This window comes from Pseudomonas karstica (assembly GCF_009707515.1).
GTDB lineage: Bacteria > Pseudomonadota > Gammaproteobacteria > Pseudomonadales > Pseudomonadaceae > Aquipseudomonas > Aquipseudomonas karstica.
On the sequence record NZ_WLYI01000029.1, the window covers coordinates 1 to 57,671 of the forward strand.

General features: G+C 60.2%; 47 protein-coding genes (1 of these 47 running past the window's edge). 23 read left to right on the forward strand and 24 right to left on the reverse strand.

The genetic code is table 11. The annotated features are described in order from the left end of the window. Positions 1-126: 126 nt before the first annotated feature. On the reverse strand, positions 127-1,011 hold the full coding sequence (locus GIR22_RS19645) for a LysR family transcriptional regulator (RefSeq protein ID WP_154744929.1): 885 nt from the start codon (positions 1,009-1,011) through the stop codon (positions 127-129). Positions 1,012-1,149: 138 nt separating this feature from the next. Here GIR22_RS19645 and GIR22_RS19650 point away from each other — a divergent pair, with 138 nt between their 5' ends. Together GIR22_RS19650 and GIR22_RS19655 are read left to right on the forward strand one after the other, a co-directional pair. Beyond that, positions 1,150-1,530 carry a YybH family protein gene (locus GIR22_RS19650; RefSeq protein WP_154744930.1) on the forward strand — a complete coding sequence of 127 codons (381 nt, stop codon included), beginning with the start codon at positions 1,150-1,152 and terminating at the stop codon, positions 1,528-1,530. An 87-nt stretch (positions 1,531-1,617) separates the two neighbouring features. Continuing rightward, positions 1,618-2,607, forward strand: coding sequence for a zinc-dependent alcohol dehydrogenase family protein (locus GIR22_RS19655; protein ID WP_154744931.1), 990 nt, complete (start codon positions 1,618-1,620; stop codon positions 2,605-2,607). A 552-nt stretch (positions 2,608-3,159) separates the two neighbouring features. On the opposite strand, the gene GIR22_RS19660 is transcribed toward GIR22_RS19655, so the two are convergent. The 4 genes from GIR22_RS19660 to dsbD all read right to left on the reverse strand — a co-directional run bounded on the left by GIR22_RS19660 (position 3,160) and on the right by dsbD (position 7,507). Continuing rightward, complete coding sequence (locus GIR22_RS19660) at positions 3,160-3,702, reverse strand: tRNA-dihydrouridine synthase (RefSeq protein WP_218581664.1); 543 nt, start codon at positions 3,700-3,702, stop codon at positions 3,160-3,162. A gap of 471 nt (positions 3,703-4,173) precedes the next feature. Further along, positions 4,174-4,935, reverse strand: a complete 762-nt coding sequence (dsbG, locus tag GIR22_RS19665; RefSeq protein ID WP_154744933.1) for a thiol:disulfide interchange protein DsbG — start codon at positions 4,933-4,935, stop codon at positions 4,174-4,176. Then, a complete protein-coding gene (locus GIR22_RS19670; protein WP_154744934.1) occupies positions 4,911-5,777 on the reverse strand; it encodes a TlpA disulfide reductase family protein in 867 nt (288 codons plus the stop codon). The genes dsbG and GIR22_RS19670 overlap by 25 nt, the downstream gene beginning before the upstream one ends. Beyond that, positions 5,777-7,507 carry a protein-disulfide reductase DsbD gene (gene dsbD / locus GIR22_RS19675; RefSeq protein ID WP_154744935.1) on the reverse strand — a complete coding sequence of 577 codons (1,731 nt, stop codon included), beginning with the start codon at positions 7,505-7,507 and terminating at the stop codon, positions 5,777-5,779. Before dsbD ends, GIR22_RS19670 begins: the two co-directional genes overlap by 1 nt. 173 nt (positions 7,508-7,680) lie before the next feature. Here dsbD and GIR22_RS19680 point away from each other — a divergent pair, with 173 nt between their 5' ends. The 8 genes from GIR22_RS19680 (at position 7,681) to GIR22_RS19715 (ending at position 16,791) form a co-directional block, all read left to right on the forward strand. Next, positions 7,681-8,361 (forward strand): response regulator, encoded by a 681-nt coding sequence (locus GIR22_RS19680; protein ID WP_154744936.1) that lies wholly within the window; start codon positions 7,681-7,683, stop codon positions 8,359-8,361. Continuing rightward, positions 8,358-9,680, forward strand: a complete 1,323-nt coding sequence (locus GIR22_RS19685) for an ATP-binding protein (RefSeq protein WP_178122364.1) — start codon at positions 8,358-8,360, stop codon at positions 9,678-9,680. The genes GIR22_RS19680 and GIR22_RS19685 overlap by 4 nt, the downstream gene beginning before the upstream one ends. 114 nt (positions 9,681-9,794) lie before the next feature. Next, on the forward strand, positions 9,795-10,568 hold the full coding sequence (locus GIR22_RS19690) for an N-acetylmuramoyl-L-alanine amidase (protein ID WP_154744937.1): 774 nt from the start codon (positions 9,795-9,797) through the stop codon (positions 10,566-10,568). 160 nt (positions 10,569-10,728) lie between these two features. Continuing rightward, positions 10,729-12,141, forward strand: coding sequence for an aspartate aminotransferase family protein (locus GIR22_RS19695; protein WP_154744938.1), 1,413 nt, complete (start codon positions 10,729-10,731; stop codon positions 12,139-12,141). Between the two features lie 78 nt (positions 12,142-12,219). Further along, complete coding sequence (locus GIR22_RS19700; RefSeq protein WP_154744939.1) at positions 12,220-12,444, forward strand: MbtH family protein; 225 nt, start codon at positions 12,220-12,222, stop codon at positions 12,442-12,444. A 145-nt stretch (positions 12,445-12,589) separates the two neighbouring features. Beyond that, positions 12,590-13,255, forward strand: coding sequence for an ABC transporter ATP-binding protein (locus GIR22_RS19705; RefSeq protein ID WP_154744940.1), 666 nt, complete (start codon positions 12,590-12,592; stop codon positions 13,253-13,255). A 1-nt stretch (position 13,256) separates the two neighbouring features. Beyond that, entirely contained in the window at positions 13,257-15,734 is a 2,478-nt protein-coding gene (locus tag GIR22_RS19710) for an FtsX-like permease family protein (RefSeq protein WP_178122370.1), read from the forward strand. Beyond that, positions 15,724-16,791 carry a lipocalin-like domain-containing protein gene (locus GIR22_RS19715; protein ID WP_154744941.1) on the forward strand — a complete coding sequence of 356 codons (1,068 nt, stop codon included), beginning with the start codon at positions 15,724-15,726 and terminating at the stop codon, positions 16,789-16,791. Before GIR22_RS19710 ends, GIR22_RS19715 begins: the two co-directional genes overlap by 11 nt. A gap of 752 nt (positions 16,792-17,543) precedes the next feature. On the opposite strand, the gene GIR22_RS19720 is transcribed toward GIR22_RS19715, so the two are convergent. The 11 genes from GIR22_RS19720 to GIR22_RS19770 form a co-directional block, all read right to left on the reverse strand. Beyond that, positions 17,544-20,321: a response regulator gene (locus tag GIR22_RS19720; protein ID WP_178122365.1), complete on the reverse strand. Its 2,778-nt coding sequence runs from the start codon at positions 20,319-20,321 to the stop codon at positions 17,544-17,546. 101 nt (positions 20,322-20,422) lie between these two features. Then, entirely contained in the window at positions 20,423-21,715 is a 1,293-nt protein-coding gene (gene purD / locus GIR22_RS19725; protein ID WP_154744943.1) for a phosphoribosylamine--glycine ligase, read from the reverse strand. Between the two features lie 150 nt (positions 21,716-21,865). Then, positions 21,866-23,473: a bifunctional phosphoribosylaminoimidazolecarboxamide formyltransferase/IMP cyclohydrolase gene (gene purH, locus GIR22_RS19730; protein ID WP_154744944.1), complete on the reverse strand. Its 1,608-nt coding sequence runs from the start codon at positions 23,471-23,473 to the stop codon at positions 21,866-21,868. 81 nt (positions 23,474-23,554) lie between these two features. Continuing rightward, positions 23,555-23,875, reverse strand: coding sequence for a DNA-binding transcriptional regulator Fis (fis, locus tag GIR22_RS19735; protein ID WP_003186237.1), 321 nt, complete (start codon positions 23,873-23,875; stop codon positions 23,555-23,557). Further along, a complete protein-coding gene (gene dusB / locus GIR22_RS19740) occupies positions 23,872-24,885 on the reverse strand; it encodes a tRNA dihydrouridine synthase DusB (RefSeq protein WP_154744945.1) in 1,014 nt (337 codons plus the stop codon). The genes fis and dusB overlap by 4 nt, the downstream gene beginning before the upstream one ends. Positions 24,886-25,070: 185 nt before the next feature. Continuing rightward, positions 25,071-26,294, reverse strand: a complete 1,224-nt coding sequence (locus GIR22_RS19745) for a DUF3426 domain-containing protein (protein ID WP_154744946.1) — start codon at positions 26,292-26,294, stop codon at positions 25,071-25,073. Between the two features lie 30 nt (positions 26,295-26,324). Further along, complete coding sequence (gene prmA, locus GIR22_RS19750; RefSeq protein WP_154744947.1) at positions 26,325-27,203, reverse strand: 50S ribosomal protein L11 methyltransferase; 879 nt, start codon at positions 27,201-27,203, stop codon at positions 26,325-26,327. A 208-nt stretch (positions 27,204-27,411) separates the two neighbouring features. Further along, the gene (gene accC / locus GIR22_RS19755; RefSeq protein WP_154744948.1) at positions 27,412-28,773 is read right to left on the reverse strand and encodes an acetyl-CoA carboxylase biotin carboxylase subunit; all 1,362 of its coding nucleotides are present in this window, start codon (positions 28,771-28,773) and stop codon (positions 27,412-27,414) included. Positions 28,774-28,790: 17 nt separating this feature from the next. Further along, positions 28,791-29,249, reverse strand: a complete 459-nt coding sequence (accB, locus tag GIR22_RS19760; RefSeq protein ID WP_154744949.1) for an acetyl-CoA carboxylase biotin carboxyl carrier protein — start codon at positions 29,247-29,249, stop codon at positions 28,791-28,793. Positions 29,250-29,273: 24 nt separating this feature from the next. After that, positions 29,274-29,729 (reverse strand): type II 3-dehydroquinate dehydratase, encoded by a 456-nt coding sequence (gene aroQ, locus GIR22_RS19765; RefSeq protein WP_154744950.1) that lies wholly within the window; start codon positions 29,727-29,729, stop codon positions 29,274-29,276. 191 nt (positions 29,730-29,920) lie between these two features. After that, positions 29,921-31,882 carry a methyl-accepting chemotaxis protein gene (locus tag GIR22_RS19770; RefSeq protein WP_154744951.1) on the reverse strand — a complete coding sequence of 654 codons (1,962 nt, stop codon included), beginning with the start codon at positions 31,880-31,882 and terminating at the stop codon, positions 29,921-29,923. 358 nt (positions 31,883-32,240) lie between these two features. On the opposite strand from GIR22_RS19770, the gene GIR22_RS19775 reads away from it, so the two are divergent. The 4 genes from GIR22_RS19775 (at position 32,241) to speA (ending at position 36,636) form a co-directional block, all read left to right on the forward strand. Next, positions 32,241-33,308, forward strand: coding sequence for a DUF2333 family protein (locus GIR22_RS19775; protein WP_154744952.1), 1,068 nt, complete (start codon positions 32,241-32,243; stop codon positions 33,306-33,308). 2 nt (positions 33,309-33,310) lie between these two features. Beyond that, on the forward strand, positions 33,311-33,847 hold the full coding sequence (locus tag GIR22_RS19780; protein WP_154744953.1) for an NUDIX hydrolase: 537 nt from the start codon (positions 33,311-33,313) through the stop codon (positions 33,845-33,847). Positions 33,848-34,140: 293 nt separating this feature from the next. After that, positions 34,141-34,512: a translation initiation factor Sui1 gene (locus GIR22_RS19785; protein ID WP_122538523.1), complete on the forward strand. Its 372-nt coding sequence runs from the start codon at positions 34,141-34,143 to the stop codon at positions 34,510-34,512. Positions 34,513-34,722: 210 nt separating this feature from the next. Then, positions 34,723-36,636, forward strand: coding sequence for an arginine decarboxylase (speA, locus tag GIR22_RS19790; RefSeq protein ID WP_154744955.1), 1,914 nt, complete (start codon positions 34,723-34,725; stop codon positions 36,634-36,636). Between the two features lie 63 nt (positions 36,637-36,699). Here the strand turns inward: speA and GIR22_RS19795 are convergent, their stop codons facing one another. Beyond that, complete coding sequence (locus GIR22_RS19795; protein ID WP_154744956.1) at positions 36,700-38,043, reverse strand: MATE family efflux transporter; 1,344 nt, start codon at positions 38,041-38,043, stop codon at positions 36,700-36,702. Between the two features lie 214 nt (positions 38,044-38,257). Between GIR22_RS19795 and GIR22_RS19800 the strand changes: the two genes are divergently transcribed. Further along, positions 38,258-43,153: an alpha-2-macroglobulin family protein gene (locus GIR22_RS19800; protein WP_154744957.1), complete on the forward strand. Its 4,896-nt coding sequence runs from the start codon at positions 38,258-38,260 to the stop codon at positions 43,151-43,153. A gap of 113 nt (positions 43,154-43,266) precedes the next feature. Here GIR22_RS19800 and GIR22_RS19805 read toward each other — a convergent pair whose 3' ends face one another. Continuing rightward, positions 43,267-43,560 carry a hypothetical protein gene (locus GIR22_RS19805; RefSeq protein WP_154744958.1) on the reverse strand — a complete coding sequence of 98 codons (294 nt, stop codon included), beginning with the start codon at positions 43,558-43,560 and terminating at the stop codon, positions 43,267-43,269. A 98-nt stretch (positions 43,561-43,658) separates the two neighbouring features. On the opposite strand from GIR22_RS19805, the gene pbpC reads away from it, so the two are divergent. From pbpC to GIR22_RS19835, 6 genes are all read left to right on the forward strand, one after another. Further along, a complete protein-coding gene (gene pbpC / locus GIR22_RS19810) occupies positions 43,659-45,989 on the forward strand; it encodes a peptidoglycan glycosyltransferase PbpC (RefSeq protein WP_178122366.1) in 2,331 nt (776 codons plus the stop codon). Between the two features lie 172 nt (positions 45,990-46,161). Next, positions 46,162-46,470, forward strand: coding sequence for a MazG-like family protein (locus tag GIR22_RS19815; RefSeq protein WP_154744959.1), 309 nt, complete (start codon positions 46,162-46,164; stop codon positions 46,468-46,470). Then, entirely contained in the window at positions 46,463-47,212 is a 750-nt protein-coding gene (locus GIR22_RS19820) for a methyltransferase (RefSeq protein ID WP_154744960.1), read from the forward strand. The genes GIR22_RS19815 and GIR22_RS19820 overlap by 8 nt, the downstream gene beginning before the upstream one ends. A 24-nt stretch (positions 47,213-47,236) precedes the next feature. Further along, positions 47,237-47,842: a DUF4136 domain-containing protein gene (locus tag GIR22_RS19825; protein ID WP_154744961.1), complete on the forward strand. Its 606-nt coding sequence runs from the start codon at positions 47,237-47,239 to the stop codon at positions 47,840-47,842. 47 nt (positions 47,843-47,889) lie between these two features. Further along, positions 47,890-48,447 (forward strand): DUF4136 domain-containing protein, encoded by a 558-nt coding sequence (locus GIR22_RS19830; protein ID WP_154744962.1) that lies wholly within the window; start codon positions 47,890-47,892, stop codon positions 48,445-48,447. A 160-nt stretch (positions 48,448-48,607) separates the two neighbouring features. Continuing rightward, positions 48,608-50,611 (forward strand): pilus assembly protein TadG-related protein, encoded by a 2,004-nt coding sequence (locus GIR22_RS19835; RefSeq protein WP_154744963.1) that lies wholly within the window; start codon positions 48,608-48,610, stop codon positions 50,609-50,611. Here GIR22_RS19835 and GIR22_RS19840 read toward each other — a convergent pair. Beyond that, the gene (locus tag GIR22_RS19840; RefSeq protein ID WP_154744964.1) at positions 50,608-53,355 is read right to left on the reverse strand and encodes a PAS domain-containing sensor histidine kinase; all 2,748 of its coding nucleotides are present in this window, start codon (positions 53,353-53,355) and stop codon (positions 50,608-50,610) included. The genes GIR22_RS19835 and GIR22_RS19840 overlap by 4 nt on opposite strands. Next, the gene (locus GIR22_RS19845; RefSeq protein WP_154744965.1) at positions 53,352-53,789 is read right to left on the reverse strand and encodes a TadE/TadG family type IV pilus assembly protein; all 438 of its coding nucleotides are present in this window, start codon (positions 53,787-53,789) and stop codon (positions 53,352-53,354) included. The genes GIR22_RS19840 and GIR22_RS19845 overlap by 4 nt, the downstream gene beginning before the upstream one ends. A gap of 72 nt (positions 53,790-53,861) precedes the next feature. Here GIR22_RS19845 and GIR22_RS19850 point away from each other — a divergent pair, with 72 nt between their 5' ends. Together GIR22_RS19850 and GIR22_RS19855 are read left to right on the forward strand one after the other, a co-directional pair. Beyond that, positions 53,862-54,335, forward strand: a complete 474-nt coding sequence (locus GIR22_RS19850; RefSeq protein ID WP_178122367.1) for a prepilin peptidase — start codon at positions 53,862-53,864, stop codon at positions 54,333-54,335. A 126-nt stretch (positions 54,336-54,461) separates the two neighbouring features. Next, a complete protein-coding gene (locus GIR22_RS19855) occupies positions 54,462-55,253 on the forward strand; it encodes a response regulator (protein WP_178122368.1) in 792 nt (263 codons plus the stop codon). 68 nt (positions 55,254-55,321) lie between these two features. Here the strand turns inward: GIR22_RS19855 and GIR22_RS19860 are convergent, their stop codons facing one another. The 4 genes in view from GIR22_RS19860 to GIR22_RS19875 are tightly spaced (at most 12 nt apart) and all read right to left on the reverse strand, a layout consistent with a single transcriptional unit that may run on beyond the window. Next, positions 55,322-55,594: a DUF3613 domain-containing protein gene (locus GIR22_RS19860; RefSeq protein ID WP_154744966.1), complete on the reverse strand. Its 273-nt coding sequence runs from the start codon at positions 55,592-55,594 to the stop codon at positions 55,322-55,324. A gap of 12 nt (positions 55,595-55,606) precedes the next feature. Then, positions 55,607-56,329 (reverse strand): tetratricopeptide repeat protein, encoded by a 723-nt coding sequence (locus GIR22_RS19865; protein ID WP_154744967.1) that lies wholly within the window; start codon positions 56,327-56,329, stop codon positions 55,607-55,609. Between the two features lie 10 nt (positions 56,330-56,339). Next, positions 56,340-57,227 carry a type II secretion system F family protein gene (locus tag GIR22_RS19870; protein ID WP_154744968.1) on the reverse strand — a complete coding sequence of 296 codons (888 nt, stop codon included), beginning with the start codon at positions 57,225-57,227 and terminating at the stop codon, positions 56,340-56,342. 1 nt (position 57,228) lies between these two features. Next, a protein-coding gene (locus GIR22_RS19875; RefSeq protein WP_154744969.1) for a type II secretion system F family protein crosses the window boundary here: on the reverse strand, positions 57,229-57,671 show its 3' portion. It continues 439 nt past the right edge of the window; the window shows 443 of its 882 coding nt (coding positions 440-882); its start codon lies off the right edge, out of view; the stop codon is at positions 57,229-57,231.

Here is a 57,671-nt window from a genome sequence, read left to right on the forward strand (position 1 = left end):
ACGGTGCCTATATCATAGGGTCGTCACTCCAAACCACTGCCCCTTCGGCCCCATACCCAGTAGTCACCGGATACGTTGGCGCTTACGAAAGTCCCCTTCGCAGCGATAAAATTGCACTCACACACGTTACCGACCAAACGCCTGGACACAAAAGTCCAGAAAACTGCGCAACTTTGGCGTGATCCGCCGATCAGGGGCATACAACATACTGATCGGTGGTGATGGTGTTCGGTAGTCAGTGAGCACACGTACGAGCGTGCCTTGCTTCAACGCCTCCTCGACCAGTTCCGAGGGCTGCAGTATCAACCCCAATCCGGCCAACGCAGCAAGCAGTAATGGTTCACTTTGATTAACCATGAATCGACTGGAAATAGGCACGTCAACACGCCCTTCAGGCCCCTCGAAACTCCATTCGTTGCGACCATCAGAGTATGCAAAACCAAGGCACTCATGTTGCTGCAAATCCCACAGGGAGGAAATGGGGCCACGAGCTGCCAGGTACTGGGGTGATGCACAAAGTATCAATTCGTAAGGACCCAGGTAGCGCGCCTTGAGCCCGCTGTCACCCAGTTCGCCGATGCGAAACACTACGTCATAGCCTTCCTCAACCAAATCAGCCAGTCGGTTGGAAAGCGTGAGATTTACCGACACGCCAGGGTACTTGGCCATGTACTCCAGTAAGCGTGGCGCCAGCGTTCGTTCTCCAAAAGTAACTGACGCATTTATTCGCAATCGGCCACTTGGGACAGCGCGGGTCTCAGCTGCCAGATTTTCAGCTTCTTCAACTTCGGCCAAGATGACCTTGGCGCGTTCGTAAAATTGCTGGCCGAAGTCAGTCAGGCTTTGTTTGCGAGTCGTGCGCGTAAGCAGCCGTACGCCCAGGTGCTGCTCAAGAGCCTTGACCTGCTTACCCACTAGCTGAGGGGACATATTTAGATCATCAGCCGCAGCACTAAATGAGCCCAACTCCACAGCCTTGACGAACGTTGCCATCGTAGTGAAGCGATCCATTGGAAACTTTCTGTTTGGAGTGTGGAGCCATCCTAACCATTTATCCCAACGCACCCAATCCCTAATTTGGAGCACTTCAATATCCTCGCATGTCATCAAGACAAGCTTTCTCAGTTCACCAATATTTAGGACCACATTATGGCCGCGCTTAAACCTGAAGACTGCGATCTGCTCATTTTTCAAGCTATCAGAGACAAGGATCTCGAAGCCGCTGTCGCTCTATATGAAGACAACGCAACCTTTATCATCGACTCCGGCGAAGCTGTGGTAGGCCAGGCTGCAATTCGTGAAACCTTGCGAGGTTGGATGGGGCTGGAAGAGCCCACGTTCACCACTGAGCTCACGGCTTTTCTCAATGCTGAACAGGATCTTGCTCTGTTGCGTGGTAGCTGGTCAGCAATTGCCAGAGATCTCCAAGGCAACCCGCTGAAGCTTGAGGGCAAGAACGTAGAGGTAGTTCGCCGACAGCCAGATGGCACCTGGAAATTCGTGATTGATCACCCGCACGGCGCTGACTGAGTCTAAATTATTGAAGACTTGAACTTATAAAACCGTCAGCCGAATACCGTGGCATTCGGCTTTAAATCTTTCATGGGGAGAAACTACATGGCTCGTACTGTCCGTATCCACACTTATGGCGACGCTAGTGTCCTGACGCTTGAGGATGTGCCCGTACCGGCACCTGCAGCCGATGAGGTTCAGATTGATGTCAAAGCTATTGGCTTAAATCGCGCAGAAGTGATGTTCCGAAATCATGCCTACCTCCAAGAAGCCCATTTTCCAAGTCGCTTGGGCTACGAAGCAGCTGGCATCGTGCTAGCCGTGGGTAGTGACGTTAAAAACTTCCAACCCGGCGACGTAGTCAGCCTGATCCCCCCGCTCGACATCGCACGCTGGGGTACCTATGGAGAAGTGGCGAACATACCAGCAAGACTAACCGTCAAGCACCCTGAGTCGCTGTCCTTCGAGCAGGCTGCTGCGGTATGGATGCAATACGTAACGGCTTATGGCGCATTGATAGAACAGGCGAAGCTCAGCAAGGGCGATTTCATTATCGTGACTGCCGCTTCGAGTAGCGTCGGCTTGGCAGCAATCCAACTCGCTCGCAAGGTAGGTGCTACCAGCATTGCCGTTACACGTACCAGCGCTAAGCGACAAGCCTTGATCGAGGCCGGTGCAGATCATGTAATTGCCAGCGAGGAACAGGACTTGGCTGCCGAGGTATTGAAAATCAGTGACGGTCTTGGTGCTCGTGTGGTGTTTGATCCGATTGGCGGCCCCTCTTTTGAAGCGCTAACACAAAGTATGGCTCGCGGCGGCATCTTACTTGAATACGGTGCACTCAGCTCTGAGCCGACACCTTTTCCGCTGTTCACCGTATTGGGCAAAAGTCTCACCCTCAAGGGTTTTCTCTATACCGAAGTCGTCACTGATGACGCGATATTGGAGCGCGCCAAAACCTTCATTCTTGAAGGTCTGAGTTCCGGGGAACTGTCGCCGTTGATAGCCAAGACGTTTCCTCTAGATCAAATTCAAGATGCCCATCGTTTTCTGGAGTCGAATGGACATATCGGAAAGGTTGTGGTGACGGTCTGATGCAGCTTTTTAACTGTCCCGACGAGCTGGTGCTGCACTTCCAATCAATGGCGACGGGCAAGATGAGTTTCGAGCACATTTACCTTGGGGTGTTCAATCGCTTCAACGCGAACGCGTTTATGAGGGGCATTTCTCTTACAAACCATCGCCAAGACAAGTGGCGTTGAGGCGCTTGTGGTATGGGGAAAGGCGGCGGTACAGTCGATATCGCGAACAATCTGATTTATCTCGGCCACAGGCGAGGCGATCCTCATTATCGAATCACCTGTGATCCCGCGCGGTGTAGTGGCCGTCCAGGATGTCCGCTCGGCAAACGGTTTCGTCCCCGGGAAGGTAGCGGCGACACTCAAAGAGTTGGGCTTGGGCAACGTTCGTGTGGGTTTGGTTACAGGGCCATGGCTGGCGCGTCTATAACTAGTCGTCTGCCAGGCCAATCAAGCGCTAGCTTCTGTGTACACAGATCAACAGGCTTCGAAAACTGACTACTTAGCTCGTGTGAGAGTCAGGAAGACGGCGCTGTTAATGCCGCCTTCCTTTCAATGAGCGCCATTATCAGTCTGTTGGTTGAAACTCCAATTCAGACGCCTTGATATCAGCAATGGGTTTCAGAATTGCGTCATCGAATTCTCTGGGCATGCGTTTCGCAGCAAAGATAGCAGGAAGATCGGGGTTACTCAGAGCACCTCGTCCAAGGAACACAAAATCTGCTCCAGAATCAAGCGCGTCGATGGCTCTTTCCAGCTTATGCAGACTGCCATTCCCGATAATCCTGATGCCAGGGGCGTATTTTCGAGCCAGGGCAATCAGGTTGTCTTGTCCACCCTCAAAAGCCGGCTGCCATGCCTCGAATTCGGTGACATGGATAAAGTCGACTTCAGCTTTAGCGAGCGCTCTGAAGATGACTTGAGCGTCTGCCTCCCCACCCGGCCATTTGTTCTTGAAGTCGTTGACCTTACCCTGAGAAATACGGACTCCCACAGGGACCTTGTGGCCAACTTTCTTTTTGACCACCGTTACGACTTCGATTTCAGCATCGGTGATTTCGACCGGCATGGCGTAAGTACCTTTACCGTACCCGGCTTTATGCACCGACACGGGTAAAGGTATTCCTGGACGCGCCAGAGGAAGAGCTGCTAACCATTTAGCCGAAGCTCCCCGAAGGGAAGTTGCGTGTCTGAAATCAATATGGGGCCCGCCACTTGCCGGCATGCCCGAACGCAGACATTACTCCGTTCAGCCATCGTGGTTTAACGAAGCGCCTAAGATCAAGGCCATAGTCAAAAGCCAGAGCAGAGCTGTTTTCTGTAGGAGCGAGCTTGCTCGCGAAGGTCGTTAACGATGACGCGGGAAATCGGGTACCCCGAGGCGTCCTCAGGTTTTTCGCGAGCAAGCTCGCTCCTACAGGGGGAATGCATTCACAAAATCAGGTCGTCTGTCAGACCGCCGTGCTTTTGATTTTGATCTGAGGCGCCCGTTAAATCACGATAGCCGGAGTCCGGCATTGATTCGGGGGGGTAAACCATCAGTGGCCGTTACCGCAGCAACGGATATACCCCCAACAACAACCTATTTCGGCCCAAGAATCTGCACCAACTTATCCGGCGACGGCGCACCTTGCTGTTGCTGCAATTGCCCCTTGTCGTCCAGATAGAAAATCGCCGGAGTCGCCGACAACTCCAACTCTTCCATCAACTTCATATTGGCATCGAGCTTGGCCTGGATATCCGCAGGGATCTTGTCCAATGCCTTGAGCTTGCTGCCTTTGCCGGCGGCTTCGTGGGCTTCCAGGGCTTTCGGTGCGTCTTTACTGGCCAGCAGCGCGGCAGATTTGCCTGGGCTGTCCTCACGAATAATCCCCACCATGATGTGCCGCAACTGCACCTTGCCAGCTTTTACCCAGGGCCGGGCCTGTTCCCAGAACATGTTGCAGTACGGGCAGTTGGGGTCGCTGAACAGGTAGACGGTGCGTGGTGCGTCCTTGTTGCCATCCTGGATCCAGTTGCTCTGGTCCATCTTGGCCCAGACCTCCTTGGCCATCGGCGCGTACACCAGTTTTTCCAGGGGCGCGGTGCTCAGGTCATTGCCATCAGCGTCGTACAGGTTGCCGGCGATGACGCTTTTGCCGTCGGCGGTCAAGTACAGTGCCATGCCACGGTTCTGGTACTTTGCGGCGTAGCCCTTGAGGCCGCTGGGGGCGTCGAAGCTGCCGATGATCTTGGCGCCCTTGGCCTCGATCTGTTTGATCGGCGCCGGCCAGTCTTCGGCCAAGGCTTGTGTGGCGACGAGGGTCAGGGGCAGCAGGGTCAGCAGGTGGCGGAGGCGGGGCATAAGGGTTTCCTTGTTGGCGTCGGCTTGGCGGAGGTGGAGTCGGTCTCGAAGTACTCCATGGCGCGGGCCAGGCTGGCCTGGGAGAGTTCGCCCAGGTGACTGTTGATCAGACGTCCATCGGGTTGATAAAACAGAGTGGTGGGCAAGGCCATGGAGCCCACGGCCTGGCCCAGGCGGCCGCTGGCGTCGAACAGTACGTTGTCCAGGTTCAGGCCCTGGGTCGCCAGGTAAGTGCTGACGCTTTGCATGCTTTCGGCCTGGTTGACGAACAGGAAGGTCACGTCGGGCCGTTGCATTTGGGCATTTTCCAGTACCGGCATTTCCCGGCGGCACGGTGGGCACCAGGTGGCCCAGAGGTTGATCACCAAGGGGCCGCCCTGGTAGTCGGTCAGTTGCACGGTTTCGCCATTGGCGTTGCGCAAGGTGATTTCAGGCAGGCGGGTGCCTTTTTCATAAATATTCAGTGAGAAGCTGGTCAGGGCCCAGAAGACCAGGCCGGTGATCACGCCCGCACTCAAGGGTTTGCGCAGCAGCGGGCGGCGCCAGCCATACAGCACGGTACCGAGGCTCAGGGCGATGACGCCGGGCCAGGCGAGAAAGCCGCCGTCCCGCAGGTCGATCATTTGCAGTGGGTCGTTACGGTAGTAGGCCCAGTACATCACCACAAAACTGATCCGGGCGCTGAGCATGCCCAGCAGGAACAGCGTGAACAGCACCGACTCCGGGTTCTCGCCGCCGCGCTTGGCCACGCGCCAACCCACCAGGGTGGCGAGGATCAGCGCGCTGATCAGTAGCAGGTGGTTCAAGGCGATGGCGAAGGTGCCGATGGTGAAGGTCAGCATCAGAGGGCGTCCCGGGTCTGGGCCCAGCGTTGCAGGAACGCCTGGGCGTTGACTTCACCGGTGATGCGCTGGGCGCGGCGTTCTTCACCGTTGGGGCCGATCCAGACGAAGCTGGGAGGGCCGGGTACTTTATAGCGGCCCAGCAATTCGCGGCTGGCGGCGTTGTCGGCGGTGACGTCAAGGCGCAGCAGGCGCACGTCCTTGAGGGCGTCCATCACTTCAGGTTTGCCGAACACTTGTTTTTCCATGATCTTGCACGACACGCACCAGTCGGCGTAGTAGTCCAGCAATACCCACTGGCCCTGGGCCTTGGCGCTGTCGAGCTGGCTTTGTAGTACCGCCGGGTCGCTGATCGTGGTGAACGAGTCGTGGGCGCTCGGTGCGCTGGCGATCTGCGAGCCACTGTAGACCTTGAGCGGCTGCCACAGGTCATCGCTGCCACCTGCCGCACCGACAATTAACACGGTGCCCCATATGCCGAGTACCAGGGCTCCGGCGCCCGACAACATGGCGGTGCGTCCAAAGTCCTGGGCCAGGCGCCAGCCACAATAGGCCATGGCGAGAGCCAGCACGCCCCACAAACCGAGCCACAGGCTTTCACCCACCACGGGGCGAATCATCAGCACGGCGGTAGCGAGGAACAGGAAGCCGAAGATGCCCTTGAGCACGTTCATCCAGGTGCCCGGCTTGGGCAGGAAACGATTGCCCACGGTCACCAGCAGCAACAGCGGCACACCGATGCCGATACCCATGGCAAACAGAATCAAGCCGCCGTGCAGCGCGTTGCCGCTCTGGGCGATATACAGCAGGGCGCCGGCCAGGGGGGCGGTCATGCACGGGCCGACCAGCAGGCCGGACAAGGCCCCGAGAATACCGGCACCAATCAGGCTGCCGCCGTTTTGCTGGCGGCTGACGTTGTCCAGGCGATCGCGCAGGAATGTCGGCAATTGCAATTCAAAGAAGCCGAACATTGGCAGGGCGAGAATCACAAACAGCGCGGCAAAGCTGCCGAGAATCCATGGGGTTTGCAACAGGGCGGCGAGGTTGCCCCCCAGCAACGCAGCCAGAACCCCCAGTGCGGCATAGACCAGCGCCATGCACACCACATAGCTGGCGGCCAGGGCAAAGCCGCGCCGAGGGCTGGCGCCACTGCCTACCACCAGGCCGGCAAGGATTGGCAGCATTGGCAAGGAACACGGCGCAAAGGCCAGCAACAGGCCCAAGCCGAAGAACACCAGCAGGCTCCAGCCCAGGCTGCGTTGTTGCAGGCCGCTGGCCAGGCTCTGGTCCTGGGCCTGGGCTGTGGCCGCGACGACCGGATTGCCGCCCAGGTCCACGGTGATCGATTGCGGTGGGTAACACAGGCCTGCATCGGCGCAGCCCTGCCAGCCCAGCTTGACCTGGCCGGTGGCACCTGCGGGAATCTTCACTTCCAGACCCTGGCGGTAGACTTGCTGTTCGCCAAAGAACTCGTCGCTGTGGGCTTCACCTTCCGGCAGCACTGGCTTTTCGGCCAGGCCCTCGAACTTCATGCGCTGCTGGTACAGGTAATAACCATCGGCAATCTGCCAATACAGTTGGGTTTCCCCAGAAGCCAGGCGCTCGGAAGTAAAGGTGAAGGCTTTGCCCACCGGGAGGAAATCGGGTTTGGTTTCAAAGGGATTATTGCCAGGTGCGGCCTGGGCGAATCCAGTGAACAATACCAGCAGGAAGAGAAACAGATGCCGCATGGTCAAGCCTTAGTTCGATGCAAGTGGGCGCACAATGCGTGGCGTTGATTAACCGATGATTAACCGGGCTATTCTAGTACGTAAGGATTGTCCGAGTTTGCACCTTTTGGCGGCATAATCCGCGCTTAATCTGGAGACCTTTTAATCAGCTTCATTTTTGCGAAGGGCAAACCATGCATGTACTGGTCTGTGAAGACGATGAGCTGATCGCCAGCGGCATTGTTGCCGGTCTTGGCGCTCAAGGCTTTACGGTCGAACGCGTCGCGACGGCCGCTGCGGCGCGGGCAATGCTCAAGGTGGCGGAGTTCGACATCATGGTGCTTGACCTCGGCTTGCCGGATGAGGACGGCCTGAAGTTGCTGCAGCAACAGCGCAGCCTGGGCCTGGAAATCCCGGTGCTGATCCTCACGGCACGGGACTCGGTGACCAACCGGGTCGATGGCCTGCAAGCCGGCGCTGACGATTACCTGCTCAAACCTTTCGACTTGCGGGAGTTGGCCGCGCGTTTGCAGACGTTGCTCCGTCGTATGGCTGGGCGCAGTGTCAACCTGATTGAACATGGCCGGCTGACCTATAACCCCAGCAGCCGGGAAACCCTGCTGGGCGGCCAGCCGGTGGACCTGTCCCGCCGCGAACAGGCACTGTTGCAGGCCTTGCTGCATAACCCTGGCCGGGTGCTTTCCAGCGAACAATTGAAAGACAGCGTCTACGGCTTGAGCGACGAGTTGGAAAGCAACGCCCTGAACGTCCATATCCACCACCTGCGCCGCAAGTTGGGGAATGGCATCGTCGAAACCGTGCGCGGCCTGGGCTATCGCCTGGGGCCGGCTGATGGTGGAGAGGACGTTTCGTGACGAGCCTGCGCCTGCGCCTGACCTTCAAGCTGGGCGCTGCCTTTGTGCTGATCTGGGCGCTGGCGGCGGCCTGGATGCTTAACGACTTGCGCAACCAGATGATGTTCTCCCTGGATCAGCGGCTGGTGGCTTCGGCGCGCATGGTCGCCGGGCTGATGGAGCAGTTGCCGAGCCTGTCCGCCAAGGGTGAGGGCACCCACTTCAGCGCTGAACAGCTGGATATTCCTGGCGGCATGGCATGTCAGGTCAGCTCCCTGCGCGGAGAAATCCTCGCCCGCAGCCACACCACCCCGGACGAGGGGCTGGAGAGCCACCAGAGCGGCTTTCGCGATCAGATGATCGACGGCACGAGTTGGCGCAGTTTCACCTTGGCCCGTGGCGACCTGTTTATCACCACTGCCGACCGCCAGGTGGAGCGGGAGGCCTTGAACCTGTCGATCCTGTTGGCCGCGTCGGTGCCAGTGGGCGTTGCCCTGTTGGGTTGCCTGTGCCTGCTGTGGCTGGGCATTGGCCAGAGCCTGGTGCCACTTAACCGCATGCGTGATGCCTTGATGCGTCGCAGCGCCGACTCCCTTGAGCCATTGCAGATCCACCCGCTGCCCAGCGAATTAAAGCCGCTGCTCGATACCCAGAACCAGTTGCTGCAGCGCATCGCCAAGACCATCGAGCGCGAACGGCGCCTGACCGGTGATGCTGCCCATGAGTTGCGCAGCCCGCTGACGGCGATCAAGACCCACTTGCAAGTGGCGCGCATGACCGAAGGCGCCGCCCGTGACCAGTCCCTGGCCCATGCCGAGGAGGGCGCCGATCGTCTGCATCGCACCCTTGAGCAACTGCTGTTGCTGGCTCGCGTCGAGGGTAGCCTGTCGTTTGACGACGGTGTGCAGTCGAGCGCCGAGCAAGTGGCGCGGTTGGCAATTCAGGACGCCAATGCTGGTGATAATTCGCGCATCGACCTTATCCTGCCGGACAGCCTGCTCGAGACTCCGCTGGAAATGCCGGTGGGCCTGGCCGTCGCAGCCTTGCGTAACCTGCTGGACAACGCTTTGCGCCATACCCCGGCAGATACCCGGGTAGAACTGAGCGTCTTGACTGGCGCCAACAGTGTGGTCTTCCGCGTGCGGGATCACGGTGCGCCGATCTCCAGTGAGGACCTGCAACACCTGACCCAACGCTTCTGGCGCAATGGCAACAGCGCCGGTTGCGGCCTGGGCCTGGCCATCGTCCAAGCCATCGTGCAACGCTGCTCGTGTTCCTTGAAGTTCGACAGCCAGGCTGATGGCCTGCGGGTTGACCTGGGTATGCCATTGCGCCGTTGACCTGTCTTTCAAAAGCCAAATAGTTACCGCCATCTTGAGGCTGAACGCTTCAGGATGACGGTAAACGGCTTACAGGCTGAATGATTCGGCCTGTCTTGAAAAGGACAGCTCTTCATGTTGGTTATCGACACCACTTATTCTGCAAAAAATTTCAATGAGCGTGATGGCGAAAGCGTGCGCCAGGTCATCGTGCATTACACCGCTGCACCCTTCGACAGTTCTTTGCGAACGCTGACCCGGGGTGGAGTCAGCGCTCACTATCTGCTGCCCGACCCTGATGAATGCAGTTACCGCGCCGCCGGTTATGACGAGCTGCGGGTATTGCATCTGGTGGGCGAGCAGCACCGCGCCTGGCATGCCGGCGCGAGCCAGTGGGCCGGTCGCGACAATCTCAACAGTCGCTCCATTGGCATCGAAGTCGTCAACCTGGCCCGTGATGACGCCGGTGTCTTCACCTTTCCTGCCTACGGCCAGGAGCAGGTCAATGTACTGATTGCGTTGGTCCGCGACATCCAGAGGCGTTACCCGCAGATTGGCCCCACCGATATCCTGGGTCATTCGGATGTGGCGTATTGGCGCAAAAGTGATCCTGGCCCACGTCTGCCTTGGCACCAGTTGTTTGTGAACGGGGTGGGTGCCTGGTTCGATGAAGTCACCCAGGCGGTTTACCAGCGCAGGTTTTCCATGGGCCTGCCGCCGGAAGTGGAGATCGAAAGGGCGTTCCAGCGCTATGGCTATGCCCCGGCGAAAAGTCACCAGGCGTTCAATCAGCGGATCAGGGCGTTCCAGATGCACTTTCGGCCCGACGATTATCGTGGGCAGATGGACAGCGAGACGTGCGCAATTCTTTATGCGCTGAATGAAAAGTACTCCTGCGCCGCCGAATAATCAGTGGCTACGGGTATCGCGTTGTTTTTAATGCGCTGGGTGTAAATCCTCCCCTCGCTGATGCGTTTCCAGAACAGGAAATCCGTGCGCCTGCCTTTGGGCCAGACGCCAACGGATGGGCAGTTTGGTCACCATTATCAGCGTATTGAGGGATCGAGAGATGTCAGTCGCTACCAGCCGTATCGAAGATTCGCCGGTTCCGGTCAACCCGGACCCGCTGGAAACGCTGTACCAGTTCGATGAAACACCGCTGCTGGCCCGCCAGCGTCAGCAGGAGTCCAACGCCCGTAGCTATCCGCGGCGGATCCCCTTGGCCCTCAAGCGGGCACGCGGCATTTATGTCGAAGACGTTGAGGGTCGCAGCTTTATCGATTGCCTGGCCGGCGCTGGTACTTTGGCGCTGGGGCATAACCATCCGGTGGTGATCGAAGCGATCCGCCAGGTCTTGAGCGATGAATTGCCGCTGCACACCTTGGACCTGACCACGCCGGTCAAGGATCAATTTGTCCAGGACCTGTTCGGCCTGCTACCGATGGAGTTGGCCCGTGAGGCGAAGATTCAGTTCTGTGGCCCTACCGGCACCGACGCCGTGGAAGCTGCGCTGAAATTGGTACGTACCGCCACCGGCCGTAGCACCGTGCTGTCGTTCCAGGGCGGTTATCACGGCATGAGCCAGGGTGCGTTGAGCCTGATGGGCAGCCTGGGGCCGAAAAAGCCTTTGGGTGCGCTGCTGGCCAATGGCGTGCAATTCCTGCCGTTTCCCTATGACTATCGCTGCCCGTTCGGCCTGGGCGGGGCAGAGGGGGTCAAGGTCAACCTGCACTACCTGGAAAACCTGCTCAATGACCCTGAGGCTGGGGTCTTGTTGCCGGCGGCGGTGATCGTCGAAGTGGTCCAGGGCGAGGGCGGCGTGATCCCGGCCGACCTTGACTGGCTGCGGGGCCTGCGCCGGATCACCGCGCAGGCGGGCGTGGCGCTGATCGTCGATGAAATACAGAGTGGTTTCGGTCGCACCGGCAAAATGTTTGCCTTCGAGCACGCCGACATTGTCCCGGACGTGGTGGTGCTGTCCAAGGCCATTGGCGGCAGCCTGCCGTTGGCGGTGGTGGTGTATCGCGAATGGCTCGACACCTGGTTGCCGGGGGCTCACGCCGGCACGTTCCGTGGCAATCAGATGGCCATGGCTGCGGGCTCGGCAGTGATGCGCTACCTCAAGGACCACGACATCCCGGCCCACGCGGCGGCCATGGGTGAGCGCCTGAGTGAACACCTGCGCATCCTGCAGCGCGATTTTGCGCAATTGGGGGACATTCGCGGTCGTGGCCTGATGCTCGGTGTGGAGTTGGTCGATCCAAGGGGGATGCCGGACGCTCAGGGCCACCCTCCGGTTCACCGTCAATTGGCGCCGTTGGTGCAGCGCGAGTGCCTCAAACGCGGCTTGATTCTTGAACTGGGCGGGCGCCATGGCGCCGTGGTGCGCTTCTTGCCGCCCCTGGTAATCACCGCAGCGGAAGTCGATCGGGTGGCACAGATTTTTGGTCGTGCCCTGGCTGCCGCAGTGGCCAGCCTCTAATTTTTAGCGGGCGCGCTACGTTCTTACATCAGTGCTGCGCGTGGAGCGCAGCGAGCCTTACAGCAACGGAGAACAGCAATGACCTCAGTATTTGACCGCGAAGACATCCTCTTTCAAGTGGTGGTCAACCATGAAGAGCAATATTCCATCTGGCCGGACTATAAGGCTGTGCCACAGGGCTGGCGCACCGTGGGCAAGAGCGGAATGAAAAAAGAGTGCCTGGCCTATATCGAAGAGGTATGGACCGATATGCGGCCGTTGAGCTTGCGTCAAAAGATGGATAGCCAGGCGGTGGCGGGCTGATTCAGTTGGCCATTCGTGGCGGCCAGTGAAGTGAGTATGAAAAAACTGCGACGGTTCAGAAAACTCTCTTCTGGCCCTGTGTTGTGACATAAAAAGATGGCAGCCGTTATTCTCTGCCTTCAGTCCAATGCAGGTGGGTGCTCAGATGCTGCAGGTGCAAGGTGTTTTCAAAAGCTACAGCACGCCTTCGGGGCCATTGGTGGTTTTGGCGGGGGTCGACCTCAACCTGGGGGCGCGCGAGAGCCTTGCGCTGATGGGTGAGTCCGGAAGTGGCAAAAGCACGTTATTGCACCTCGTGGCCGGGCTCGACCAAGTGGACCAAGGCACTATTCAGGTCGGCGAGCAGCGCCTGGACCGGATGAGCGAGTCGCAGCTGGCTCACTGGCGACGTACCGAAATAGGCCTGGTGTTCCAGCAGTTCAACTTGATCGGGAGCCTGCGAGTTGAAGACAACCTGGCGTTCCAGGCGCGCCTGGCGGGGCGTTTTGATCCGGTGTGGCAGGCCCGATTGGTGGAGCGCCTGGGCCTGGGGGATTTACTCCAGCGTTACCCCGAACAACTCTCTGGTGGCCAACAGCAGCGGGTGGCGGTAGGACGAGCATTGGCATCCCGGCCGGGGTTGCTGTTGGCGGATGAGCCCACCGGCAATCTCGATGAAGCCACCAGCGACGAAGTCCTGCAATTGCTGTTGGACTTGTTGCACGACAGCTCCACCAGTTTGTTGATGGTCACCCACAGCCCCCGCATCGCGGCGCGCCTGGACCGGCAGATGGTGCTGCAGCGTGGCCATGTACTCGCGGCGCAGGCCTAAGGTGCGGGTCATTTATTGGACGTTACGGGCGCTGCTCAGCCATTGGCGTCGGCACCCGGTGCAGTTTTTCAGCGTGTTGACCGGCCTGTGGCTGGCCACTGCGTTGTTGACCGGGGTGCAGGCCCTCAACAGTCAAGCGCGGGACAGCTATGCCCGGGCCAGCCAACTGATTGGCGGCGAGCCCCAGGCCAGCCTTGCGGCGCCAGATGGCTCGAGTTTTTCACAGACGCTTTTTGTCACCCTGCGCCGTGCCGGGTGGCCGGTTTCGCCGGTGGTGCAGGGCCGCGTGATCCTCAGGGGCCATGAAGACCAGCGGTTGCAACTGATGGGCATCGAACCGGTGTCGCTGCCCGGAGGCGGATCGGTTGCCGGGCAAACCCTGAAGCGGGAGCAGATGGTTGCCTTCTTCAACCCGCCGGGTCGTACCTGGATCGCGCCCCAGACCTTGCAGGCGTTAGGTCTGCAAGCGGGCGCGCAGCCTCTGACCATCAGCGGTCAAGCCCTGCCACCGTTGCATGCGCAGCCTGGCATGGCCCCCGGCTTGCTGTTGACCGACATTGGCTTCGCCCAACCACTGCTGGACATGCCACAACGACTGTCGCGGCTGTTACTGGACAAGGCCTTTGCGGCGGCTCATCCCGCCTTGCCGGCAGAGGTCAGCGGGCAACTGCAACTCAAGGCTGGCGAGGACAACAACCTCGCGCGCCTGACTGAAAGCTTTCACCTGAACCTCGATGCCCTGGGCTTTCTGTCGTTTGTAGTGGGGTTGTTTATTGTCCACGCCGCCATCGGCCTGGCCCTGGAACAGCGTCGTGGGCTGTTGCGCACATTACGTGCCTGTGGGGTCAGTGCGCGGGCGCTGATCTTCAGCCTGAGTCTCGAACTGGGTGGGTTGGCCTTGGTGGGCGGGTTGGCCGGGGTAGCCAGTGGTTATCTGCTGGCCAGCCTGTTGCTGCCGGATGTGGCCGCCAGCCTGCGGGGCCTGTATGGCGCCGAAGTGGCCGGGCAACTGAGCCTGAGCCCGTTATGGTGGGCCAGTGGCCTGGGGTTGAGCTTGCTGGGGGCCCTGCTTGCCGGGGCCAGCAGCCTGTGGCGGGCGGCGCGACTGCCGTTGTTGGCGCTGGCTAACGCCCAAGCATGGCACCAGGCATACGGGCGCTGGTTGTACCGCCAGGGTTGGGTCGCCGCGGCCGCCTTGCTGGTCGCGTTGTTGGCGCTCTGGCTGGGCGATAGCCTGGTCAGCGGTTTCATCCTGATGGCCGCCTTACTGCTGGGGGCCGCCCTCGGGCTGCCGGTACTGCTCAGCGGTTTGCTCAAGGCGGTGTTGGGCCGTAGCCGTTCGGTACTGGGCCAGTGGTTTCTCGCCGACTGTCGTCAACAGTTGCCGGCGTTGAGCTTGGCGCTGATGGCTTTGCTGTTGGCATTGGCTGCCAATATCGGTGCCGGCTCCATGACCTCGGGCTTTCGCCAGACCTTCAGCAACTGGCTGGAGCAACGCTTGACCGCCGAACTGTACCTAAATCCGCAAAACCCGGCCCAGGCCGAACAACTGCAACTGTGGCTGGCGCAGCAACCCCTGGTGCAAACGGTGCTGCCCGCCTGGCAAGTCGCGGTGCAATTGCAAGGGTGGCCGGCGCAGGTGTTCGGCGTGGTAGACGACCCCACCTATCGCCAGCATTGGCCGTTATTGCAAGCCGTGGCGGGAGATCCCTGGGGGCAGTTGCTGCAAGGCGACACATTGATGCTCAGCGAGCAACTGGCACGTCGGTTGAAGGTGCAACTGGGCGATACGGTGAGTCTCCCGACACCCAAAGGGGCATGGTCACCCCGGGTGGTGGGGATTTATGCCGACTATGGCAACCCCAAGGGCCATCTGCTGATCAATGCCCGGCGCTTGTTGCAGCACTGGCCAGGATTGTCTCCAGCCCGATTCAACCTGCGGGTTGCGCCGGAAAATGTGCCGACGCTGGTGCGGGCACTGCAAGCCCGCTTTGCCCTGGAAGACAGCCGTATTGTCGATCAACAGCAACTCAAGGGCTGGTCGAGCCAAGTCTTTGAGCGCACCTTCGCGGCCACCGCCGCACTCAACAGCTTGACCTTGGGCATAGCCGGTGTGGCGCTGTTCATCAGCCTGTTGACCCAGAGCCAAAGCCGGCTCGGCCAACTGGCACCGCTGTGGGCATTGGGGGTGACGCGACGTCAGTTGATGTTGCTCAACCTGGGGCAAACCTGGTTGCTGGCGGTATTGACCCTGGTATTAGCCTTGCCCCTGGGCTTGCTGCTGGCCTGGTGCCTGGACGCGGTGATCAACGTCCAGGCTTTTGGTTGGCGCTTGCCGTTGCAGGTTTTTCCCTGGCAGTTGGCACAGCTGTTGGGGATGGCGATGCTGGCCACTTTGTTGGCCTCGGCCTGGCCGCTGTGGCAGTTGCACCGCAGTCGCCCGGCAGATTTATTGAGGACCTTTGCCCATGAAGATTAAATGCCTGGTGTGGGCGGCTTCACTGCTGTTGGTGAGCGCCTGCGATAACCCGGCGCCGCCGGAAGAAAGTTTTGCCGGACTGGGCAGCGAGGCCGGCGATTTTGCCCAAGTGGTGCCCGGCAAGGCCTTCAGTTTTCCTGACGATCATGGCCCCCACGACGGCTTTCGCATTGAATGGTGGTACGTCACCGCCAACCTGAAGGACGCCCAGGGCAATCCTTTCGGTGTGCAGTGGACGTTATTTCGCAATGCCCTCAAGGCCGGGCCCCTGCAACCGGGCTGGAGGGATTCGACGATTTGGCTCGGCCATGCCGCCGTCACCTCGGCGTCTCGTCACTACGCCGCCGAACGCTACGCCCGAGGCGGTGTGGGGCAGGCCGGTGCGCAAGCGATGCCGTTCAGTGCCTGGATCGACAACTGGACCTTCGCCACCCGCCCCGGCGCCGCAAGCGCCTTGACCGACATGCAACTCAAGGCCGGCGATGGGCATTTCAACTACGACCTGCGCCTGACCTCCAGCCGGCCCCTGGTTCTGCAGGGCGATAACGGCTACAGCCGCAAGTCCGACCAGGGCCAGGCCTCGTACTACTACAGCCAGCCATTTTTCCAGGCCAAGGGCAGCCTCATCCTCGATGGCAAAACCTATCAGGTCAGCGGCCCCGCCTGGCTCGACCGCGAATGGAGCAGCCAGCCACTCACCGCCAACCAGACCGGCTGGGACTGGTTCTCCCTGCACCTGGATAATGGCGCGCACCTGATGCTGTTTCGCGTACGGCAGAAAGAGGGCGGGCCCTACCTGACGGGTACCTGGATCGACAAGGACGGTCGCCTCCAGACCTTGCACAACCAGGATATCCAACTTACACCACTGGACAGCACCGAGATCGAGGGGCGCCGTGTTCCGGTGCGCTGGTCGTTGAAGGTGCCTGGCAAGCAGCTCGACATCACCACCGAAGCGGTGAACCCGAAGGCGTGGATGAAGGTGAGCATTCCGTACTGGGAGGGGCCGGTGCGGTTTGAGGGGGGAGTGGGGTATTTGGAGATGACGGGGTATTAGGGTTGGCGGCCGGGTAGCTGGCCGGGTTGTTGGTGTTGGGGACATATCCGTTTTTTTGGTGATGGCGGTTATTGGTTCCGCTCTTACAGCGGGTCACTTTTGGAAAAGAGCCCCAAAAGTAACCAAAAGGGCTCTTGCCCCACCACTCGGCACCTCGCTCAGGCTCGGTGTGCCCGTAGTCCGACATCGCTTCGGGGGGCCGCCGCAATGGGCCATTCCTGGCCCAGTGCGGCTAAACCGGCGTCCTGCCGGTTTAGCCCCCGAATCAATGCCGGACTCCGGCCATCGTGGTTTAACGGGGCGCCTAGATCAAAATCAAGATCAACAGCCAGATCAAGAGAGTGCTGACTTCGTCAGCGAATAAGGAAGTAAGGGCAAGAGCAACAGCGCGTACGTTCTAAAAATCAGGTCGGCTGTCAGGCCGCCTCGCTTTTGCTCTGTTTTTGATCTAGGCGCCCCGTTAAACCACGCTGGCCGAACGTAGGTATTACGCAGTGGGTAAACCGGCAGGACGCCGGTTTAGCCGTGTTGGGCCATGGATGGCCCGTCGCGGCGGCCCACGGAGTAATGCCGGAGAGAGGGCATGTCGAGCCTGGGCGAGGCACCAAGTGGTGGGGCAAGAGCCCTTTGCTTACTTTGGGGCTTTTCCAAAGTGAGTCGCTGTAAAAGCGAAACCATAAGCCGCCGTGACCGCAGCAATGGATATGCACCCCAACCCCCAATCAACCCCCACAAGAAACCAAATCACACCATCAGGAAGCCGGCAGATTCTCGGTTTTTTGCTCCCGCTGCGCCACCCAGTACTCAACCAACTCGCGCAGTTGCGAAAGCTCCACCGGCTTGGCCATGTGCCCGTCCATTCCAGCTTGGCGCGCACGCTCTTTATGTTCCGAAAGAATGTGCGCCGTCAGCGCCACGACCGGCGTGCGGATACGCTGGTTGCTGACTTCCCAGGCCCGCAATTGCCGAGTAGCGGAGAAACCGTCAAGGATCGGCATCTCGCAATCCATCAGCACCAGGTCGTAACGCTGGGCCTTCATTGCTTGCAGGGCTTCCTCGCCGTTGCTGGCGGTATCCGGTTGCAGGTTGAGCTTGCCAAGCATGCCGCGGATCACTTTGGTGGAGATGCTGTTGTCTTCGGCTACCAGGATGCGGAAATCGCTGGGCACGCTCACTGCCGCAGGTGCATTGAGGGCCGGTTGGCGTGACTGAGCGACACCCTTGCTGCGCTGGGTCAGTTCATCGGCCAGTGTCGTCTTGAGGGTATAGCCGGCCACGGGTTTGGCCAGGATGCGCTTGATCCCGCAATTGCGTGCAATGATCTTGCTCGGGGCATTGCTGATGCCGGTGAGCATGATCAGCAGAATGTCGTGGTTCAGGCTCGGGTCTTCCTTGATCTTCGCCGCCAGTTGCATGCCGGTCATGCCGGGCATGTTCTGGTCCAGCAGGACTACGTCGAAGTAGTCCCGAAGGTGCGCCTTGGTACGTAGTAGGGCCAGGGCCTCCTTGCCCGACGGTACGGCGCTGACATTCAGGCCCCAGGCCGTACATTGCTGCACGAGTACCTTGCGGCAGGTGTCGTTGTCGTCCACCACCAGTACTCGAGCATCCTTGAGTGGGCCGTCGAGGTCCGATGTCGGATGTTCCAGGCGTTCCGGGTCCAGTGGCAAGGTCAACCACAGGGTGTTGCCCTGCTGGTTGCCACTCTTGATGCCAAACTCGCCGTGCATCAGCAAAATCAACTGGCGGGCAATGACCAATCCCAGGTGACCACTCAAGCGGGTGGCGGAGAGAAAGTTCTTGCTGTGCAATTCGCTGTGCAGCAGGGCGTCGCGCTCGGTGGCTTCCATCGGCAGGCCGCTGTCTTGCACGGCAATGCGCAGGCGAGGCTTGCTACTGCGTTCATCCAGGGCTACGACGATCAGCACCTCGCCTTCATCGGTTTTGTGCAGGGCATTTTCCAGCAGGCTCAACAATGCCTGGCGCAGGCGCGTTGGATCGCCGCTGATCACTCGTGGCACCTGGGGCTGGATAAAACTGATCAGCTCGACGTTCTGTTGTTCGGCCTTGGCGCGGAAAATACTCAGGCAGTCTTCGATCAGCGCGTTGAGGTCGAACTGTACGTCGTCCAACTCGATCTGCCCGGATTCGAGCTTGGAGATGTCGAGAATCTCGTTGATCAGCGTGAGCAGTTCGTTCCCGGCACTGTGAATGGTCTGTACATAGTCGCGCTGCTTGACCGACAGCGGCGTGCCCAGCAGCAACTCGGTCATGCCCAGCACGCCGTTCATGGGGGTACGGATTTCATGGCTGATCTTCGCCAGGAATTCGGCCTTCGCGGCGATCTCGGCGTTGCTCGCCGCCAGGTCACGGCTGAGGCTGAAGCGGTCTTCGGTGATGCTGCGTTGCCGTTCGCCCAGGGCCAGGCTCATCAATAGGCCACTGATGCAGATAACGCCCAATAAGGTGGTGATCAGGCTTTGGGGCGCCACCAGTGTCAGGCCCAGCAGTGCTGGCAGGATGATCAGCGTACCGATGTTGAAGACCACCATGGCCAGCATGAACAGCCGCGCCGGCCGGTAGCCTTTTTGCCAGTGATAGGCCGAGACGAACAGCATGCTCAGGCCTGCCAGGGCCACTAGCACATAAGTGATGATATTCAGCGGCAAGGTGTTGACGAACAACAGCATCAAGCCACACAGGATGATCAGCAGGATATCCGCTATCAGCAGCTTGTTCAGCGGGTGCGGGCCAAGGGGCGCGAAGAAGCGGTATGCAAACATCAACCCGCAGGGCGCTGTCAGCAGCAAGGCGAGATAGGCCCCAGGCGTCTGGACCGCGTGCCAGTTTGGCAGCCATGAGCTCAACAGGTTGAGCAACAGCAGCAGGCTGAGCAACAACAGGACTTCGCACGCGGCCAGCCACAGGCTGCTGCGGGAGCGATAGTAGCCGTAACGAATCAGGTTATGCAGGATCAGCATCATCAGGCAACCGAACAACAGGCCGTAGATCAAGGTCTGGTTCAGGTTGGCGGCGGCCAGGACGGCTGGCTCCAGGGTTATATAGGGGCGCAGCTCGTGTTCCGAGACCAGGCGCAGGTAGACATCGAGGGGGTTCTGGCTTTGTGGTATCGGGAGCATGAAGTCGCTGCTGGGCAGCGGACGTTCTGCCTGGGGCTGGCGGTTACCGGTACTTTGCTGTTCCACCAAGGTATTGCCGTCGAGCACATACAGGTTCAGGTGTAACAGGTCGGGAGCGAATACTCGCAGCACTTGCTCGTGTTTGCCGGGTTGTAACTTGAAGCGTACCCACAGCGCACCGTCCGGTTCGGCGGCAGTGACCTGGTCCAGTTCGATGGGGCTGAATTGATTGGCGTAGCGAGGCGAGCGGATATCGCTCAGTTGCAGGTCGGCCTGTTCATCGAGCAATACGGCCCAGCCGCTGCCTTGTGCGACGGCCTGAGCCGGGAGCAAGCAAAGCAGGACCAGTAGACTGACAGTTAAACCTATGGCGATCCTGAGCCAGCGCACGGCGAAATCCCTTCGTAGGTAATACATGGGTTTAACTATGCGCGGGGCCGCGATAGTAGGGCAAGGGCAAAACGCCCCTGCCTAACCGAACGGATAGCTGCTTACTGATTGTCGCCACGCTCGCGGGCAATGGCGCGGTAGCCGATGTCCTTGCGGTAGAAACAACCCTGCCAGTCGATCTTCGCAGCCAATGTGTAAGCCTGTTGCTGGGCGGCATCGACGCTGGCGCCCATGGCCGTGGCGCACAATACACGACCGCCGGCAGTGACGACCTTGCCATCCTGGAGCGCGGTGCCCGCGTGGAACACTTTGCCCTCCAGCGTAGCAGCTGCGTCCAGGCCTTCAATCATATCGCCCTTGGCGTAGTCGGCAGGGTAACCGCCGGCTGCCAGCACAATCCCGACGCTCGGACGCGGATCCCACTGGGCTTCGACCTTGTCCAGGGCCTGGGCCAGGGCGGCTTCTACCAGCAATACCAGGCTCGACTGCAGGCGCAACATCACCGGTTGGGTTTCGGGGTCGCCAAAGCGGCAGTTGAACTCGATGACTTTCGGGTTGCCGGCCTTGTCGATCATCAAGCCAGCGTACAGGAAGCCGGTGTAGACATTGCCTTCATCGGCCATGCCGCGCACGGTCGGCCAGATCACCAGATCCATCACACGTTTGTGAACTTCAGCAGTGACCACCGGGGCAGGGGAGTAGGCACCCATGCCGCCGGTGTTCGGGCCGGTGTCGCCGTCGCCGATGCGTTTGTGGTCCTGGCTGGTGGCCATTGGCAATACGTTCTTGCCGTCGACCATGACGATAAAGCTGGCTTCTTCGCCATCGAGGAACTCCTCGATTACCACGCGCGAACCGGCGTCACCAAAGGTGTTGCCGGCAAGCATGTCGCGCACGGCATCTTCGGCTTCGTCCAGGGTCATGGCGACGATCACGCCTTTACCGGCAGCCAGGCCATCGGCCTTGATCACGATCGGTGCGCCTTTTTCACGCAGGTAAGCCAGGGCTGGCTCGACCTCGGTGAAATTCTGGTAGTCGGCGGTCGGGATCTTGTGACGCGCCAGGAAGTCCTTGGTGAAGGCTTTCGAGCCTTCCAACTGGGCGGCGCCGGCAGTCGGGCCGAAGCAATCCAGGCCACGGCTGCGGAACAGGTCGACGACACCGGCCACCAACGGCACTTCAGGGCCGACGATGGTCAGGGAAACGTTCTTCTGCGCAAAATCGGCAAGCTGCTCAAGGGCCAGAACGTCGATGGCGACGTTCTCGCACTTGGCTTCAATGGCGGTGCCGGCGTTGCCGGGTGCCACGAAAACTTTCTGGACGCGAGGGTCCTGGGCGACTTTCCAGGCCAGGGCATGTTCACGGCCACCGCTACCAATGATTAAGACATTCATTTCAAAAACCTCTGAGAAACGCTGTGCTCCTCTGTAGGAGCGAGCCTGCTCGCGAAAAACCTGAGACCACTGCGGGGTGTCAGGCTTACCGCGTTATCGTTGACGACCTTCGCGAGCGAGCTCGCTCCTACAGTGGGGAAGCCATGATGTTTAGTGACGGAAGTGGCGCATGCCGGTGAACACCATGGCGATGCCGGCTTCGTCAGCGGCTGCAATCACTTCAGCATCACGCATCGAGCCGCCTGGCTGGATCACCGCCGTAACGCCGGCCTTGGCCGCATTGTCCAGGCCATCGCGGAACGGGAAGAACGCATCGGAGGCCATCACCGAGCCCTGTACCTGCAAGCCGGCATGTTCAGCCTTGATCGCGGCAATGCGCGCCGAGTTCACACGGCTCATCTGGCCCGCGCCGACGCCGATGGTCTGGCGGTTCTTGGCGTAGACGATGGCGTTGGATTTAACGTACTTGGCCACTTTCCAGGCGAAGATCAGGTCGTTGATTTCCTGTTCGGTCGGTGCACGCTTGGTCACTACTTTCAGGTCGGCGCTGCCGATCATGCCGATGTCGCGGCTCTGTACCAGCAAGCCACCGTTGACGCGCTTGTAGTCCCAGGCTGCGGCACGCTCAGCCGACCATTCGCCGCAAGCCAGCAGGCGCACATTGGCCTTGGCTGCCACGATGGCGCGGGCCTCGGTGCTGACGGAGGGGGCAATGATCACTTCAACGAACTGACGCTCGACGATCGCCTTGGCGGTTTCGGCATCCAGTTCGCGGTTGAAGGCGATGATGCCGCCGAAGGCCGACTCGGTGTCGGTGGCGTAGGCCAGTTCGTAGGCCTGGCGGATTCCGCCTTCGGCGTCCGGGCTCACGGCCACGCCGCACGGGTTGGCGTGCTTGACGATCACGCAGGCAGGCTTGACGAAGCTCTTCACACATTCCAGCGCCGCGTCGGTGTCGGCCACGTTGTTGTACGACAGTTCCTTGCCTTGCAGTTGGGTCGCGGTGGCGATGCCGACTTCGGCAGGCGTCGCTTCCACGTAGAACGCCGCGCTCTGGTGCGGGTTCTCGCCATAGCGCATTTCCTGGGCCTTGATGAACTGGCTATTGAAGGTGCGCGGGAACTGGCTGCGGTCAGTGGTCGAAAGGGTTTCTGCGGCCTGGTTCACGGTGCCCATGTAGTTGGCGATCATGCCGTCGTAGGCCGCGGTGTGCTCAAAGGCCTTGAGCATCAGGTCGAAACGCTGGGCGTAGGTCAGCCCACCGCTCTTCAGGCTTTCCAGGACGAAGCCGTAATCGCTGGCGTTGACCACGATGGCCACGTCCTTGTGGTTCTTGGCAGCCGAGCGAACCATGGTCGGGCCACCGATATCGATATTCTCGATAGCGGTCGGCAGGTCGCAGCCTGGTTTAGAGATCGTTGCTTGGAACGGGTAGAGGTTAACGGCCACCAGGTCGATCGGTTTGATACCGTGCTCGCTCATGATGGCGTCGTCGATACCGCGACGGCCGAGGATCCCACCGTGGATTTTCGGGTGCAGGGTCTTGACCCGACCGTCCATCATTTCTGCAAAGCCGGTGTAGTCCGCGACTTCTACTGCGGCCACGCCGTTGTCCTGCAGCAATTTGAAGGTCCCGCCGGTGGAAAGAATTTCCACGCCCAGAGCTTCCAGCTCCCGGGCAAATTCGAGGATCCCGGTCTTGTCGGAAACGCTGATCAAGGCGCGGCGGATCGGCAGGCGGGTAGTCTGGTCGGTCATCTCAATTTCCATCAAAAGCAAAGGAGTCAGCAAAAAAGGCGACCGGTTTTACGCGGGCGCCTTTCTGGTTTGATTGAATGCTTACAGCAAATCGTACTGTTTGAGCTTCTTGCGCAGCGTGCCACGGTTGAGACCGAGCAGCTCACTGGCCTTGGTCTGGTTGCCCTTGACGTAGTTCATCACGCTTTCGAGCAAAGGCGCCTCGACTTCGGAGAGCACCAGGTTGTACACGTCCGTGACGGCAGCGCCCTCAAGGTGGGCGAAATAATTGTGCAGCGCTTTCTCGACACTGCCGCGAAGGGTCTGGCCTTCTTCGCTCGGCGTGTTGAGGTGCTGTTTCAAATTGACGTTGTCGCTCACGGGTGTTGTTCCACTCACTAAAGTCTCGGTCATCATCGTCATGCGGCCACCCCTTCTCCGTCCCCTGTCGCCAGGCTCTTGTCACGTTCGGCGAAGAACTCACGAACGGTGGCGACCTGTGCTTGCGTATCATCCAAATGATTGAAGTGGGCGCGAAACTCCCTGGCGCCCGGCAGGGTTGCGAGATACCAGCCGACATGCTTGCGAGCAATGCGTACGCCCATCACGTCTCCGTAGAAAGCGTGCAGGGCGGCCAGATGCTCTAGCAGAATACGTTCCACCTCGATCAGCTCCGGTGCCGGCAAGGTTTCGCCGGTACGCAGAAAATGCTCGATCTCACGAAAAATCCATGGCCGCCCCTGGGCGGCCCGGCCAATCAACAGGCCATCGGCACCGGTCGCGTGCAGGACGCGCCGGGCTTTTTCGGCCGAATCGATGTCGCCGTTGGCAAAGACCGGAATCGACACTGCCTGCTTGATGGCGGCAATGGTGTCGTATTCGGCTTCACCGGTATAAAGATCGGCGCGGGTGCGGCCATGCACTGCCAGCGCTGTAATACCCGCCTGTTCGGCGATCTTTGCCACCGTCAGGCCATTCTTGTTCTCCCGGTCCCAACCGGTGCGAATCTTCAGGGTGACCGGCACATCCACTGCCGCGACAACGGCATGCAGGATCTCGCTCACCAGTGCTTCATCCTTGAGCAAGGCAGAACCGGCAGCCTTGCTACAGACTTTTTTGGCCGGGCAGCCCATGTTGATATCAATAATCTGCGCCCCCAACTCGACGTTGGCCCGGGCCGCATCCGCCAGCATTTGCGCATCGCCACCGGCGATCTGTACCGAGCGTGGCTCGGGATCACCTTCGTGGATCATGCGCATCCGCGATTTGCGGGTGTTCCACAAGCTCATGTCGCTGGTGACCATTTCCGAGACAACAAGGCCTGCGCCCAAACGTTTGCACAACTGACGAAAGGGCTGGTCGGTGACGCCCGCCATGGGGGCGAGAATCAAGCCGTTTTGTAATGTGTATGGGCCGATGCGTACCGCCGACATAGGACTTCCCTGTTGTGGGGCCGGATCATTAGAGTTCGAAAAAGGGTTGGCATGATACCCGCTCTCGATGACTGGATAAAGGCTGAACTGGATAAAATCTGAACAGTTATTTTCTTATCGCCGCTGGTTTGGTCCTGGGCGGCTCAGTCAATAATCTGCCGTCAAACCTCAAAACCTGAACCGATTCACTCGGGAGAATGGAAACTCAGGCTGTAATTGACCGCTTTATTACCTGGATCAAGGATGTCCATGGCGATGTGAATCGGCGTTTGGGACGGCATCTCGGTTACCCCTGCCAACTCGCCGTTGAGGTACTCGGCGGGCTTGAAGCGCCGGCTGGCGATCAGGTTGCCGTTGAGGTCGGCGAAGCGCAGCTCCAGCAGCGGGAAGGGTTGGGAGAACATTGCGCGGTTATAGATGATCGCGTCGACTACCAGGGCGCCGCTGAACTCCGGATGGCTGCGCACCACCAGGTTGCTGCTCTTGATGTGGTCGATATCCACCCGGGATGGCACGGCGCAGCCCAGTTTCGGGCACAGTTCCTGGAACCAGGGGCGGTAGGCGTCCTGGCGTGCCAGTTCGTCGAATTGATAGGCGATGTATTGGCCGGCAAGGCCCGCGGCGGCCAGCAGCACCAGCAAGGCCCAGAACAGGCGGCGGCCCCAACCCGAAGGGCGCTTCTGGGCGTAGAGGTACAGCGGGTCGTCTTCCAGGTCCTGGAGCACTTCATCGTGGGCGCTGGCGTCGGGGCGAGAGCGCTTGCGTGGCGGCGAGCGTTCTGGCAGTTCGGCTTCAGGTGCGTCCGGTTCGGCGCCGGAGGAGATCACGGGAGGATCGAGGTCGTCCTTGGCGTGGGGCGTATAATCGTCTTGCTCATCGACGGTGTCGAGTGACATCGAAGGTTCTGTGCGTTTGGGTTTGCCTGTGGCCTGTCTGGCCGGCTCAGGTTCGTCATCTGCCGCCTGCGTTACCTGAGTCCGTTCGTCGGGCGGGTTGCTGAACAGGCTGGCTGCCCATTGTTCTTCCTCGGCCTTGGCTGAGTCGCGGGTGGCACTGAAGGTATCTTCCTTTTGCCGACGATCGGCGACCTGCGACTGGGTATGTTGAATCTCCCGGCGTTCAAGCTTGGCCAGTTCTTCGTCAAGGTCCAGGTTATCCAGGTCCAGCTCTTCAGCGCTCCATTGCTTTTGGCTGATGGCCCGTGGTGCCTCGGCTGTCGGTTCTGCGGCCGGAGCTTGAGGCACAGGGGTTGCCGGGCTGGCGTGTTGTTCCAGCAACTGTCGGGCGGCATTGAACACTTGCAGGCACGAGCCGCAGCGAACCACGCCGCGGGCCACGCTCAGTTGAGCGTGGTTGACGCGAAAGCGCGCTTGGCAATGTGGGCACTGGGTGACGAAACTGTCGGTCATGCGGCCATCCGATTCATGCAGGCGCTCATTCTAGCGCCGACGTCCGCTGATGCGTACCCAGCCGTCGCGGTTGGCGATGGGGTCCAGGTCGAAATCCTTGGCATAGGCGCCAGCCACTTCTTCGCCTTGTTCGGCGAGGATCCCGGAAAGTGCCAGGCGACCACCCGGCTTGACCAGGCTCGACAGTTGCGGCGCCAGCGAGACCAGCGGCCCTGCGAGGATGTTGGCGACCAACACGTCGGCCTGCACTTGAGGCAGCTGTTCGGGCAGGTACAGCGGGAATTTTTGTTCCGGGATGTGGTTGCGCCCCGCGTTATCGCGAGAGGCTTCCAAGGCTTGCACGTCGATATCGGTACCGACGGCTTCCTTGGCGCCCAGCAGCAAGGCGGCAATGGCCAGGATTCCCGAGCCGCAGCCGAAGTCCAGCACATTGCAGCCTGCAAGGTCCTGACCGTCGAGCCATTCCAGGCACAGAGCGGTAGTCGGGTGAGTGCCGGTGCCGAAGGCCAGGCCCGGGTCCAGCAGCAGGTTTACCGCGTCAGGCTCGGGAGCGGCGTGCCAGCTTGGCACGATCCACAGGCGCTGGCCAAAGCGCATCGGCTGGAAGTTATCCATCCAGCTACGCTCCCAATCCTGGTCTTCAATGACTTCGCTGTGGTGCTCGGGCAGTGGGCCGCCGGTGAGCAGTTCCATATGGGCCAGGACACTGGCGACCTCGGTACCGTCCTCGAACAGGGCCAGCAGATGCGTGTGGGACCACAGCGGCGTGGTGTTCAGTTCCGGCTCGAAGATCGGCTGGTCTTCGGCGTCCATGAAGGTCACCGACACGGCGCCCACTTCGAGGAAAGCGTCTTCGTAGGTTTCGGCTTGTTCTGGGCTGATGGCGAGACGGACTTGCAGCCAAGGCATGGCGGGCACCTTTGAAAAATGAGTGTGCAGCCATGTCAGGCCGCGAAAGCGCGCAAGTTTACGCCAGCCGCGGGAAGAAGACGACAGGCTGGCCCTATGATCGTTCCCACGCCCTGCGTGGGAATACCGCCCGCACGCTCTGCGTCGCGCCAGTGCGCCACAAACAACAAGGCCGCCCGAAGGCGGCCTTGTTGATCGGTTCACAAACTTACTGGTTAGCCAGCTTGTGTTCCAGGTAGTGAATGTTCACACCACCTTCGCAGAAGCCTTCATCACGAACCAGATCCCGATGCAGCGGGATGTTGGTCTTGATGCCGTCGACCACGATTTCGTCCAGGGCGTTGCGCATGCGGGCCATGGCCTCGTCACGGGTCGCGCCCCAGGTGATCAGCTTGCCGATCAGCGAGTCGTAGTTGGACGGAACCTTGTAGCCGCTGTACAGGTGCGAATCGACGCGAACGCCGTTGCCGCCTGGGGCATGGAAATGCTTGACCATGCCAGGGCTTGGGATAAAGGTCTTCGGGTCTTCGGCGTTGATCCGGCACTCCAGGGAGTGGCCGTGCATCTTCACGTCGTCCTGGGTGAACGACAGGACATTGCCAGCGGCGATGCTCAGCATCTCCTTGACGATGTCGATACCCGTAACCATCTCCGATACCGGGTGCTCTACCTGCACACGAGTGTTCATCTCGATGAAGTAGAAACGGCCGTTTTCGTACAGGAACTCGAAAGTACCGGCGCCACGGTAGTTGATGTCGATGCAGGCCTTGACGCAACGGGCCAGGACTTCCTGGCGAGCTGTTTCATCCAGGCCCGGTGCCGGGGCTTCTTCCAGTACCTTCTGGTGACGTCGTTGCAGCGAGCAATCGCGGTCGCCCAGGTGGATGGCGTGGCCCTGGCCGTCGGACAATACCTGGACTTCTACGTGACGTGGGTTGGTCAGGTATTTTTCCAGGTAGACCATCGGGTTGCTGAACCAGGCGCCCGCTTCTTCGCGAGTCTGCTTGGCCGCCTCGATCAGGTCTTCTTCCTTGTGCACTACGCGCATGCCGCGACCACCGCCGCCGCCAGCGGCCTTGATGATCACCGGGTAACCGACTTCGCGACCAATGCGCAAAGCGGTTTCCGGGTCTTCGGGCAGCGGGCCGTCGGAGCCGGGCACGGTTGGCACGCCGGCTGCGATCATCGCGGACTTGGCCGATACCTTGTCGCCCATCAGGCGAATGGTGTCGGCTTTCGGACCAATGAAGGCGAAGCCGGATTTTTCCACCTGTTCGGCGAAATCGGCGTTTTCCGCGAGGAAACCGTAGCCCGGGTGAATGCCGTCAGCGCCGGTCACTTCAGCGGCCGCGATGATGTTCGAGACCTTCAGGTACGAGTTCGTGGCCAGTGGCGGGCCGATGCAGATGCTTTCGTCCGCCAGCTTCACGTGCATCAGTTCGGTATCGGCCGTCGAGTAAACAGCGACGGTCTTGATGCCCTCTTCCTTACAGGCGCGCAGGATACGCAGCGCAATCTCACCGCGGTTGGCGATCAGGACTTTTTGCAGTTTCTTCGCAGGTTTCAACATCGAAGGTGCTCCGCGGTTCAAACGATGGTGAACAGCGGCTGGTCGTACTCAACCGGCTGACCGTTTTCTACCAAGATGGATTCGATGACGCCGGCTTTTTCAGCGGTGATGTGGTTCATCATTTTCATCGCTTCAACGATGCAGATGGTGTCGCCCACTTTCACGGTCTTGCCCACTTCAACAAAGGCTGGCGAGGTCGGTGCCGGGGTACGGTAGAAAGTGCCGACCATAGGCGACTTGACCACGAAGCCGTTCAGGACCGGAGCGGCTGGCGCTGCGGGTGCGGCAGCGGCAGCGGCGGCAGGTGCTGCTGCGACAGGCGCCGGTGCTTGCATCTGTGGTGCGTAGAACTGTTGAGCCGGGGTCTTGCTGTGACGGCTGATCCGTACGGATTCCTCGCCTTCCTTGATCTCCAGCTCGTCGATGCCAGATTCTTCCAGCAGTTCGATCAGTTTCTTAACTTTACGGATATCCATGAATCATCAACTCCCAAGGGTCGGTCAGGGGCGTTTAGCCTGTTCTTCAAGTTGTTCCAGGGCGGCCTCCAAGGCCAGTCGGTAACCGCTGGCGCCAAGGCCGCAGATCACTCCTACCGCAACGTCGGAGAAGTAAGAGTGATGGCGGAAAGCTTCGCGTTTGTGCACGTTGGATAAATGCACTTCGATGAATGGGATGCTCACCGCCAGCAGCGCGTCACGTAATGCAACACTTGTGTGCGTAAAAGCGGCGGGATTGATCAGGATAAAGTCCACGCCTTCGCCGCGCGCGGCATGGATACGATCAATCAACTCATACTCGGCATTGCTTTGCAGGTAGAGCAAATGGTGGCCGGCATCACGGGCCCGTCGTTCCAGATCGAGGTTGATCTGTTCGAGGGTGACTGCACCGTAGACGCCCGGTTCACGGGTGCCGAGCAGGTTCAGGTTGGGTCCGTGCAGAACCAGTAAGGTCGCCATCGGCTGTTCCTAATTATTAGTGTGGGCATGGCAGAACCCGGCGACTATGCCGCAAAGCCTTTGTGACTGTCCAGTTCTCTGCAATAGCCAGCACGATTAGCGAGGATTGCGCAAAATATGTGACTGTGGCTCAGGATTCGGTCACTGCAGTGATCATTCCCACGCAGTACGTGGGAATGATCACATCGCAGTCATACGCGGAAGGCTTGGACGGCGGTGTTGAGCTGGCCGCCGAGCACCAACAAATGCTCGCCCTGACTACGTCCTTGGCCTATGCGCAGCAGGTTATCCTCACCCAGTTGATGAATCCGCTCACTGTTATCGCGAATTTCACTGACAGCACCACTCTGCTGCGCGGTTACATCGGCGATACGTACCGCCGTGTCGGAAATGGTCTGGATAGCCCCGACGATTTCATCCAGCGCACCATCAGCTGCCTGGGCCTGCTGGGCGGTGGCTTGTGCGTGCTCGACCTGGGCGCGCATGCCTTCCACCGATTGCCGGGCGGCGGTTTGCAGGCTGGCAATCAAGGCCTGGATTTCGGTGGTGGCGCCGGCCGTGCGCTGGGCCAGGGAACGTACTTCATCGGCGACCACGGCAAACCCGCGTCCAGCCTCACCGGCCCGGGCTGCCTCGATCGCGGCATTGAGGGCCAGCAGGTTGGTCTGGTCGGCAATCGAGCGAATCACTGTCAGCACGCTGCCGATGGTGGCGGATTCCTCTGCCAGCTTTTCAATCATCTGCGCATTGCCTTGAACCTCCCCGACCAACGCATGCAGGCCGGTCAAGCTCAAACCGATCACCCGTTGACCCTGCTCAACAGCCTCGCCCGCGCTGCGGCTGGCATTGGCGGCCTGGCTGGCGTCACCGGCGACTTGCTGGATCGTGGCCTCCAATTCTCCAAGGGAGTCACGAATCTGCGCCGTGTCACCGGCCTGACGCTCGGCGCCGTCGTGCAAGCCGCTGCTTAGTTGGGCCAGGGTACGGCTGCTGCCGGCCACTTGTTCGGCGTTGCCTCTGATGGTTCCCACGAGATCCACCAGGTAGGCCTGCAGGCGATTCAGGGAGGCTTCGATATCGTGCAGTTCGCGGTTGGTGTTGCCCAAAACGATAGGTTGGCTGAAATCACCTTCTGCCCAAGTCGACAAGGCTGGTGCCAAGTTGGTCAGCACTCGCGCCAAACGTCGTTGCAAGGTGTCGATAAGCAGCGCTATCAGCAGAATCAAGCCGATCATCAGCCCTTGCATCACCCGTACTTCGCCTTGGATTTGCCCGTGCTGGGCCCGCACCACGGGATCAAGCCCGGCGATGGCTTGCTGCACGGCAGCGATTTTCAGATGGGTGGCGCGGGCCAGGTCCGCCCGCTGGCGGATTTGCTCACGGGTGCGCTTGAGTTCGGTGGGGTAGCGGGTCAACAGGTTGTTGAGTTCTCGTTTGAGGTTGACGCCGACGTCTTGGGCGACGGCTTTTTCGGTGTTTTCCAGCCCCATCAGCGCCGAGAAGTCATTGGTATTGGACTCGGTGCTGGCGGTCACACCCAATAACGGGAGTTGTTCGAGCTGATCCGCCTGGCTGCGGATATTGGCCACTTCCCGCTCGACCTCGTCAGCCAGTTCGCTGCGACCGCTGCTGACCAGTTTGTCCCGGGCCAGGGACAGTTTGGCCAAGTGCTGGGAGGCTGCCAGCAAGGGCAGCAGGTAGCGCGGGGCGTCGGGTGAATTGGCGCCGCTGGCATACTGGCTCAGTTGCTCCAGATTGGCCCCCAGCTCACGTTCGGCTTGTAGTAATAGCGCTTGCGGATCGCCGGCCAGTTTGCCGGCGGCCAGCAGGTCGGTCTTGCTGAAACCCTCCAGATCGATAAGGCTGGGTCGCAGGCTTTGTGCCTGCTCGGCTGGCAGCTTATCGACCTGCTGCAACAGGTTCTCCAGGCTCTGACTGGCGTTGCTCAGCCGTAGTGCGTCGCCGCTGGCCAAGTAGTCGGTGATATTGCGCGCCGCCTGGTTCTGAAAGGTCTGCGACAACCCCAGGTAGCGTTCCATCAACAGGTAAGGTCGTTCCAGCGCCCGTTGCGACCACCAAAGTGTAGCGGCCAGGGCCAGGCATACGGTGACCAGAAGAAGGGTATTCAGGTTTGTCAGCAGCTTCAGGCGCATGCGTGGTTTCAACCGACAGCAGAAAGTAAGTGCCTGAAGTTATTGCGTTTGTATTACATGGTTATGACGGAATCGGTGGGCTCCGGTGAAAAGATGGCATTTTGCCTTGCTTGCTGTGTGGGCTGTACTCGATTGCGTCCAGCACTTGGCGGCACTGCAGGTTGCGGTTATTCATTTATCAACCTGTGTGGGGGGGCAGGCGCAAAAAGCGTGCATCCTCTATAGTCGAGCCATTCCCGCGTGCCGGTTTGATTTAAAGCGCCGCTTACCGGCACGATGGGGTAGGGTTGTGGTCGTAGATTTTAACGCACGCCATCAATTCAAGTGCATGAACTCAAGTGATTGAAAGGATATCGCCATGCTGGACTGGAAAAATCGTGCAGGCAGTGCAAAGGGCCCGGACCCCGAGCCCAAGTCGGCCCCCCGCAGCTATTTTCGTAACCTGCTGATGAGCCGGGCCCTGCTTTCCCTGATCGTCCTGTACCTGTTGGTGACTGGCGCCCTGGGTTGGTACTGGAGTGAAGAGCCCGCCCTGTTTCCAGTCCAGCAGGGTGCCCAGATTGCCGCCGAGAAGGAAGGCAAGCAAATGGTGGTGGGATACACCACCGTGGAAACCCTCAAGACTGTGGTCAGCACCTTGCTGAACAAGCCCGGTGGCTACATCTCCAACGACCGTTTCCCGCCAGGTTTGTGGATGGACAATATGCCGAGCTGGGAATATGGCGTGCTGGTCCAGGTACGTGACCTGACCCGCGCCCTGCGCAAGGACTTTGCCCGTTCCCAGTCGCAATCGGCGGAAGACGCGGATCTGGCCAAGGCCGAGCCGCGCTTCAACTTCGACAACAAGAGCTGGGTACTGCCGTCCAGCGAATCGGAATACCAGGAAGGCATAAACTCCCTGAGCCGCTATGAAGCCCGGTTGTCGGATCCAAACCAGAAAGGTGCACTGTTCTACGCCCGTGCCGACAACCTGAACAACTGGCTGGGGGATGTCGCGACCCGCCTGGGTTCGTTGTCGCAACGCCTGTCGGCCAGTGTTGGCCGGGTCAAGCTCAATACGGCATTGAAAACCGAAACGCTGGCGCCGGGTGAAATGCCGCAGGTCGATGAAGAAGTGGTGGAAACACCTTGGATGCAGATCGATAACGTGTTCTATGAAGCACGCGGCCAGGCTTGGGCCTTGTCCCATTTGCTGCGCGCCATCGAAGTTGATTTTGCTGATGTCCTGGCCAAGAAAAACGCCACGGTCAGCGTGCGCCAGATCATCCGTGAACTGGAAGCGTCGCAGGAAACGGTGTGGAGCCCGATGATCCTCAATGGCAGCGGTTTTGGCATCCTGGCCAACCACTCGCTGGTCATGGCCAACTATATTTCCCGGGCAAACGCTGCCGTGATCGACTTGCGCCAGCTCCTCAACCAAGGGTAATGATGGACGCTTCCTCCAAGGAAGCCGCACACCGCGCGGCTTCCGATGCTGAATTGATCGCGTGGGTCGACGAGCAGGACAACCTGCTCGGCGCTCTGGTACGTTCTGACCTGCGCAAGCGCGGCCAGATCGGACGCGGCACCTACATCATGTTGTTCAATTCGGCCGGTGAACTGTGCGTGCACCGTCGTACCCTGAGTAAAGCCATCTATCCGGGATATTGGGATGTGGCGGCCGGCGGGATGGTGGCGGCGGGCGAAAACTATGAACAATCGGCCGCCCGTGAGCTGGAGGAGGAACTGGGTGTCAGCGGGGTCGAGTTGACTGCCCATGACCATTTTTTCTTTGAAGACCCGGGCAACCGGCTGTGGTGCTCGGCGTTCTCGGCGGTGTGGGACGGGCCGTTGCGCCTGCAGCCTGAAGAGGTTCTGGAAGCGCGTTTCATGCCCATCGAAGACGTTCTCAAGGATGTCCAGGCAAAGCCCTATTGTCCGGACTCCCTGGCCGCCTTGAATCGTTACCTGGCCTCGCGTCGCTAAACTTGTATGAATTGACGCTTTTTGGCTCTTAGCAAGCAGGCTTTTTGTCGTTACACTGCGCGACTTTTCAAGCTGAACCGCTATAGCTTCATGTAGGCGCGAGCTTGCTTGCGAGAACCGCAAGGATGACGCGTGGGGCCTGAAGGCCCGCGTTATCGTTGACGATCTTCGCGAGCAAGCTCGCTCCTACAGGGTTTTTCGGTTCAGTAGCGCTGCCCCTGCCTGAGTGGGGCTTCGCGGTCGGCGGCCCGGTTGGGTGCTGATCAGTCTTTGTCCTCCCAAGAGGATTGCCGGTGGCCAAAAAAGCCGCATCCTTCGCCGCCCTTGGTGGCTTGGTATTTTCCACCGACGCAGGTCGACATTGCCCGGACTGTCGCCAGCCCGTGGACTCATGTACCTGCAAACAAACCCTGATTCCCGAAGGCGATGGTATTGCCCGCGTACGTCGCGAGAGCAAAGGCCGTGGCGGCAAGACGGTGACCACCATCACCGGCGTGCCCCTGGCCGAAGACGCGCTCAAGGAACTGGCCACTACGCTGAAAAAGCGCTGCGGCACCGGTGGCGCCCTGAAAGATGGGGTCATCGAAATCCAGGGCGAGCACGTCGAGTTGCTGTTGGCCGAGCTGATCAAGCTGGGTTACAAGGCGAAGAAGTCCGGCGGCTAGCAGCCTCTGTGAAAAACACCCCTGTGACCTTTTCGCCTCCATGGTGCTCACAGAATGGTTTTCACAGAGCCTGTTCCTGACCGGTGTCTAAACTCTGTCGTGCAAGCGGGGTCTACCCCTCTCACAGGCAAATCGTCATTTTCATTTTTTAGACTGCGCCAGCCTCGAAACGAGGATGGTGCTCTTCGACTTCATTTATAGGGGACTTCGATGTCCGTACGACGCACACGCAAAGACGATGGCAGCCAATGGACAGTTGCGGACAGCCGCAGTGTTTACGGGATTCGCCATTGGGGGGCCGGATATTTCGCGATCAATGACGCCGGTCGCGTAGAAGTTCGTCCGAACGGCCCGAACAGCACGCCCGTCGACCTGTACGAGCAGGTTGACCAGTTGCGCAAAAGCGGCCTGTCCCTGCCCCTGCTGGTGCGCTTCCCGGATATCCTGCAAGACCGTGTACGCCAGTTGACTGGCGCCTTCGACGCCAATATCGAGCGTCTGGAGTACCAGAGCAAATACACCGCGTTGTACCCGATCAAGGTGAATCAACAAGAAGCGGTGATCGAGAACATCATCGCCACCCAGGACGTCTCCATCGGCCTGGAGGCCGGCTCCAAACCGGAGTTGTTGGCTGTACTGGCGTTGGCGCCCAAAGGCGGCACTATCGTTTGCAACGGTTACAAAGACCGCGAGTTCATCCGCCTGGCGCTGATGGGCCAGAAGCTGGGCCACAATGTCTTTATCGTGATCGAGAAAGAATCCGAAGTTAGCCTGGTGATCGAAGAAGCCGCCAACCTCAAGGTCAAGCCCCAGGTCGGCCTACGGGTGCGCCTGTCGTCCCTGGCGTCGAGCAAGTGGGCGGACACCGGTGGCGAGAAGTCCAAGTTCGGTTTGTCGGCGGCGCAGTTGCTGTCGGTGGTGGAGCGTTTCCGCGCCGCTGGCCTGGACCAGGGCATCCGCCTGTTGCACTTCCATATGGGTTCGCAGATCGCCAACCTGGCGGACTACCAGCACGGGTTCAAGGAAGCCATTCGTTACTACGGCGAACTGCGCAACCTTGGCTTGCCGGTGGACCATATCGATGTGGGCGGCGGGCTGGGTGTGGACTACGACGGTACGCACTCGCGTAACGCCAGTTCGATCAACTATGACATGGACGATTACGCCGGTGTGGTGGTGGGCATGCTCAAGGAATTCTGCGATGCGCAGAGCCTGCCGCACCCGCACATATTCTCCGAAAGCGGGCGCTCCCTGACCGCCCACCACGCCATGCTGGTGGTGCAAGTTACTGACGTCGAGAAACACAACGACGACGTCCCGGTGATTGAAAACAAGGAATCCCTGCCGGAAACCGTGCAATGGCTGGTGGACCTGCTGGGCCCGACCGACATTGAAATGGTCACCGAAACCTACTGGCGCGCCACTCACTACATGAGCGACGTGGCCACCCAGTACGCCGACGGCAAACTGACCCTGGCTGAAAAAGCCCTGGCCGAACAGTGCTACTTCGCCGTGTGCCGCCGCCTGCACAACTCGCTGAAAGCCCGCCAGCGCTCGCACCGCCAGGTGCTGGACGAACTCAACGACAAGCTGGCTGACAAGTACATTTGCAACTTCTCGGTGTTCCAGAGCCTGCCAGATACCTGGGCTATTGGCCAAGTGCTGCCGATCCTGCCGTTGCACCGCCTGGAGGAAGAGCCGCTGCGCCGCGCGGTGCTGCAAGACTTGACCTGCGACTCCGACGGCAAGATCAAGCAATACGTCGACGAGCAGAGCATCGAGACCAGCCTGCCGGTTCATGGTTTGAACGAAGGTGAGGACTATTTGCTGGGGATTTTCCTGGTGGGCGCCTACCAGGAAATCCTCGGGGATATGCATAACCTGTTCGGTGACACCGACTCGGTGAACATCTACCAGCGTGATGACGGTTCGGTGTACAGCGCCGGTATCGAGACCCACGACACCATCGAAGACATGCTGCGCTACGTGCACTTGTCGCCGGAGGAGTTGATGACTCACTACCGTGACAAGTGCGCCAGCGCGAAAATCACGGCCAGCGAGCGTACCCAGTTCCTGGACGCTTTGCGGTTGGGGCTGACGCGGTCGTCTTACCTGTCGTCTTGATGGATTAGCGGCTAAAGAAAACCCACCAGAGCTGGTGGGTTTTTTTATAGGTGTTCGTCGGGCTCAAGCGTGGGTGAACCATTGATCACGGCGGCTCAAGTGCCAGGCAAAAGCAGCCAGAATTGCGCTGCGCAAGATCATGAACAGCAAGAACGTCAGCCACAGGCCGTGATTGCCCAGACCTTGCAGTGCCCAGGCAAACGGCAGTAACACGACGACACTGAGTAGCATGCCGTTACGCATTTCCCGGGCACGGGTGGCGCCGATAAACAGACCGTCCAGCAGGTAACTCCACACGGCAATCAGTGGCAGCACCGCCAGATACGGCAAGTAGATGAAGGCTGTTTCCCGCACGCTGGGGATATCGGTCTGCATGACAATAAACAGATGGCCGGCCACCGAGAACAGCAGGGCGAAGCCGACGCTAGCCAGCAATGACCAGCCGCAGGCGACCACCAGGGAGCGGCGCAAGGCCTGGCGGTCACGGGCGCCGATGGCGTGGCCACATAACGCTTCCACCGCGTGGGCCAGACCATCCAGGGCATGGGCGGTCAACAGCAGCCCATTGAGCAGCAGTGCATTGGCCGCCACCGTGGCATCGCCCAGCCGCGCGCCTTGTACGGTGATCATGAAAAACACCGACTGCAATGCCAGGCTGCGGATGAAAATGTCGCGGTTCACCGCCAATAGCGGGCGCCAACTCTGCCAACGTTTCAGCGCTGCCCAGGCGATATGCCCGGGATAGGCACGCAGGGCTTTTTGCGTCATGGCAAGTCCCAGCAGGGCGCCGGTCCATTCGGCAATCACCGACGCCCGCGCCGAACCGACGACACCCCAGTCCAGGCCGAGTACAAACCACAGGTTCAGGGCAATGTTCACCAGGTTGGTGGTCAGCAGGATCGCCAACGGTGCGCGGGCGTTTTGCGTGCCAAGGAACCAGCCCACCAACGCGTAGCTGGCGAGTGCGGCGGGCAGGCCGAACAAGCGAATATGGAAAAACTCGCGGGCCAGTTGATTCAGTTCCGGCGACGGTTGCATCCAGTCCAGCACCACACCGCTCAGCGGCACGCCGATGGTGCCCAGTACCATCGCCAGGCCCAGCGCCAGCAACAAACCCTGCAGCAGGATTTGCCGCAGTGCGGCTCCGTCTCCACGCCCGGCCGCCTGTGCGGCAAACCCGGTGGAGCCCATGCGCAGGAAGCCCATGGCCCAGGCGAGGAAGGTATACAGGCTGGCCCCCACGGCCACGGCGCCCAATTGATGGGCGTGGGGCAGGTGGCCGATGACCATGCTGTCCACCAACGCCACCAGCGGCACGGAAATATTCGACAGAATCATCGGCGCGGCCAGGGCCCAGACGCGGCGATGGGTGGGGCGGTGGCGCCAGTCGGTGAGCAGGGCAGTCATGGAGGCTCCTTGGGGAGCCGCATTGTACCCGCGTACCCTGATCGTTCCCATGCTCTGCGTGGGAACGACCTGCGCACCTGCGTAGGAATGATCTCGAAGCCCGTGCCACCCAGAACCAAGCCGCCCTCCGTCGGTCAATGTGACCAGCGCCACAACCCCTTTGCCTGCGCTGATATATAGTTCATCCCTTGCATCCCCTGACAACGAGTGTCCCATGCTTAACAAAGGACTGTTCCTGGCTTGTGCGCTGGCCTTGCTGAGCGCTTGCGATTCATCCGATAAAGCGGCTGCTCCGCCGGCCCCTGCGGCAGCTACCGTGCCGGTACAGGTCAAGCCTGCGGTGGATGTGGCCGCGCTCAAGCAGCGTTATGCCGGCCGAGAGTTAAGCGTGGTGGACGTCTCCGAAGTCCAACTGGACGGCGCCAGTACCTTGTCGGTGAGCTTCTCGATTCCCCTCGATCCCGAGCAGAAGCTCGACGGTAAATTGCATCTGGTGGACAGCAAGTCGGGCAAGGTCGATGGCGCCTGGGAGCTGTCGGATAACCTGATGGAACTGCGCCTGCGCCATCTGGAACCCCAGCGTAAATTGGTGCTGACGGTGGACGCCGGCCTGCGCGCCGTCAACGGCGCCAAGCTCGCCGCCGAATACACCAGCCGCCTGGAAACCCGTGACCTGCAAGCGACTGTCGGGTTTGCCAGCCGTGGCACCTTATTGCCGACACGGTTGGCCGAGGGCTTGCCGGTGATCGCGCTGAATGTCGACAAGATCGACGTCGAGTTCTTTCGCATCAAGCCTGAATCACTGCCCGCATTCCTCACCCGATGGGGGCGCAACTCCAGCCTGCAAAGCTATGAATCCCGCGAACTGCTGCCTATGGCCGACCTGGTCTATAGCGGCCGCTTCGACCTGAACCCTGTGCGCAACACCCGGGAAACCCTGCTACTGCCGATCGCCGGCCTCAAGCCACTGCAACAGCCGGGGGTGTACCTGGCGGTGATGCGTGCATCGGGCACCTACGACTATTCGCAACCGGCCACGCTGTTCACCCTGAGTGATATCGGCCTGTCGGTGCACCGTTACCAGAACCGCCTGGACGTATTCACCCAGGCCCTTGAAGGCGGCAAAGCCCTGGATGGCGTGGACCTGGAAGTCCTCGACGCCGAAGGTCGCGTGCTGGGCCAGGGCAAGACCGAGAAGGGCGGCCATGCCGAGTTGCCACTGCCGAAAAAAGCCCAGGTGCTACTGGCCAAGCAGGGTGACCAGACCAGCATGCTGCGCCTGGACAGTGCAGCCTTGGACCTGGCGGAATTCGATATTGGCGGCCAGCCCGCCCATCCGTTGCAATTTTTTGTGTTTGGCCCCCGCGACCTGTATCGCCCGGGTGAAACCGTACTGCTCAATGCGCTGTTGCGGGACAAGGACGGCAAGGCCGTCAAGCCACAACCGGTGAGTGTGGAGGTACGTCGCCCGGATGAGCAGGTCAGCCGCAAGTTTGTCTGGGATGCCGATGCTTCCGGTCTTTATCAATACTCGCTGCAACTGGCCGGCGAAGCGCCGACGGGCCGCTGGCAGTTGGTGTTCGACCTGGGTGACGGCAAGCCGCAGCTTTATGAGTTCCTTGTCGAGGACTTCTTGCCGGAACGCCTGGCTCTGGAGCTGAAGGGCAGTGATACCCCACTCAAACCGGCCGACAACGCCACCATTCATGTCAACGGTCGCTACCTGTACGGCGCACCGGCGTCCGGTAACCGGGTCAGCGGGCAAGTCTATGTGCGCCCACTGCGCGAAGCGGTCAAGTCGCTGCCGGGTTATCAGTTCGGCTCTGTCACTGAAGAAGAACTGAGCCAGGACTTCGAACTGGACGAAAGTGTGCTCGACGTCAACGGCGAAGAACTGCTGACGCTGGAAAGCAAATGGGCGGACGTCAAGTCGCCGCTGCAACTCATTGTCCAGGCCAGCCTGCAAGAGTCGGGCGGGCGGCCGATTACCCGGCGGCTGGTGCAACCGGTGTGGCCGGCCAAACAGTTGCCGGGCTTGCGCGGTTTGTTCGAGGGCAAGGAAACCAATGGCGATGGCCCGGTGGAGTTTGAAGTACTGGTGGCCAACCAGGACGGTCAGAAACTGGCTGCCGAGAACCTCAAGGTGCGCCTGGTGCGCGAGCGCCGCGACTACTACTGGAACTACTCCGACAACGATGGCTGGAGCTATCACTACAACGAGAAATTTCTCAACCTTGATGAGCAGACCGTCACTATCAAGGCTGGCGACACCGCCAAGGCCAGCTTCCAGGTGGAGTGGGGCCCTTATCGCGTCGAGGTTGAAGACCCGCAAACCGGTCTGATCAGCAGTGTGCGCTTCTGGGCGGGTTACCAGGCCCAGGACAATACCGAAGGCGGTGCCGTACGGCCGGATCAGGTCAAGCTGGCGCTGGACAAACCGGCCTATGGCGATGGCGATACCGCCACTGTCACCGTTACCCCGCCGGCGGCAGGTAAAGGTTATCTGCTATTGGAATCCAGCGAAGGACCGTTGTGGTGGCAGGAAATCGAGGTGCCGGCCGAAGGCAAGAGCTTTGCCGTGAAGCTCGACCCGAAATGGTCGCGCCATGACCTGTATGTCAGCGCCCTGGTGGTTCGTGCGGGCGAACGCAAGGCTAATATCACGCCCAAGCGTGCGGTGGGCTTGCTGCATCTGCCGTTGGATCGTACCCAGCGCAAGCTTGGCGTGACCCTTGCGGCCCCGGAAAAAATGCGCCCCAAACAACCGCTGACGGTGAAGATCACCGCCAGGAACACCGACGGCAGCGTACCGAAACAGGTGCATGTACTGCTGGCGGCGGTGGACGTGGGTATTCTCAATATCACCGAATACCCGACGCCGGACCCCTACTCCAGCCTGTTTGGCCGCAAGGCTTATGGGGTCGACCAGTTCGACATTTATGGCCAGTTGATCGAAGCCGGGCAAGGCCGCCTCGCCAGCCTGGCGTTCGGTGGCGACGCCGCGTTGGCCAAGGGCGGCAAGCGGCCAGACACCAGCGTGACCATCGTCGCCTTGCAGAGCGCGCCGGTCACCTTGAACGATCAAGGCGAGGGCGAGGTCAGCGTCAATATTCCTGATTTCAACGGCGAACTGCGCCTGATGGCCCAGGCCTGGACCGATGATCGCTACGGCATGGCCGAAGGCAAGACGGTGATCGCTGCGCCGCTGGTTGCCGAGCTTTCGGCGCCGCGCTTCCTGGCCGGGGGTGACCAGACTCGGTTGGCGCTGGACTTGTCCAATTTGTCGGGCAACGCGCAGAAGCTTGATGTGCAATTGACCGCCGAAGGCCAACTGACGTTGCTGGGCGATCCCTCGCAAAGCGTGCAGTTGACCCAGGGCCAGCGCACTACGTTGCAGGTTCCGGTGCGTGCGCTGGGCGGGTTTGGTCAGGGCAAGGTCAAGGTCACGGTCAATGGCCTGGCCCTGCCGGGCGAAAACCTGCCGCCGTTTACCCGCGAATGGACCTTGGGCGTGCGCCCGGCTTATCCGGCATTGCTTAAGCAATACCGCGCGGTGCTCAAGGATCAAACCTGGAGTTTGCCGGACGCCGAACTGGCGTTGTTCGAACCGGCCGGGCGTGAGGCACTGTTGAGCCTGTCGAGCCGGCCGCCATTGAACCTTGGCGAACAGATCCGTGCGCTCAAGGCTTATCCCTATGGCTGCCTGGAACAAACCGCTAGCGGGCTGTACCCATCGTTGTATGCCGATACGCAAGTGTTGGCGCGCCTGGGCCTCAAGGGCGAGCCGGATGCCGAGCGCAAACGCAAGATCGAGTTGGGTATTGAGCGTTTGTTGGGCATGCAGCGCTACAACGGCAGCTTCGGTTTGTGGGGGGCCGATGGTGAGGAAGAATACTGGCTGACGGCCTATGTCACTGACTTCCTGCTGCGGGCTCGCGACCAAGGGTTCGCTGTGCCGTCCGAGGCGCTGAAGAAAGCCAGTGAGCGCCTGCTGCGTTATGTGCAGGAGCGCAACCTGATCGATGTCGACTACAGCGACAATGCCGACCACACCCGGTTCGCTGTGCAGGCCTATGCCGGCATGGTCCTGGCCCGTAGTCAGCAGGCGCCGTTGGGGGCTTTGCGCAGCTTGTTCGAGCGGCGTACCGACGTCCGTTCCGGTTTGCCGCTGGTGCAGTTGGCTATCGCCTTGCAGAAGATGGGCGATCAGCCCCGTGCCGATCAGGCCTTGATTGCCGGGCTGGCGGTGAAGCGCAAAGCCAATGAATGGTTGGCGGACTACGGCAGCCCGTTGCGCGACCAGGCGATGATTCTGGCATTGCTGGAGGAGAACGATCTGGCCAAGGGCAAACGTGAAGAGCGACTGTTCGAGCTGTCGGACCAGATGGCGGCCAGCCAGTGGTTGTCGACCCAGGAGCGCAACTCATTGTTCCTTGCCGGGCGCACCTTGCTGGGTAAACCCGAAGCCAACTGGACCGCACAGCTCACCAGCGGTGGCGAAACCCGCGAGCTGAATAACGGCCAGTCGGGCCTGAAGCTGGAAGGGGCGTTGCTGGCATCACCGCTGACCTTGCGTAACCAGGGCAGCGAGCCGATCTACCAGCAACTGAGCATTTCCGGTTATCCACAGCAGTCACCGGCCGCCGGTGGCGAGAACCTGAGTATTCGTCGTGAGTACCTGGGGATGAATGGCCAGCCGCTGAACTTGCATAATCTCAATAGCGGCGACCTGGTGCTGGTACACCTGGCTGTCAGCGCCAAGCAACGGGTGCCGGACGCTCTGGTGGTGGACCTGTTGCCCGCCGGCCTGGAGCTGGAGAACCAGAACCTGGCACAAAGCGCCGCCAGCCTGGAAAACGCCAGCAGCCAGGTCAAGGAATGGCGTGAGTCGATGCAGAACGCGTCCCTCAAACACCAGGAGTTCCGCGATGATCGGTATGTGGCAGCGCTGAATCTGGATGGCTATGGCACCACGCACCTGCTGTATCTGGCGCGAGCCGTGACGCCGGGAACTTACCGTGTGCCGCCGCCGCAAGTGGAGTCGATGTACCGGCCGAACTGGCAGGCGGTGGGGGAAACCCCGGCGGACATGGTGATCAAGGGCCGCTAAACGCAACTAACTGTAGGAGCGGGCTGGCCCGCAAAAAACGCAGAGGCACCGCGTTTATTCAGAATGCCAGCGTTATCGTTGACGTTCTTCGCGAGCAAGCTCGCTCCTACAATTTAGTGGACGACCCAACTGAGCAGCCACAGCCCAAGCATCAACCAGATAATCCCCATGATGATCGAGGCTCGCATGAAGGCGCGGACTGCCGAGTACAGCAACATCAGGCCGATGATCAAGGTGATGATGCTGATGATCGAGGTGTCCATGCCCAAGGTGCGTGACAGGCCTTCGACAAAGTTGCCGCCGGCATGAGTCAATGCATTGAATAATCCACTGAGCCCGTCGACGATAAAACGGATGACGGAACCGAGCGCCTGGCCCAGCCATTCGAAAAAGCTTTCTACCTGCATATGTGCGTCCTGATGAAAAGGTGGGCGTATCTGCCGGACCTGAGCCTTTGGTCGTCAATCCCGTGGGCTAGTTCCGTGAAGCATAGAGGTTTGCCTGGGTGAATTTGCGATTAGTTGCGCGCTGGATCCTCGCCAGTGTGGTGCTGGTGATTGCCTTGCCATGGCTTGCAGACCAAATCTGGCCGCTGCCCTTGCCCAAGGATGACCAGGCTCGCGTGGTGCTGGCCGAAGATGGTACACCGTTGTGGCGTTTCGCCGATGCCAACGGCGTGTGGCGCTATCCTGTGCAAACCCGTGAGGTGTCGCCGTACTACCTCGATGCGCTGCTGACTTATGAAGACCGCTGGTTCTACCAGCACCCCGGCATCAACCCGTTGGCCCTGGTGCGCGCCACCTGGCAAAACCTCAGCGATGCACGTGTGGTGTCGGGTGGCAGCACGTTGTCGATGCAAGTGGCGCGTTTGCTCGATCCCCATTCGCGCACCTTCCACGGCAAGTTGTGGCAACTGTGGCGCACTGCCCAGTTGGAATGGCACTTATCCAAGGACCAGATCCTCAACCTGTACCTGAACCGCGCGCCTTTTGGTGGAACCTTGCAAGGCGTGGCGGCCGCCAGTTGGGCGTATCTGGGCAAATCACCGCAGCACCTGACCCATGCCGAGGCTGCAATGCTCGCGGTATTGCCCCAGGCACCCAGCCGCTTGCGCCCGGATCGCCACCCGCGACGTGCCCAGCAAGCGCGGGACAAGGTGTTGCGCCGGCTGGCCGAGTTTCAGGTGTGGCCGCAGGCTGCCGTCGATGAAGCCCTGGAGGAACCCTTGCTGCTGGCGCCACGCCTGGAGCCGAGCCTGGCGCCATTGCTGGCGCGCCGTTTGAACCGGCCTGACAGCCCGCCGCTGATACGCACCACCCTGGACGCCACCCTGCAGCGTCGTCTTGAAGACTTGTTGCTGGGCTGGCGCGCCCGTTTGCCTGAGCACACTTCGGCGGCGATCCTGGTGGTGGAGGAAGAAACCATGGCGGTACGAGCTTACCTGGGGTCGGTGGACATCAACGATGCCCGGCGCTTCGGCCATGTCGACATGATCAGCGCCCTGCGTTCGCCGGGCTCCACCTTGAAACCCTTCCTTTATGGCATGGCTTTGGACGCTGGGCTGATTCACTCCGAATCGCTGCTGCAGGACGTTCCAAGGCGTTACGGCGATTATCGACCGGGTAACTTTTCCATGGGGTTCAGCGGCGCGGTGCCGGCCAGTACTGCGTTGTCCAGCTCCTTGAACTTGCCGGCGGTGCAGTTGCTGGAAGCCTACGGGCCGAAACGTTTTGCTGGCCAAATGCGCATCGCGGGTATGCCTCTGGCATTGCCGGTGCTGGCGGAACCGAACCTGGCGCTGATCCTTGGTGGCGCCGGCAGCCGCCTGGAGGACCTGGTCAGTGGTTACAGTGCCTTTGCCCGGGACGGCAAGAGCGCCACCCTTCGCCTGCAACCGGACGATGTGCTGCGCGAACGCCCCTTGTTGTCCCCAGGTTCGGCGTGGATTGTGCGGCGCATTCTCAGTGGCCTGGCGCGACCTGACCGCGACCCCCGGGCCGAGTTGGTACAGCGTCCGGCGCTGGCCTGGAAAACCGGCACCAGTTATGGCTTTCGCGATGCCTGGGCGATTGGCGTCGGGCCGCGCTATCTGATCGGTGTGTGGATCGGCCGTCCGGATGGCACTCCGGTGCCCGGTCAGTTCGGCCTGGCTTCGGCGGCGCCGTTGATGTTGCAAGTACACGACGTGCTGACCAATCGTGACAGCCAGCGCGGTATCAGTGCCGGGGTCAAACCGGTGCCGATGAACGTCGGCGTCGCTGCCATCTGCTGGCCCCTGGGCCAACCCATGAGTCGCAGCGATCCCAATTGCCGTCGTCAGCGCTTCGCCTGGACCCTGGATAACACCACGCCGCCGACGTTGCAGGCGCTGGACCAGCCGTTGAGTGTCGGGTTGATGGAGAAAGTCTGGGTCAATGCCAAAGGGTTGCGGGTGGACGCCAATTGCCCGGGGGCAGTGTCTCGGGATATCGCTGTGTGGCCAGCGCCGCTGGAGCCCTGGTTACCGCGAGTGGAGCGCCGTGATGCACGAATCCCGGCGGCCGATCCTGATTGCCCGCCACCGGCGCTGGCGGCGTCTTCGCCGCTGTCTATTGTCGGTGTGCGCGAAGGAGACCGGCTGCGGCTTCCCGCTGGCAGCCAGCAGCAACTGCGGCTGAAAATCTCCGCCCTGGGCGGCAGTGGCCGACGCTGGTGGTTCCTCAATGGCGCGCCGCTGGGGGATAGCGCCAATCAGGACAGCATCCATGCCAGTTTCGAGCAGTTGGGGCGTTATCAACTCAGTGTGCTCGATGCAGCCGGCCAGACGGCACGAGTGGAGTTCAGCGTGGTGGATTGACCTTACTCACGGTAGGCGCGAGCGTGCTCGCGAAAAAACTGCAGGCCCCGCGACCCACCTGGCGTGCTGCGTTAACGTTTTTCGCGAGCGAGCTCGCTCCTACACATGCGCATTACGCACGCTTGCCTTCCCCGCTCATCCGCCCGAAGCTATACACCTTCAGGAGCCCCCCATGAACCTCGAACATCTCACCGAACGCCTGCATCGCATCCGCGATAACAATGATTGGAAGCAATTCCACAGCCCGAAAAACCTGGCCATGGCCGCCAGTGTGGAAATGGCCGAGTTGGTGGAAATTTTCCAATGGCTGAGCGAAGACCAGTCGCGTCAGTTGCCTGCCGACAAGCTCGCCCATGCCGGTCAGGAGGTGGGTGATATCGTGCTGTATCTGCTGTTGCTGTGCAGCGAACTGGGGTTGGATATGGACCAAGTGGTACGCGCCAAGCTGGCTGACAGCGAACGGCGGTTTGCCCATGAGTGACCGTCATTTCGACCAATTGGCCACCCGGTTTGCCGAGAAAATCTACGGCGGGGCCAAGGGCGCGATTCGCCTGGCGGTGTTGCAGGCCGACCTTGTTGAAGCGCTGCCGGATCGCCCGCTGCGGGTGCTGGATATCGGCGCCGGCCTGGGTCATATGTCGCTGTGGCTGGCTGAGCGTGGTCATCATGTGACCTTGGCCGAACCCGCCGAGCCGATGCTCGAAGGCGCCCGTCAACGCTTTGCCGACGCTGGGCACACGGCGACTTTTATCCAGGCGCCCTGGCAGGATCTGTTGGGCCAGCTCACCGAACCCTACGACCTGGTGCTCTGCCACGCCGTGCTGGAATGGCTGGCCGAGCCTCACGCGATCCTGCCGGTGTTGCACCAACTGACGGTGCCCGGCGGCTGGTTATCCCTGGCTTTTTACAACCGCGATGCGTTGATTTACCGCAATTTGCTCAAGGGCCACTTTCGCAAAATGCGCAAGAATGACATGGCCGGCGAAAAGCAGAGCCTGACCCCGCAACAGCCCCTTGACCCTCGGGAGTTGGCGGCGCAACTAGAGGGCCTGTGGCAGGTCGAAACCCAGAGTGGCGTGCGGGTGTTCCACGACTATATGCCGGGGGAGTTCCAGGCTCGTGTCGCGTTGCAGGACTTGTTGGAGATGGAGCTCGCTCACCGTCGTCACCCAAGCTTTGCCGGGCTTGGGCGTTATTTGCACTGGATCTGCCGTCCGGTTTAAACGGCGCAAATTGCGGAGGTCGAAATGAAACGCTGTGTTGGATTGATTTTGCTGTCCCTGGGCCTGGGCGCCTGTTCCAGCAACAACCCTTATGTTGCGGCCTCCAACCCCATGCCCCCGGCGCCTGCCCAAGCGGCCGCCACCTTTGATCGCAGTGCCTACCCGGCGCCGGTGCGTGATTACGGCGCCTATCGCAATTGGGCCTGGCGCAACGGCCAACTGCCGGCGGGCACGGCCTGGGCTGACTCGGCACAGGTCGCCGAAGCGGTCAGCGGTGCCCTGGACCAACGCGGCTTGCGCCCGTTGCATGACAACCGGCCACCAGACTTGCTGGTCAGTGCCGATGTACGCCTGGAGAAGCGTCTGCGCCAGGTCCAGGACGATTATGGTTACGGCTATGGTGGCTACAACCGTTATGGCAATGGCTACGGCATGTACAACAGCGTGCCAGTGGTGCGCACCTATGAGGTGCAGGTCGTGGTGGTGCGGGTCAACCTGTTCGACGCCCGCAGTGGCCAGCCGGTGTGGAGCGCCAGTGCCGAAACCGGCAGCCAGGGCAGCCTCGGCGAGCGCGGTGATGCCTTGCGCCAGGCTGTGCAAAAGGCGATGACGGCGTATCCTCCCAGTTAGCAGCTATTCTCATTTCAAGCTCGGGGCCGCCCCTTGGAGAAAGAATCATGTTTTGTCGTATCGCGTTGCTCGCTTTTGTTGTGCTGCTGGGCGGTTGCCAGACCAGCCAGGTGAACCACGACTTTGACGCCAGCCGGGACTTTGCCGCCTACCGCAACTGGAGCTGGAAAGAACCGGCCTTGCAGTACCGGCCCGATGATCCGCGGATCAAGAGTGACCTCACCGAACAGCGGATTCGCCAGGCCGTGGGCGAGCAACTCGACCAGCGCGGCTTGCGTCCGGCGACGCCCGGTACCAGGGCGGATCTGAATATACAGGCGTACCTGATCGTCGAAGACCGTCAGCAGCAAGTCAGCACCAATTATGGCGGCGCCTGGGGCGGCCCGTGGAACGGGTATTGGGGCGCGCCGATGTACAACGAGACCCGCAATATCACCTACAAGGTCGCGACCCTCCAGATTGATTTGCTGGACGGCAAGGACGGCAAGCTGGTGTGGCGCGGCAGCGATGAGCAAATCCTCAGCGGCACCCCCAGCCCTCAGGATCGCAGCGCCGCGATCCGGGCAACGGTGACCAAGGTGCTGTCCAACTATCCGCCGCATTGATGGAATCCCAGATAAGAGTGTTTGCCCGCCTCTTGTGATTCCCTTTCCTCCGCCAGTCGCCTTCATGGCGACTGGCCAGCGCAGCCGCCAACCCTTGTCTACACTGCTGTTCAACACAGGAGAGTAAGCGCCCGGCCGCTCGCCGGCAAAGGAGCCCCCGATGTCTCCCCGACTTGAATACTCCAGGCAGCGCGGTGCCATTGGCCTGATGGCGGTCGGCACCTTGGCGCTGGCGCTGGTGTGCATGTTGTTGGTGGTGGACAGCGGGCGGTTGTATCTGGAGAAGCGTAAGTTGCAAAACGTGGCCGATATGGCGGCGTTGGAAGCTGCCGGCCTCGGCGGCCAGTGCACGCCAACTAACACCGCTACCGACTACGCCAAACAAAATGCCACGCGCAACGGTTTTACCGTGGTTGCCAACGACAGCAGCCGGGGGCTGGTAGTGGATTGCGGCAGACTCTCGACCAACGCCAGCAACATACGGGTATTCAGCGCCGATGCCAGTAAAAACGAAGCCATACGTGTGGTGGCGACACATACTCTGACAACCAGTCTTGCCAATGGCGTATGGAACCTGTTCAAGGGGCAGGCATTGGGGAATACGACGTTGACCGCGACGGCGGTTGCGGCGCTGGCGCCACCGGTGGCTTCGCTGACCATCCAGAGTACGACAATCGACGTAGACTCCAACAAGTCCGTCATTCTCAATAGTCTGTTCGGTGGTTTGTTGGGTGGCAGTTTGAATATATCGGCGGCAGGCTGGAATGGCCTGATTGCCTCCGATATTTCCCTGCTGAGTTATCTGAACCAGTTGAAAGTCGACCTTGGGCTTACGGCGGTTGGCTACTCGCAAGTGCTGGGCAACACCATCCATGTCAGCCAACTGTTTCAATCCGCGATCAATGTGCTGGATCCTACTCATACCCTGGGTGCGACGGTGACCATTGCCAGTTTGCAGGCACTCAATGTGGCGGCAGGTACTACCCAGGTGGTCCTGGGCAATGTACTGCAGGTTGTCAGTGGCACCGATGTTTCGGCGCTCGCGGTGAACGTGAAGGTATTCGACCTGATCGAGGGCTTCGTACAGCTGGCTAACAAGACCAATGGTTTGGTGGCCAGTTTTCCGATCAACTTGCCGGGTCTGGCACAGATCACTGCCAAGGTTCAGGTGCTGCAACCACCGCAGATGTCGGCGATCGGCAGTCCTGCCAAAGCAATTGCTGTTGGGCACAATCCGCAGTCTGGGCCAAATCGTATTTATGTGCAGACGGCTCAACTGCGAGTTCTATTGTCGATCGGCTTGCCGGTGCTGGATTCGTTGGCGCCTTTGACAAACGCAGTGACCGGGCTGGTCGGGCCGCTGACCAGCACCTTGAGTTCGCTGCTGCAACTTAATCTGGTAGGCGTGATTGATGGTTTGACCTGTTTGCTGGGAGCGTCCTGCACGATGCCTGATCTGCAAATTCTACCGCCCCCTCTGAAGATCGACGTGGCGCTGGATGCTGCCAATGGCAGCAGTTGGGTCACCGGTTATAGTTGCGCCAACCCCGCGAGTAAAACTCTGACGACCAATACCACGACGGCGCTGGCGACTTTGAAAGTCGGCAATATTGACCCCTCCAGCGTGTTCGGCAACAGCCAGACACCGTCACAAATTCAACTTCTTCCTATAAAATTGGTGGATATCGGCACCATGACCTGTCGCCGGTTGCTGATTTTCAATGACTGCAGTCCTCGTGTGCCCTCTGTAGGTGGCGGTATTGCCTTGTCGGTCGATACTAAGGTGGCGGAAAATGCCAATACGTCGGTGACCCACACCTATGTCTCACCCGGCTTGAAGGATATTGGACAGCAGCCGCTTTATTACCCCTATGTCACGACTAACCTGGTCACCAACCTCTCGGATACGGTGGCGGGTATCAACATTCAGATGTACGGCCCGACACCTGGCAACTCGAACTTGCTGGGTGATGTTATCGGTGGCCTTGGGTCGATTCTGAGCAACGTCAGTTCACTCCTGATCGCTACGATAAAAACTGTGCTGGGCCCTCTGTTGGATACGGTGCTTAACACCCTGTTACTGGGGCTGGGTATCGACGTCAATCAGGTCGAGGTGGGTGCTAACCTGAGTTGTCACACTGGCCGTGCCTACCTGGTGATCTAACTTTCTACCACCGGCAACTCCACACAAAACCGCGCCCCATCCTCCCCGTTGGCAACACTCAGCCGTCCCCCCATGTTTTCCACAATCCCATAGCTCACCGACAACCCCAGCCCGGTGCCCACGCCAATCGGCTTGGTGGTAAAAAATGGTTCGAAAATCCGCTCCAGCAGGCGCGAGTCGATGCCGCCGGCATTGTCTTCCACCCAGATGCGTACATGCCGGCTGTCATGTTCGTGGTGTACCGAAATCCAGGGCTGGAAGTCGCGGTCGTTTTCACGGGTGCCCAGCAGGGCGTCGCGGGCGTTGACTAGCAGGTTGATCAGCACTTGCTCCAACTGGTCGGCATAGCCTTTGACTTGCACCGGCCCGCAGGCCGGGGCGATACGCAATTCGATGCCTTTGCCGCGCATGCCTTCGGCGAGCAGGGCGAGGGTACCTTCCAGCGCTTGTGCCGGGTCGAACGGCTGTTGCTCGACTTCCGAGCGCCGCCCGAACACTCGCATGTGGTCCACCACCCGTGCCGCCCGCTGGACCTGGGCGTCGATGCGCTGGAGTTTTTCCGTGAGGTAGTCGACCTGTACGTCGCCGTTACCCAGGCGCTTGAGTATATTGACGATGGCCAGGCGCATCACGTTCAGCGGTTGGTTGATTTCATGGGCCAGGCCTGTGGCCATTTCGCCGAGGGTGGCCATTTTTGCGCTTTGGGTCAGTTGCTGCTGGGAGCGACGCACTTCGGTGTTGTCGCGGCCCACGGCCTGGATTTCTTGCAACTGGCCGTGTTCATCGAACACGCCACGGTCGGACCAGACCCACCAGGCATGTTCGCGCCCCGGCAGTTGCAGGCTGATTTCGGCGGTGCTGACCGGGAACTCCGGGCTCAACTGGCTGATGCGTTGTACAAACACCAGGCGCTGTTCTTCCGAAAGCCAGTGGCTGAGGTTCATCCCCGGCAATTGCTCGGGCAGGCACTCCATGTAGTTGGCCAGCGGCGTGTTACCGAAGGTCAGGGTCAGGTCCGGGCGGTAACGGCAGATCATCGCGGGGGAGTCTTCCACCAGGATCCGGTAGCGCTCTTCACTGTCTTTGACCCGTTGCGCCGCCAGGGTCGCCTCGGTGACGTCCAGCCACAAGCCGACCGCTTCCACCGGCAGGCCAAGGTCGTCACGCAGCAGCTTGGCCTCGTCCAGCAGCCAGTGGTAGTCACCTTGTTTGTCCCGCACCCGGTAACGGCTGCGCACACTGCCCTCGCGCAGCAGTTGGCGAGTGCGCTCGAAGTAGATATCGCGGTCGTCGGGGTGGACCCACGCAAGCAGGCTGTCGTGAGTCGCCTCGGCCAGGGTCCAGCCCAGTACGGGCAACAGGCTGTCGCTGTAAAACGCCGGGTGCAGGGCACCGTTCACATAGCGCTGCACGTAGATCACTGCCGGTGAGCTGGCAATCAGGTTATCCAGCCGGGCATGGGCGGCGGCCGCTTGCAGTTGCTGGTTCTTGATATCACTGATGTCGAGCATGAAGCCGACCCAGCGCCGGTTGTCACCGACGCCCAGGACCTGGCCCTGGACGCGGTACCAGATCGGCAGTCCGCTGGCATCGCTGCGTTGCAGGCGCACGCTGGTCAACAGCGGCTTGCCCAGGGTTTGCAGGTCTTGCAGGCGGCTGTTGAGCTCCTGGCGATCGGCGGTGTGGATCAGGTTCAGCCAGGCAGCCTGGGGCAGGCGGGAGGGGCCGTCTTCCAGGTTCAGGCTGCGCACGAGTTGGGGGGCCAACTGGATGTCTGTGCTGGCGGGCAATAACTCCCACCAGCCGGTTCCCAACAAACCTTGCAAGGCCTCCAGGCGCTCCAGTTGTTGATGGTGACGCTGCTCGCGCAGACGACTGAGCAACGGGCCAGCCAGGGCGGCGGTAAGGTTCAGCCAGTCGCGTTCGCTGGTCAGTTGTTGGCCGCTATAAAAACCGCAGAGCAGCCAGGCCGCGACGCCCTGGCCGTCCCGGTAGGGCACCAGGAAACCGTCGGTGTTGCCAAACACACTGTGCAAGCGAGGGTGCTCGCTGTGCCCCTGGGCCATGTCCAGGCTCAGCGGGGTATTGCTGTTGATGCTGTCCAGGCAGGTGCCCAGGTGTTGCCCGGTTTGCCACAGTGCGGGTGCATCATGGGCCGCGTACTGGCTGTAGATCAGCCAGCCTTGGTCCTGTTGATCCAGCAAGGCGAGAGCGACACAGGGAATGTGCCAGCGCTGGGCCAGGCTGCGCAGGTGTTCGTTGAATACCTGCGGCAGGCGAGTGAGGCTGCACACCCGCAGTTGTTCGCTCATCTGGCTGGTGAGTTGATGGTTCTGTTGGCGGTATTGCGCTGCTTGGCGGTCGCCGAGCAAGTCACCAATGTCCAGCACCCGCAGCAACCAGCCATCGCCATGGGCCTCGACCGCGCCTCGGGTATGCAGGGTGGGCCCGGCGGCCGTGTGGAAATCCAGGTCCAGGCTGTGGCGTTGCCAGTGCAGCGGGGCTCCTTCAATTACCAAGGCACTGTGGGCGCACAACAGATCACGCAGCAAGGGTAGGGGGTCGCTGCTGAGAGGTTGGGGCAGTTGTTGGCGTAACGTGCCGCCGATATGCAGCACACGGCCTTGATTATCCAATTGCAATTGCAACCCGGCGCAGGGTTGGGCTGGATGGATGCGGGTGCCCGGGGCCTGGGCGCTGCCGCGGCCGAGCAGGCGCCCGAAGAGTGTGTCCCCCGAGATCAAAATTGCAGGCTCGATCGGGCTTGGAGGTCGGCCGGCAGGTTCGGCACGGTGCCAATGCCTGGCAGGACCATGAATGGCAAAACGCCTTTGAGAAGGGTTGAGGGGTACGAGACCTGGACGGTCAGTACGCCACCGACGTAACTTGCGGTGACATGATCGTCAGCGAAGTGGAAGGCGCTCGGGATCCAGTTCAGGTTGAGTCTGGCGGCGTCTTTTGCGGTGTCCTGGAGCACCTTGGAGTAGTCCGGTATGTTGGGGTCCACGGCTACGCCACGACGCACACCTTCGGCGGTGGCCTGGTTGAATCCCTGTAACAACAGCAAAGGCAGGCTGTAGCTGATCATCCCGTAGAACACGGCAAAAAAAACCACAAAAACCACGGCGAATTCAATCGCCGCGGCGCCTTTTTGCCTACGGGGGAGGTTTGTTTTCATCACTGCGTCTACCCTGACTGCTAGCACTTGATACCAGCATAGAATCAATCAGCCAAAAGGGATGTTTTTTACGTGACTCAGGGCTTAATTATCATCCTCTGGCTATTTATATGTGCAATGCAGGACGCACGCCAGCGTCAGATCGCTAATCGGCTGACACTGGGTGTGGCGTTGTTGGCGCTGATCTATTTGCTCTGGAACGGATCTACCTGGTTGGGAGCCTCTGTGTCTCAAGGCCTGGGGGCGTTCATCCTGGCATTGTTGTTCACCCTGCCAGGATACGCGCTGGGACGCCTGGGGGCGGGCGATGTAAAGCTGCTGGCGGCCCTGGGCCTGGCAACGGATCCACTCATTGTGCTGGGGTCCCTGGTCGGCTCGGCGGGCGCCAGCGTGCTGTGGCTGATATTCGCCCCCAGGCTGTGGCCGCTTATGGGGCAAGGGCTTAAAGAGCGACTGACGCACCTGGCGCCTGGCGCCTCAACAAAACTACCTTTTGCGCCCTTTCTCCTGATTGGGTTTGGCTGTGCCTGGTTTTGGATCCATTAATCGTCCTGTTCCACCTATCGCTATGTACATAGTCGGAAAGTAGGCTACGTTTATTCTCATAGTTGTGTGGGAAAGGTCTTTTGAAGTGATAGGTCAATTTTTGGCTTGCCAGGCATGGAGTAACGCGTGAACAAGCTTATATCGGCAGTAAAAGTGCTCGTAGTCGACGATCAACCCCTGATCGTGGAGGAGCTCTGTGAATTTCTCGAAAGCAGCGGTTATCGTTGCGTCCCGTGTGAGTCCAGCCAACAGGCCTTGGAGCGTTTCAGCGCAGACACCGAGATCAGCCTGGTGCTGTGCGACCTGTATATGCCGCAGATGGATGGCATCGAGTTGGTCCAGGCGATGCAAAAAGTGGCCGGCAAAACGCGGGCGTTCGAGGCCATCATGCTGACCGGCCGTGCCGACAAGCAGGATGTGATCAAGGCCCTGCGCGCCGGGATTGCCGACTACTACCAGAAACCCATCAACCTTGAAGAGTTGCTAGAAGGCCTGCAGCGCCAGGAAGCGGTGTTGGCGGATCGGCAAAAGAGTGTGCACCTGGGCAGTTTGAACCAGAAGCTGCAATACCTTTCCGAGTCCATCAATGATCTGTACCAGGATCTGGACAAGGTGCGCCGCAGCCCGGCACCCGCGTCGTCGGATGGCGAGAATGGGCCGGCGGTCGATAATGCAGAACCGATGGAAATGCCGGCGATCTTCAATCAATTGTCCCCTCGGCAACTGGATGTCGCCCGGCTGGTGAGCAAGGGCCAGACCAACTATCAGATCGCCTGTGAACTGGGGATTACTGAAAACACCGTCAAACTCTATGTGTCCCAGGTATTGCGCTTGACCCACATGCATAACCGCACCCAGTTGGCCTTGGCGCTCTCACCCGGCCACTCGGGCATGCGGCAGCGGATGACGGCCCACTGACGCCCATTGTTTAGACGTGAGGAGGGCGCTTGGTTCTTCTCGCTCTACAAGGGCTGTCGCTTCATGACTCAGTTGGTTCCCCCTGACGCCTTCCCCCCGGCTTTTTGATCAAAATATTCGGGGATTGGGTGCTTGTTGCTGTCCAGCCAACGCTGCATGGCCTGTTCGCGTTCGGCGGGAGTGGTCTTCTGCAGAACGGGCGACGCCACCTGCCCACTGACCTGCAACGTCAACCAGTTTTCGGTTTCTTGCTGTTGCCTGGAAGAGGGGCCGGGCTCGATGGCCAGTACGGTCAAGGGCAGCGTCAGTATCGCGATGCTGGCCAGGTAGTGAATGTTCATCGTGAACTCCTTTTATTGGATGACCGGCGACAGAACATCGCTGCCCGCAGCCACTTGCCCCTTGGCCTTTGGCGCCGGTGTGGCCGAACCCTTGAGTTTTTCAGCCCGTGTCTTGGCCTCGGTGACTTGCTCGGGGGTCAGGCCCGACTGGCTGACCAGGTGCGCCGCTTGCTCCCAGTTGTTCTGATAGATCAGCAAGGTCACCAGGTTGACGGCGGCCAGTTGATCACCCTGCTTGAGTTCCATGGCGGTCAGGAATTCAAAGCGTGCGTCCTTGGTGCGCAGTTGATTGAGATACACCACGCCCAGGTCATTACGGATTTTTTCGTCGGTGGGCGCCAGTTTCACGGCACGCTGCAGGTGGGCCATGGCCAGGCCGTTATTGCCCCTGGCCGCGGCCAGTTGCCCCAAGCCGTGCTCACCTTCTGCGGCCATGCAGGTGCCCAGCAGGCTGCGGTACAACGGTTCGGCTTCACTGCGCCCGAGCAATCGATAGGCCTTGGCTTTGCGCTGGCGAACCTGGGGCAGGGTATCGGGCAGGTTCTGCAGGTTAGCCAGGCTGGCGTGCAGCTTGCCATCGTTGGCCATCTCATTGGCCAGGTTCAACGACAGCTCCTGGTCGGCAGCGGGCTTGGGGCAACTGCCCGGGGACATCAGGTTCGCCCAAGGGGGCTGGCCGTTGGTGGCGCAACCGCCGAGCATCAACAACGCCAGGGCGGGAATCAGGGCTTTCATCGAACGCTCCTTAAATATTACTCAGGGATCGGGCGATGGCGATAAACGCCGGTCCCCCAAGGACAATCAGCAACGCGGGAAACAGGAAGAGCATCATCACCACCGACATTTTGGCCGACAACTTGGAGATATATTCCTGCAAACGGGTCAAGCGGCGGTCGTCCAGCAGTTGTTTGAGCGCCAGCAACGACTTCATCGCGCCGCCGCCTTGATGGAGCAACTGCTGGAGAATCACCGTCGTGTCAGTGAACTCATCCACGACCAGCAGCTTGGCGGTCTTGCCCAGCTCTTCGCCCAAATCCAGGCCGGAATCGACCCGTATCAGGATCAAGCGCAGTTCAGCCGTCAGGACGGGTAACAAACGCTGCGATTGTGTGCTTAAGACGCGCAGGGATTGTTCAACCGCCATGCCGGACTCAAATAGAATCCGCAACAATGGGATGAAGGTCGAGACCTCGAGGGCGATCTCCTGTTGCCGGGTTTTAGCGGCGCGGGCCAGGATGCGCTTAGGCAGCAGATAGCCGACCCCCAAGGCTATCAAGGGGACAATCCAGGGTGACTCGACTTTTTGGAAGAACAACTCCTGGGTCAGTATGGCAAGTCCCGACAGCACGATGGGGACACCTACCTGACAGGCCGCGAACATCGAGCGCTGGCTGGATTTTCTCCAACCCACCCGGTTGAGCAGCGTCTGTGTTTCGCTGTCCTGGCTGATTGAGCGTTGAGCGATGGAGCTGCTGCCCAGCTGGCGCATCAGGGTGCCGAACCGGTCTTCACGGGCCAGTTGCCCTTGCAGCCGCTGGGTGACGAGACGTTGACGCCGGCGTTGTTCCAACAGGTGGCCGACAATCACGATGAGGGCGGCAAGAAACAGCAGCGCGCTGATCAGCAAGGCCATCTCAAATACTCCGCAACATGCGCCAAAGCGCCAGGCAGCCCAGCACTTGCATGGCGAGGGCGGCAAATAACAGATAGCGGCCGGTGCCATCGTTCCACATAGTCATCAAGTATTCCGGATTGGCGAGCATGAAATACCCGACCATGGAAATCGGCAGGCCACCCAGAACAAAGGCAGTGATGCGGGTTTCACCGGTCATGGCCCGCAATTGCCGAGCCCCCTGCTCCCGTTCCCGAATCATCTTGATCAGGTTTTCCAACAGCTCGCTGGCATTGCCGCCATATTGATGGTTGACCTTCAAGCCCAGGGCAAACAGCCGGAACTCGTTCTGCTCATAAAACTCAGCGAAGTCATTGGCGGCTTCAGGCAAGCTGATACCTAATTGAACGTTACGCTTAATGCGGCCCATGGCTTGTTTCAGCGGGTCGTTGGTGGCCTCGATGG

Excerpts from the sequence above, each read along its gene's own strand:
- GIR22_RS19645 (WP_154744929.1), bottom strand. The coding sequence starts at position 1,011 with ATGGATCGCTTCACTACGATGGCAACGTTCGTCAAGGCTGTGGAGTTG.
- GIR22_RS19650 (WP_154744930.1), top strand. The coding sequence starts at position 1,150 with ATGGCCGCGCTTAAACCTGAAGACTGCGATCTGCTCATTTTTCAAGCT.
- GIR22_RS19655 (WP_154744931.1), top strand. The coding sequence starts at position 1,618 with ATGGCTCGTACTGTCCGTATCCACACTTATGGCGACGCTAGTGTCCTG.
- dsbG (WP_154744933.1), bottom strand. The coding sequence starts at position 4,935 with ATGCCCCGCCTCCGCCACCTGCTGACCCTGCTGCCCCTGACCCTCGTC.
- GIR22_RS19670 (WP_154744934.1), bottom strand. The coding sequence starts at position 5,777 with ATGCTGACCTTCACCATCGGCACCTTCGCCATCGCCTTGAACCACCTG.
- dsbD (WP_154744935.1), bottom strand. The coding sequence starts at position 7,507 with ATGCGGCATCTGTTTCTCTTCCTGCTGGTATTGTTCACTGGATTCGCC.
- GIR22_RS19680 (WP_154744936.1), top strand. The coding sequence starts at position 7,681 with ATGCATGTACTGGTCTGTGAAGACGATGAGCTGATCGCCAGCGGCATT.
- GIR22_RS19690 (WP_154744937.1), top strand. The coding sequence starts at position 9,795 with ATGTTGGTTATCGACACCACTTATTCTGCAAAAAATTTCAATGAGCGT.
- GIR22_RS19695 (WP_154744938.1), top strand. The coding sequence starts at position 10,729 with ATGTCAGTCGCTACCAGCCGTATCGAAGATTCGCCGGTTCCGGTCAAC.
- GIR22_RS19700 (WP_154744939.1), top strand. The coding sequence starts at position 12,220 with ATGACCTCAGTATTTGACCGCGAAGACATCCTCTTTCAAGTGGTGGTC.
- GIR22_RS19705 (WP_154744940.1), top strand. The coding sequence starts at position 12,590 with ATGCTGCAGGTGCAAGGTGTTTTCAAAAGCTACAGCACGCCTTCGGGG.
- GIR22_RS19715 (WP_154744941.1), top strand. The coding sequence starts at position 15,724 with ATGAAGATTAAATGCCTGGTGTGGGCGGCTTCACTGCTGTTGGTGAGC.
- purD (WP_154744943.1), bottom strand. The coding sequence starts at position 21,715 with ATGAATGTCTTAATCATTGGTAGCGGTGGCCGTGAACATGCCCTGGCC.
- purH (WP_154744944.1), bottom strand. The coding sequence starts at position 23,473 with ATGACCGACCAGACTACCCGCCTGCCGATCCGCCGCGCCTTGATCAGC.
- fis (WP_003186237.1), bottom strand. The coding sequence starts at position 23,875 with ATGACGATGATGACCGAGACTTTAGTGAGTGGAACAACACCCGTGAGC.
- dusB (WP_154744945.1), bottom strand. The coding sequence starts at position 24,885 with ATGTCGGCGGTACGCATCGGCCCATACACATTACAAAACGGCTTGATT.
- GIR22_RS19745 (WP_154744946.1), bottom strand. The coding sequence starts at position 26,294 with ATGACCGACAGTTTCGTCACCCAGTGCCCACATTGCCAAGCGCGCTTT.
- prmA (WP_154744947.1), bottom strand. The coding sequence starts at position 27,203 with ATGCCTTGGCTGCAAGTCCGTCTCGCCATCAGCCCAGAACAAGCCGAA.
- accC (WP_154744948.1), bottom strand. The coding sequence starts at position 28,773 with ATGTTGAAACCTGCGAAGAAACTGCAAAAAGTCCTGATCGCCAACCGC.
- accB (WP_154744949.1), bottom strand. The coding sequence starts at position 29,249 with ATGGATATCCGTAAAGTTAAGAAACTGATCGAACTGCTGGAAGAATCT.
- aroQ (WP_154744950.1), bottom strand. The coding sequence starts at position 29,729 with ATGGCGACCTTACTGGTTCTGCACGGACCCAACCTGAACCTGCTCGGC.
- GIR22_RS19770 (WP_154744951.1), bottom strand. The coding sequence starts at position 31,882 with ATGCGCCTGAAGCTGCTGACAAACCTGAATACCCTTCTTCTGGTCACC.
- GIR22_RS19775 (WP_154744952.1), top strand. The coding sequence starts at position 32,241 with ATGCTGGACTGGAAAAATCGTGCAGGCAGTGCAAAGGGCCCGGACCCC.
- GIR22_RS19780 (WP_154744953.1), top strand. The coding sequence starts at position 33,311 with ATGGACGCTTCCTCCAAGGAAGCCGCACACCGCGCGGCTTCCGATGCT.
- speA (WP_154744955.1), top strand. The coding sequence starts at position 34,723 with ATGTCCGTACGACGCACACGCAAAGACGATGGCAGCCAATGGACAGTT.
- GIR22_RS19795 (WP_154744956.1), bottom strand. The coding sequence starts at position 38,043 with ATGACTGCCCTGCTCACCGACTGGCGCCACCGCCCCACCCATCGCCGC.
- GIR22_RS19800 (WP_154744957.1), top strand. The coding sequence starts at position 38,258 with ATGCTTAACAAAGGACTGTTCCTGGCTTGTGCGCTGGCCTTGCTGAGC.
- GIR22_RS19805 (WP_154744958.1), bottom strand. The coding sequence starts at position 43,560 with ATGCAGGTAGAAAGCTTTTTCGAATGGCTGGGCCAGGCGCTCGGTTCC.
- GIR22_RS19815 (WP_154744959.1), top strand. The coding sequence starts at position 46,162 with ATGAACCTCGAACATCTCACCGAACGCCTGCATCGCATCCGCGATAAC.
- GIR22_RS19820 (WP_154744960.1), top strand. The coding sequence starts at position 46,463 with ATGAGTGACCGTCATTTCGACCAATTGGCCACCCGGTTTGCCGAGAAA.
- GIR22_RS19825 (WP_154744961.1), top strand. The coding sequence starts at position 47,237 with ATGAAACGCTGTGTTGGATTGATTTTGCTGTCCCTGGGCCTGGGCGCC.
- GIR22_RS19830 (WP_154744962.1), top strand. The coding sequence starts at position 47,890 with ATGTTTTGTCGTATCGCGTTGCTCGCTTTTGTTGTGCTGCTGGGCGGT.
- GIR22_RS19835 (WP_154744963.1), top strand. The coding sequence starts at position 48,608 with ATGTCTCCCCGACTTGAATACTCCAGGCAGCGCGGTGCCATTGGCCTG.
- GIR22_RS19845 (WP_154744965.1), bottom strand. The coding sequence starts at position 53,789 with ATGAAAACAAACCTCCCCCGTAGGCAAAAAGGCGCCGCGGCGATTGAA.
- GIR22_RS19860 (WP_154744966.1), bottom strand. The coding sequence starts at position 55,594 with ATGAACATTCACTACCTGGCCAGCATCGCGATACTGACGCTGCCCTTG.
- GIR22_RS19865 (WP_154744967.1), bottom strand. The coding sequence starts at position 56,329 with ATGAAAGCCCTGATTCCCGCCCTGGCGTTGTTGATGCTCGGCGGTTGC.
- GIR22_RS19870 (WP_154744968.1), bottom strand. The coding sequence starts at position 57,227 with ATGGCCTTGCTGATCAGCGCGCTGCTGTTTCTTGCCGCCCTCATCGTG.